Origin of the sequence: Neochlamydia sp. AcF65 (genome assembly GCF_018342435.1) — a bacterium.
Lineage (GTDB): Bacteria > Chlamydiota > Chlamydiia > Chlamydiales > Parachlamydiaceae > Neochlamydia.
Genome location: NZ_JAEMUE010000033.1, coordinates 1 through 57,671 on the forward strand (window position 1 = coordinate 1; position 57,671 = coordinate 57,671).

At 38.2% G+C, this 57,671-nt stretch carries 45 protein-coding genes and 1 tRNA gene (1 of these 46 running past the window's edge); 23 read left to right on the forward strand and 23 right to left on the reverse strand.

The features are described 5' to 3' along the window. The 6 genes from NEOC65_RS09935 to radC form a co-directional block, all read right to left on the reverse strand. Window positions 1-228: F-box protein (locus NEOC65_RS09935; RefSeq protein ID WP_207391745.1), on the reverse strand; the 228-nt coding region annotated here is incomplete at its 3' end. Next, complete coding sequence (locus NEOC65_RS03300; protein ID WP_166154227.1) at window positions 161-535, reverse strand: F-box protein; 375 nt, start codon at window positions 533-535, stop codon at window positions 161-163. The genes NEOC65_RS03300 and NEOC65_RS09935, both read right to left, overlap by 68 nt. Window positions 536-548: 13 nt before the next feature. Beyond that, a complete protein-coding gene (locus NEOC65_RS03305) occupies window positions 549-887 on the reverse strand; it encodes an F-box protein (protein WP_213155710.1) in 339 nt (112 codons plus the stop codon). An 859-nt stretch (window positions 888-1,746) separates the two neighbouring features. Next, window positions 1,747-2,760: a hypothetical protein gene (locus tag NEOC65_RS03310; protein WP_213152583.1), complete on the reverse strand. Its 1,014-nt coding sequence runs from the start codon at window positions 2,758-2,760 to the stop codon at window positions 1,747-1,749. A gap of 4 nt (window positions 2,761-2,764) precedes the next feature. Next, window positions 2,765-4,057, reverse strand: a complete 1,293-nt coding sequence (gene mtaB, locus NEOC65_RS03315; protein ID WP_213155711.1) for a tRNA (N(6)-L-threonylcarbamoyladenosine(37)-C(2))-methylthiotransferase MtaB — start codon at window positions 4,055-4,057, stop codon at window positions 2,765-2,767. 125 nt (window positions 4,058-4,182) lie between these two features. Beyond that, window positions 4,183-4,893: a RadC family protein gene (radC, locus tag NEOC65_RS03320; RefSeq protein ID WP_213152581.1), complete on the reverse strand. Its 711-nt coding sequence runs from the start codon at window positions 4,891-4,893 to the stop codon at window positions 4,183-4,185. A gap of 856 nt (window positions 4,894-5,749) precedes the next feature. Here radC and NEOC65_RS03325 point away from each other — a divergent pair. From NEOC65_RS03325 to NEOC65_RS03345, 5 genes are read left to right on the forward strand one after another with little or no spacing between them, the layout of a single operon-like run. Continuing rightward, on the forward strand, window positions 5,750-5,986 hold the full coding sequence (locus NEOC65_RS03325; protein ID WP_166157128.1) for a hypothetical protein: 237 nt from the start codon (window positions 5,750-5,752) through the stop codon (window positions 5,984-5,986). A gap of 50 nt (window positions 5,987-6,036) precedes the next feature. Continuing rightward, window positions 6,037-6,777 carry a cytidylyltransferase domain-containing protein gene (locus NEOC65_RS03330; RefSeq protein WP_166157131.1) on the forward strand — a complete coding sequence of 247 codons (741 nt, stop codon included), beginning with the start codon at window positions 6,037-6,039 and terminating at the stop codon, window positions 6,775-6,777. A 2-nt stretch (window positions 6,778-6,779) separates the two neighbouring features. Continuing rightward, window positions 6,780-8,345 carry a GNAT family N-acetyltransferase gene (locus tag NEOC65_RS03335; protein WP_213152579.1) on the forward strand — a complete coding sequence of 522 codons (1,566 nt, stop codon included), beginning with the start codon at window positions 6,780-6,782 and terminating at the stop codon, window positions 8,343-8,345. Further along, entirely contained in the window at window positions 8,327-9,016 is a 690-nt protein-coding gene (locus NEOC65_RS03340; RefSeq protein WP_166157137.1) for an HAD family hydrolase, read from the forward strand. Before NEOC65_RS03335 ends, NEOC65_RS03340 begins: the two co-directional genes overlap by 19 nt. Then, on the forward strand, window positions 9,003-9,713 hold the full coding sequence (locus NEOC65_RS03345) for an NUDIX hydrolase (RefSeq protein ID WP_213152577.1): 711 nt from the start codon (window positions 9,003-9,005) through the stop codon (window positions 9,711-9,713). The genes NEOC65_RS03340 and NEOC65_RS03345 overlap by 14 nt, the downstream gene beginning before the upstream one ends. A gap of 383 nt (window positions 9,714-10,096) precedes the next feature. On the opposite strand, the gene queC is transcribed toward NEOC65_RS03345, so the two are convergent. Next, window positions 10,097-10,756, reverse strand: coding sequence for a 7-cyano-7-deazaguanine synthase QueC (queC, locus tag NEOC65_RS03350; RefSeq protein ID WP_166154103.1), 660 nt, complete (start codon window positions 10,754-10,756; stop codon window positions 10,097-10,099). Window positions 10,757-10,758: 2 nt separating this feature from the next. Beyond that, window positions 10,759-11,406: a radical SAM protein gene (locus NEOC65_RS03355; protein WP_213155712.1), complete on the reverse strand. Its 648-nt coding sequence runs from the start codon at window positions 11,404-11,406 to the stop codon at window positions 10,759-10,761. A 311-nt stretch (window positions 11,407-11,717) separates the two neighbouring features. Here NEOC65_RS03355 and NEOC65_RS03360 point away from each other — a divergent pair, with 311 nt between their 5' ends. From NEOC65_RS03360 to NEOC65_RS03370, 3 genes are all read left to right on the forward strand, one after another. Further along, the gene (locus NEOC65_RS03360) at window positions 11,718-13,559 is read left to right on the forward strand and encodes an ankyrin repeat domain-containing protein (protein ID WP_213152576.1); all 1,842 of its coding nucleotides are present in this window, start codon (window positions 11,718-11,720) and stop codon (window positions 13,557-13,559) included. 390 nt (window positions 13,560-13,949) lie between these two features. Further along, the gene (locus NEOC65_RS03365; protein ID WP_213155713.1) at window positions 13,950-14,960 is read left to right on the forward strand and encodes a malate dehydrogenase; all 1,011 of its coding nucleotides are present in this window, start codon (window positions 13,950-13,952) and stop codon (window positions 14,958-14,960) included. A 264-nt stretch (window positions 14,961-15,224) separates the two neighbouring features. After that, window positions 15,225-16,052: a hypothetical protein gene (locus NEOC65_RS03370; protein WP_213152574.1), complete on the forward strand. Its 828-nt coding sequence runs from the start codon at window positions 15,225-15,227 to the stop codon at window positions 16,050-16,052. Between the two features lie 155 nt (window positions 16,053-16,207). On the opposite strand, the gene NEOC65_RS03375 is transcribed toward NEOC65_RS03370, so the two are convergent. Beyond that, window positions 16,208-17,224, reverse strand: coding sequence for an NAD(P)/FAD-dependent oxidoreductase (locus tag NEOC65_RS03375; RefSeq protein WP_213152573.1), 1,017 nt, complete (start codon window positions 17,222-17,224; stop codon window positions 16,208-16,210). Between the two features lie 397 nt (window positions 17,225-17,621). Here NEOC65_RS03375 and NEOC65_RS03380 point away from each other — a divergent pair, with 397 nt between their 5' ends. Both NEOC65_RS03380 and hflX read left to right on the forward strand, forming a co-directional pair. Beyond that, window positions 17,622-18,428, forward strand: coding sequence for an MBL fold metallo-hydrolase (locus NEOC65_RS03380; RefSeq protein WP_213152572.1), 807 nt, complete (start codon window positions 17,622-17,624; stop codon window positions 18,426-18,428). Window positions 18,429-18,439: 11 nt separating this feature from the next. After that, window positions 18,440-19,765: a GTPase HflX gene (gene hflX / locus NEOC65_RS03385; protein ID WP_213152571.1), complete on the forward strand. Its 1,326-nt coding sequence runs from the start codon at window positions 18,440-18,442 to the stop codon at window positions 19,763-19,765. A gap of 287 nt (window positions 19,766-20,052) precedes the next feature. Here the strand turns inward: hflX and NEOC65_RS03390 are convergent, their stop codons facing one another. The 3 genes from NEOC65_RS03390 to NEOC65_RS03400 form a co-directional block, all read right to left on the reverse strand. Next, entirely contained in the window at window positions 20,053-21,531 is a 1,479-nt protein-coding gene (locus tag NEOC65_RS03390) for a leucyl aminopeptidase (RefSeq protein WP_213152570.1), read from the reverse strand. 20 nt (window positions 21,532-21,551) lie between these two features. Further along, window positions 21,552-22,070, reverse strand: coding sequence for a single-stranded DNA-binding protein (ssb, locus tag NEOC65_RS03395; protein WP_213152569.1), 519 nt, complete (start codon window positions 22,068-22,070; stop codon window positions 21,552-21,554). A gap of 426 nt (window positions 22,071-22,496) precedes the next feature. Further along, window positions 22,497-23,018: a CesT family type III secretion system chaperone gene (locus NEOC65_RS03400; protein ID WP_166157513.1), complete on the reverse strand. Its 522-nt coding sequence runs from the start codon at window positions 23,016-23,018 to the stop codon at window positions 22,497-22,499. A 514-nt stretch (window positions 23,019-23,532) separates the two neighbouring features. Here NEOC65_RS03400 and NEOC65_RS03405 point away from each other — a divergent pair. Further along, window positions 23,533-25,575 carry a glycogen debranching protein gene (locus tag NEOC65_RS03405; protein WP_213155714.1) on the forward strand — a complete coding sequence of 681 codons (2,043 nt, stop codon included), beginning with the start codon at window positions 23,533-23,535 and terminating at the stop codon, window positions 25,573-25,575. An 887-nt stretch (window positions 25,576-26,462) separates the two neighbouring features. Then, complete coding sequence (locus tag NEOC65_RS03410) at window positions 26,463-28,742, forward strand: hypothetical protein (protein WP_213152567.1); 2,280 nt, start codon at window positions 26,463-26,465, stop codon at window positions 28,740-28,742. A gap of 348 nt (window positions 28,743-29,090) precedes the next feature. On the opposite strand, the gene recN is transcribed toward NEOC65_RS03410, so the two are convergent. Next, window positions 29,091-30,704 (reverse strand): DNA repair protein RecN, encoded by a 1,614-nt coding sequence (gene recN / locus NEOC65_RS03415; RefSeq protein WP_213152566.1) that lies wholly within the window; start codon window positions 30,702-30,704, stop codon window positions 29,091-29,093. Between the two features lie 449 nt (window positions 30,705-31,153). Further along, window positions 31,154-32,068: a ribonuclease HIII gene (gene rnhC, locus NEOC65_RS03420; RefSeq protein ID WP_213152565.1), complete on the reverse strand. Its 915-nt coding sequence runs from the start codon at window positions 32,066-32,068 to the stop codon at window positions 31,154-31,156. A gap of 101 nt (window positions 32,069-32,169) precedes the next feature. On the opposite strand from rnhC, the gene NEOC65_RS03425 reads away from it, so the two are divergent. Both NEOC65_RS03425 and NEOC65_RS03430 read left to right on the forward strand, forming a co-directional pair. After that, window positions 32,170-32,580 (forward strand): helix-turn-helix domain-containing protein, encoded by a 411-nt coding sequence (locus NEOC65_RS03425; protein ID WP_207391848.1) that lies wholly within the window; start codon window positions 32,170-32,172, stop codon window positions 32,578-32,580. 89 nt (window positions 32,581-32,669) lie between these two features. After that, on the forward strand, window positions 32,670-33,848 hold the full coding sequence (locus tag NEOC65_RS03430) for a DUF368 domain-containing protein (RefSeq protein WP_213155715.1): 1,179 nt from the start codon (window positions 32,670-32,672) through the stop codon (window positions 33,846-33,848). A 315-nt stretch (window positions 33,849-34,163) separates the two neighbouring features. On the opposite strand, the gene truA is transcribed toward NEOC65_RS03430, so the two are convergent. The 8 genes from truA to NEOC65_RS03470 form a co-directional block, all read right to left on the reverse strand. Continuing rightward, on the reverse strand, window positions 34,164-34,919 hold the full coding sequence (truA, locus tag NEOC65_RS03435; RefSeq protein WP_213152563.1) for a tRNA pseudouridine(38-40) synthase TruA: 756 nt from the start codon (window positions 34,917-34,919) through the stop codon (window positions 34,164-34,166). 27 nt (window positions 34,920-34,946) lie between these two features. Further along, complete coding sequence (locus NEOC65_RS03440) at window positions 34,947-35,546, reverse strand: MarC family protein (RefSeq protein WP_166158267.1); 600 nt, start codon at window positions 35,544-35,546, stop codon at window positions 34,947-34,949. 10 nt (window positions 35,547-35,556) lie between these two features. Continuing rightward, entirely contained in the window at window positions 35,557-36,156 is a 600-nt protein-coding gene (locus NEOC65_RS03445; protein WP_166158265.1) for a MarC family protein, read from the reverse strand. 619 nt (window positions 36,157-36,775) lie between these two features. After that, window positions 36,776-38,197 carry a DUF4116 domain-containing protein gene (locus tag NEOC65_RS03450; protein ID WP_213152562.1) on the reverse strand — a complete coding sequence of 474 codons (1,422 nt, stop codon included), beginning with the start codon at window positions 38,195-38,197 and terminating at the stop codon, window positions 36,776-36,778. Window positions 38,198-38,570: 373 nt separating this feature from the next. Continuing rightward, entirely contained in the window at window positions 38,571-39,575 is a 1,005-nt protein-coding gene (locus tag NEOC65_RS03455) for a hypothetical protein (RefSeq protein WP_166158259.1), read from the reverse strand. Between the two features lie 274 nt (window positions 39,576-39,849). Beyond that, window positions 39,850-40,878 carry a hypothetical protein gene (locus tag NEOC65_RS03460; protein WP_213152561.1) on the reverse strand — a complete coding sequence of 343 codons (1,029 nt, stop codon included), beginning with the start codon at window positions 40,876-40,878 and terminating at the stop codon, window positions 39,850-39,852. 26 nt (window positions 40,879-40,904) lie between these two features. Next, window positions 40,905-42,065, reverse strand: coding sequence for a hypothetical protein (locus tag NEOC65_RS03465; RefSeq protein WP_213152560.1), 1,161 nt, complete (start codon window positions 42,063-42,065; stop codon window positions 40,905-40,907). Between the two features lie 14 nt (window positions 42,066-42,079). After that, window positions 42,080-42,631 (reverse strand): hypothetical protein, encoded by a 552-nt coding sequence (locus tag NEOC65_RS03470; protein WP_213152559.1) that lies wholly within the window; start codon window positions 42,629-42,631, stop codon window positions 42,080-42,082. A 483-nt stretch (window positions 42,632-43,114) separates the two neighbouring features. Here NEOC65_RS03470 and NEOC65_RS03475 point away from each other — a divergent pair, with 483 nt between their 5' ends. The 9 genes from NEOC65_RS03475 to NEOC65_RS03515 all read left to right on the forward strand — a co-directional run bounded on the left by NEOC65_RS03475 (window position 43,115) and on the right by NEOC65_RS03515 (window position 56,376). Beyond that, window positions 43,115-44,473 (forward strand): sodium-dependent transporter, encoded by a 1,359-nt coding sequence (locus tag NEOC65_RS03475; RefSeq protein WP_213155716.1) that lies wholly within the window; start codon window positions 43,115-43,117, stop codon window positions 44,471-44,473. Window positions 44,474-44,482: 9 nt separating this feature from the next. Continuing rightward, window positions 44,483-45,484, forward strand: coding sequence for a Holliday junction branch migration DNA helicase RuvB (gene ruvB, locus NEOC65_RS03480; protein WP_166158244.1), 1,002 nt, complete (start codon window positions 44,483-44,485; stop codon window positions 45,482-45,484). A gap of 10 nt (window positions 45,485-45,494) precedes the next feature. After that, complete coding sequence (locus tag NEOC65_RS03485) at window positions 45,495-46,337, forward strand: SpoIID/LytB domain-containing protein (protein WP_166158241.1); 843 nt, start codon at window positions 45,495-45,497, stop codon at window positions 46,335-46,337. 252 nt (window positions 46,338-46,589) lie between these two features. Continuing rightward, complete coding sequence (queA, locus tag NEOC65_RS03490) at window positions 46,590-47,627, forward strand: tRNA preQ1(34) S-adenosylmethionine ribosyltransferase-isomerase QueA (RefSeq protein ID WP_213155717.1); 1,038 nt, start codon at window positions 46,590-46,592, stop codon at window positions 47,625-47,627. A 541-nt stretch (window positions 47,628-48,168) separates the two neighbouring features. Further along, complete coding sequence (locus NEOC65_RS03495) at window positions 48,169-50,235, forward strand: ATP-dependent Clp protease ATP-binding subunit (RefSeq protein ID WP_213155718.1); 2,067 nt, start codon at window positions 48,169-48,171, stop codon at window positions 50,233-50,235. A 449-nt stretch (window positions 50,236-50,684) separates the two neighbouring features. Further along, on the forward strand, window positions 50,685-52,367 hold the full coding sequence (locus NEOC65_RS03500) for a leucine-rich repeat domain-containing protein (protein ID WP_213150974.1): 1,683 nt from the start codon (window positions 50,685-50,687) through the stop codon (window positions 52,365-52,367). A gap of 331 nt (window positions 52,368-52,698) precedes the next feature. Beyond that, window positions 52,699-54,237, forward strand: a complete 1,539-nt coding sequence (locus NEOC65_RS03505; protein WP_213150972.1) for a carboxypeptidase M32 — start codon at window positions 52,699-52,701, stop codon at window positions 54,235-54,237. Window positions 54,238-54,424: 187 nt separating this feature from the next. Beyond that, window positions 54,425-55,891 (forward strand): leucine-rich repeat domain-containing protein, encoded by a 1,467-nt coding sequence (locus NEOC65_RS03510; protein WP_213150970.1) that lies wholly within the window; start codon window positions 54,425-54,427, stop codon window positions 55,889-55,891. Between the two features lie 398 nt (window positions 55,892-56,289). Further along, window positions 56,290-56,376: transfer RNA gene (locus tag NEOC65_RS03515), tRNA-Ser, on the forward strand. Window positions 56,377-56,975: 599 nt separating this feature from the next. On the opposite strand, the gene NEOC65_RS03520 is transcribed toward NEOC65_RS03515, so the two are convergent. After that, on the reverse strand, window positions 56,976-57,671 hold the 3' portion of the coding sequence (locus tag NEOC65_RS03520; RefSeq protein WP_249299021.1) for a Fic family protein. It continues 294 nt past the right edge of the window; the window shows 696 of its 990 coding nt (coding positions 295-990); its start codon lies beyond the right edge, outside the window — the gene reads right to left on this strand; it ends in the stop codon at window positions 56,976-56,978.

Sequence of the window (57,671 nt, forward strand, 5' to 3'; positions counted from 1 at the left end):
TGCCAAATTTTTCCATTGATGGCATGTCAGTTCAACTTCAAGGAGATCGGAAGCTTGCAAAAAAGAAAAAATATGTAATAGCAACTCATCGGGAAGCTGCTCTATAGAGCTAATAGTAAGCTGAGTGAGGGAAGAAAAGGCCACATTTTTATGGTTATCATTATTTACAAGCATATTTACAATCCCATTGCCCGAATTCACATACCTTAAAGCCCTTAAACAATTCATCTATTTTTCTCCAATCATGGTCAGCTTTAGACATACGAAAATAGTCTTCTTTATAAGTTTCAGCCGCAGGCTCAATCATTTTAAAATACTGTTGATAAAGACTTTTCCATAAAATCTCTTCCTCGGCCAAATTTTTCCATTGATGGCATGTCAGTTCAACTTCAAGGAGATCGGAAGCTTGCAAAAAAGAAAAAATATGTAATAGCAACTCATCGGGAAGACGCTCTATAGAGCCAACAGGAGGCTGAGTGAGGGAAGAAGAAACCGCATTTTTATTGTTATCATTATTTGCTAATATATTTACCATCTCATTTCCTTAATTAACAGATTTTAAAGCTCTCAAACAATTCATCTATTTTTCCCCAATGATGGTCAGCTTCAGATAGACTAAAATAGCTTTCTTTGTAAGTGTCACCCACCGGCTCAATAACTTTAAAATACCGTACATAAAGACTTTTCCATAAAGTCTCCTCCTCTGCCAAATTTTTCCATTGATGGCATGTCAGTTCAACTTCAAGGAGATCGGAAGCTTGCAAAAAAGAAAAAATATGTAATAGCAACTCATCGGGAAGCTGCTCTATAGAGCAAACAGCAAGCTGAGGGGGAAAAGAAGAAACCGCATTTTTATTGTTATCATTATTTGCTAATGCATTTACCATCTCATTTCCTTAATTAAACCAATTATTATTTGTGATTTTTATTTTTTAAAGCAAGCTTTTTTTGTTTAATAATCATATAAATACATCAATTTAGTGAGCGGTCACAGATCAAGATATAAATGGCTCTGCCGATAATAAAAGTTATGGGTTACCTAGTATGATACATATAGAGCAACTGTCAAAACCCCTGCAATAGATTTTCCTTGGCCATAAAGAGTTCTAATTCAGCAGTATAACACTTCCCTCTTACATGCCATAACTACGTTTCTTAAACCTTCTGCTGCAATGCGATTGGTCTTAGCAATCACAGGATCCTTTAAGTAAGCGCGAAAATATTTGATCTGCTTTGAAGTAAAGCAACATTCCCTCCACTTTTTACTGCTACCCAGTACTTAAGCTCTTGCAATCTGCAAGATATGCCATTTAAGATGACCCATACTATCGTCAATTAAACTGGAGCTAATTTACCTTTTTTCTTATGGTATGTTTAATCCTTAATAAGCTTTTGTCAATTGTCATACCCAACTTTTTAAGCGTTATAGATTGTCTAAAGATGCATTAGAATGTTCTAATTGCTGCCAATATTACGGCTAGATGAGCTAAACAAAATTAAAGTTCTTCTTTTGTGCTATGCAGAAAGGTTTATTGGCTGGCAAGCTTATTTTTACCCTTTATGCTCTTATGAGCAAATTTTTTAAGGATTTTTCAAAAAGAAAAGAACTTAATTGCAGATGAGAATTTTAACTAGCCAAGGTGAATAGCCTTAGAAATTTCAGGCACGCTAAAGTCAAGTGAGACTTACTTGCATTTCCTTAATTAAAAAGCTAGTTGTACCAAAAGAAAGATAAAAAATAATTTATCAATGCTGAAAACTATCAAAAATATAAACTTTTCCCTTACTTATCTGAATAGGCTTTTCCACTAGCTGGAATTGTCCATTTAGACGGTAACGCTTGACATTTTTAGGAAAATGAAACTGTACCATATCATCACTCTCAGCATGAAAAATCATACGTCGCATAAAGTGCTTGGTCCATTCTAGATCTAGCAGGCCCAAGGAAGTACACTGAATATGAAGGAAACGTCCACAATGAAATTGTGCAGGAAGAGAGGGTAAAACAAAAATTTCATTAAGTTGGGTGCGGATAAACAAGGATCGAATGATGCGTGCCCCCTCGGTCAACAAAATAAGAGGCGATAAAGTGGAGGGAGCAGCCTCCAGAGCAAATCCTTGATGTTGCTCGTCGCTCAAGCGGGGAGAAAGAATACCTTCAAAAGCTACTTTGAATAAATTGATAAAAGCATTATAAACATCTTCTTTAGAAGCTGAAAGGCAATCTTTAAAAAGAGCTGCTGTCCCCCCATAGGCCACCTCTGAAGGTGAAGTTAAAAGCTGCCCTAAACGTAGCCAGATAGGAAAAATTTCTGTTAAATTTTCTCTTAGCGCCACCCTATCCCAATCTTGATTTTTATGGTTACCTAGCGATAAACGCTCAGTCGAAAAATAGGAATTCACCGCACGATTTAAAATCAACTGCTCGGGTTTCCAAGCTGTCAATCCTTTATCAATGTAAAGAGCAAATTGTTTAGGCTGCTGGGTTGTAAGAATACGATAACGAAAATAAGCATGTAGATCAAAGCCCCATACATCAATAGCTCCTTTTTCCAGATCAAGCTGTACAGTGAATTCTTTTACAGGCCCTTTCACAGGCACAGGAATTTCTTGAATTAATTTAGGAACAGCGTAAGAGAGATCATGCACACGTAAAAGGGCTGGAAATATTTGAAAACGCAGCAGTGAGCCTGGCAGCACACAATAGGTTCCGGCTGTATGCGAAAAAGGGCGGAGCCGTTCGGCAATAGTGATATGCATAGGGTTACCTGCAACTGACCTGCCTGCAACTCAAACGTCCGATCAGACCATCAGGAGCATTAGCTATTAATTCTACTTCTAGGATCTCGTTTGGCGCATGGTTTGATCGAGGCACCCAAACCATCAAAAAATTTTCCGTGTGGCCGCAAATCTCTTCAGGACGCGAAGGGTCTATATTTTCAGTCAAAATTTTCATGCGACGGCCGATAAATTGCTCTCGAAGCTCAAAGCTTATTTGCTCAGCAGTCCGCAGGACTTCATGCTTTCTCTTTTTGATAATCTCTTGAGGAATTTTATTGGGCATAAGAGCTGCTCTTGTGCGAGCTCTCTCGCTATAGGGAAACATATGGACTTTAGCAAATTTTACTTGCTTCATGACATCTATAGTCTCAGCAAAATCGCTCTCTGTTTCACCAGGAAAGCCTACAATCACGTCTGTGGTAAAGGTAAAGTCAGCATTTGCATTCTTTAATCTTTCTACCGTATTAAGGAAAATTTGGCGGGTGTATTTGCGATTCATACGTTTTAAAATTACATTCGAGCCAGCTTGAAGAACGATATGCATAGAAGGACAGGTATGCTTCCCATTTAAGATCGCATCAGCAAGATCATCATCGACTTCGTCAGGATCAATCGAAGAGACTCTTAAACGCTCAAGTCCAGCAAGCTGATCCACAGCGCGCACTAAATCAGCTAAGCGATCAGGTTTTTCATCTGCAGGCTTGGCACCATCAAAATCCCCAATATTAATTCCCGTTAAGACAATTTCTTTATATCCATGAGCAATTAATCCTTTCACCTCTTTAACTATCTCCTCTAAAGAGCGAGAACGTGAGCGGCCACGAACATAAGGAATAATGCAATAAGTACAAAAAGAATTGCAGCCGTCTTGTACTTTGACAAAAGCACGGGTATGGGCCTCAAAGCGTTTAATGGAAAATTCAGGTAGCTCTGCAGCAGGGAAGACAGACTCTAAAAGCTTCTCTTTATCTTTATTGGGAACCACATGCGTGACTCCTTGCAGAGATCCTACCAACTCAGGCTGCCTTTCTGCAAAACAGCCGGTGATGATAAGCTTACTGCCAGGGTTATCTCTAGCTAGCTGTCGAATTTCATGCCGGCTACTAGAATCAGCAGACTCAGTGACCGTGCAGGTGTTGATGATGCAGATCTCTGCTTGTTCATGCTTTGCAGCTTCGGAGTATCCCATCGCCTGCAGTTGATCATGATAAGCTTGCGACTCATACTGATTGGTTCTGCACCCTAAGGTGACAATCTTAAATTTTTTTTCTACCATGCAAGATATAATAAACGAAAAATAGATATAAAATAAAGGAGATAGAAGTGAAAAATTAGACCAGATAAAAAAGAAAGAAGAGATGAAAGCATTCTTGAAGGATAGACTTACCTCTTTCTACTCTTTTAACGGATATCCCATAGGTTTTTATGATTCTGCCTCAAAGAAATATAGCGGCCTCGCCCTATGATGAGATGATCGTTGATAGTTATATCGACCAAGCGTGCAGCTTGGATGAGGGATTTAGTTACCTCAAGGTCTTCTGGAGAAGGAGTGGGATCGCCACTAGGATGATTATGCACTAAGATTAAGCTGGCAGCTTGATGACGGATCACTGGATGAAAAATATCTCTAGGATGAATAGGGGCGTGAGAGAGAGTTCCTAAGGCTACAAGATGATGAGAGAGCACATAACCTTTTCTATCCTGCAAAATGACTACAATATGCTCAACTTTGGCATATTCTAATTCATCTTTAATGTAGTTATAAGCGTGCAAGGGTGTAACAATTCTAAAGCTTTGATCAATCGCCTGTCTTGAGGCTCGTAAACCTAAATTTAAGGCGGCTTTTAATTGTATAGCTTTAGCAAGTCCTAAGCCTTTGACTTGCTGGAGTTCTTCAATGGAGGCTTCAGCAAACTTTTGCAAAGTACCAAAACGCATGAGCAGCTCTTGCCCTATGCGCAAAACCGAGCAGCCTTTAGTCCCACTGCCTAAGACAATTGCTATCAATTCTGCCGAAGATATAGCTTCAGGGCCATGCTGCAAAAGCCTCTCTCGAGGCCTTTCTTCTATAGGCATTTGCTGAATGGTATATCCTTCTAGTGGCTTATTCATTGCTTACTAATTTTTTAACTTGATGATGATCATGGTATTATTATCTTCACTTTTACGTTGTATGACTTCTTTAACAAGCTTATTTGCAGGCTTTTCTTCATCTTGAAGTAAACAACTTATCCCTTGCCTCTATACGCTCGACCGTAGCTAAAACTAATACAACAGACTCTTTAAATGCGGATAGACCTATTCTTGAACTTCAGGACGCGAAAAAGATCTTTTTATATCTTGATCAATGCCGCGTAAAGATTGCACGATTCCTGCTAAGCGAAGAATGTTGCGCTTATCTTCATCTATCCTTCTCTTTTAAGTGAATGAATGTTAAAAACTGCTTATCAGCTACATTAAACTCTTCTTTTTCATTTCTATAACGAGCATCGGTAGTAAGCTGCTGGCAATCAAGGCTTATTTCCTAATATAGCCTCTAAATCTCACAGGTTGTCAATCTAAACTTCTTCATTTAGGATATAAGGATTATCAAATATTAAAGCAAAACAAACCATCCTTCCTGAAGTTAGCGCTTTTTTTTCCATAAATGATTAACCTTTACCCAAGCCAATTTCAAGACATTCCATAGAGCTAGTTCCCTTAAAGATTTTTTACTACTTATCTAAACATGCCCAACGCCCGTGATTAAAGTCCCATGAATAAAGCGATAGGAGTAAAAAACGAAAGAAAAGCCCTATTTATATCCTTGCAGATACTTTTAGAATATACATAATTGACTTAAATTAAAGAAATTCAATAATGGCTTTAAGACAAAAATTTAAGAAAAAGTATTAACTATTTCGCCTATTTTCGATTAGCTTGGCATCAAAATTGCATGGTGATCCACTATTAACCCTAGGAGGTTCATATGGCCACTACAAATAATGCCAATAATAAAGCTAACTCTTTCCCCCTCCCTTCACTGCTTAAGATAGAATCCTCATCTCCTCTTGCTCCCGAAGAAAATCGTGTTTCATCTTTATCTGTAACTAAAAATATATCTTCTGCAGGGGAAGCTAAGCAAATGCTGCCCTCTGCCTTAAATCAAAAGATTTTAACAGCAGAAGGATGGAAAAGAATGATGTTACGCAATAAAAAACTTTAAAGAGCAAATAACACTTGATTTAGAATGTTAACGTACTTTAGGTTTAGCTCATGAAAAATCCAAAAATTAACATTATCATTCAGGCCCGCATGGGATCTACCCGCCTGCCCGGCAAGGTCTTGCAACCTATCATGCAGCGCCCTCTCTTGGGCTATCTCATTGAAAGAGTGCGGCGCATCCAAGCCATGCATACTCTCATTATAGCGACAACTACTCATCCTCAAGATGATGTAATTGCCTCGTTTTGTGAAAAAGAAAAAGTTAACATTTATAGAGGTCATGAACATAATGTTCTTGATCGTTACTATAAAACTTGTTGTGAATATCCTGCAGATATTATTGTACGGCTGACAGGCGACTGTCCTTTAATCGATCCAGCGATCGTCGATCAAGCCCTTAATCTCCTTCTTAAAAAAAGCGCTAGCCTTGACTATGTGTCTAACACGCAACTTCGCACTTTTCCTAGAGGTATGGACGTAGAAGCTTTCAATTTCTTTACATTAGAAAATGCTTATCATAAAGCTAGCAGTAAATTCGATCTTGAACATGTCACTCCTTTCATTTATAAGCATCCTGATCTTTTCCATCTAGCCAATTTTGTGCACATGCGCGGGGCTGCCAACTATCGCTTAACTGTTGATACTCCAGAAGATTTTTTGCTAGTCAGCAAAATCTTTGAAACTATATACCCTACTAATAAAAACTTTACTCTAGCGGATATTTTGAACGCCTTCAAAACCCATCCGCAATGGAAAAAGATTAATGCCCATGTAAAACAAAAAAAGGTGTGAAAATGGAAGCTGATAAGATAGGATTCGAAATTGTAAAACCTACTAAAGAAGATGCTTTCCAGATTCTGCAATGGCGTAATGATTCTGAAACATTGCGTATGTCTATCCACTCGCAAGCTAAAAAATGGGATAACTTCTATAAAGAATTTATCAACGAATATTTTTTATCTCCAGCGCTGCCCCCTTTATTTATCCTGCTTGATGGCCAACGCGTTGCTTTCTTTTTATTCAAGCCCATTTCCCACCCTGAGCATGCCCATGAACGCCGTTGCGTAGAAGTCTCTTTAAATGTAGCGCCTGAGCACCGCAATAAAGGGATAGGCACAGCTGCTTTGATCGTTACTAAAAAATGGGTGCAACAGCAAGGGTTTGATGATATTTTTGCAAAGATTAAAATCGAGAATATAGCTTCTCAAAAAGCTTTTATTTCTGCTGGTTATGAAAGTCTTGGGCAGACGGTTTTTCATGCAGAAGATACTCAAGAAAATATACCTATTTGCCGTTATATGGCCCGCATGACTCCCCTCATAAATAATAAGTCTGTTTTCATTATCGCTGAAGCAGGTTCTAACTGGCGCATGGGAACTTTAGATAGAGACTTAAACATGGCTAAAACGCTTATCGATAGCGCAGCCGAAGCAGGGGCTGATGCGGTTAAATTTCAGATTTATCGCCCTGAGACTGTCTACGTCGCTAACGCCGGCATAAGTAATTATTTAGCTGCAACAGGAATCAAGCAAGAAATGCAAGAAATTTTTGCTGACTTGGCGATGCCTTATGAAATGATTCCTCAGCTAGCCGAATATTGCCAAGCAAGTGGCATTGAATTTATGGCCACAGCTTTTTCCATAGAAGATTTTCTTTCCATTGATCCCTATGTTAGAAGACATAAAATTGCTTCTTATGAGATTGGGCATATACGTTTGCTTGAGTCGATCGCCCAAAGTGCTAAGCCGACATTTATTTCAACAGGGGCCGCTACTGAAAATGAAATAGCTTGGGCGGTGGAAGCTTTTTTTGCCTATGGAGGAAAAGAACTAACCTTATTGCAATGCACGGCCAAATACCCGGCTGAAGCAGATAGCATGCACCTACGCTCAATCCTCTGGTTAAAAGAACGTTTTAAATGTTCTGTAGGCCTTTCAGATCATAGCCGTGATGCTAGGGTAGCTCCTATCCAAGCCGTGGCGCTAGGGGCTAAAGCTATAGAAAAACACTTTACCCTGGATCGACGCTTGCCAGGCCCTGACCATGCATTTGCTTTAAACCCTCAGGAATTAAAAGAAATGGTGCGTGCTGTACGGCTGGCCGAGCAAATGCAAGGATCATGGGTTAAAACAATTCATCCTTCCGAACAAGAATTGCGCCGTTTTGCTCGTAGAGGAGTGCAAACTTTATGCCCCATCTCCTTAGGACAAGTGTTACAAGAAGGCGTCAATATAGATATTCTAAGGCCTGGAAAGCAAATCCTCGGTATCCATCCTAAGTATCTTCAGCAAATAGAAGGTAAAAAAGCAGCTCGTTTTATTCCTTTAGGAGACGGTATTCAATGGGGAGATTGGGAATGAACTTATCGGCGAATTTTCGGCACTTGAAAGGAGTATTGATTGATTTTGATGGTACGTTAGTCGACACTATTCCTTTCCTTTTTAAGCACTATCTTTCCTTTTTAAAAATATTTGACCAGGAAGGCTCTCTTGAAGAGTTTAAAACTCTTATGGGCCCCTCTCTTGAAGAGTTTGTACCTATTTTAATGGAACGCTATCGATTGCCGGGAAAAAAACATGCCTTAATTTCTCTTTATCAGCAGGGCCTGGCAGATGCTTATAAACACGAAGGCAAGCTTATTCCAGGAGCAAGAGAATTTTTAGACCTTTGCCAGCATAAAAAGATTAAAATGGGCTTAGTAACATCATCGGCTTATCCATTAATTGCAAGCTGTATAGAAGCACTAGAAATAAAGGACTACTTTGCTTTCATCGTTACCAAAGAGAATGTAAAGAAAACTAAGCCAGATCCAGAAATCTATTTACATGCCTTAAAAACGAGTTCTCTTCTAGCAGACCAAGTGTTAGCTATTGAAGACTCTAGGGCAGGCATTTTAGCCGCTTTAAATGCTCATATTCCCACTATAGCTATACGCAATCCTTATCTTGTTTCCATTCCTTCGGGTGCGATGACTACAGATAGCTGGAAAGACCTTACCCTTTGTTTTAAGGAAGCTTATGCAAGACTTTAATATCTTTCCCCTCTCCCCCTCTTTTAAAGTTCACATTAGCCGTATCCAACCCCCCAGAAAAGTCAATCCCTCTACATTCTTCTCTATTGAAGAAATTTGGGAAAAAGAGCTTCTTCGTACCCAAGGAAAACTTTTTAATGGGAAAATTCTTTGTGCAGATCATTTTGACGGAAAACATCTTTACGGGCGTTTTGTAGAATATAAACTTTATCTTGCTCAAGTACGCGATCCTACTCTAATCCATGAACTTCATCTTAAACCCATTTGTGTGTGTGGTTATACTTTAGCAGGCAATGAAATTCTCATGGGTAAGCGCGCAGAACATGTTACCGATTATCCCAACTATCTTGAGCTAATGCCCGCTGGAGGGATAGACCCCTCCGCCTTAAACGAGGGGCATGTGGATATTATCAAACAACTAAAAATTGAACTTAAGGAAGAAGCAGGAATTGAAGAAGCAATGATTCATCATATTCTTCCCTCTTATTTAATTGTAGATACTCACTCTCATGCTTATGAAATCTGTGCAAAAATCCTTTTAGATCCTGCGGTACCTAAGAAAGAACTTAGCCATGATGATGAACATACAGAAGTTTTATGGATAAAACAGAATCATCTATCCACCTTTGTTCATCAAAATCGTCCTCTCATTAATCCCTTGTCTATGCAGCTGCTGCAGCTTTTTCTACATGAATAGGCTTAAATTTTGGCTATCCATATAAGCCTTTTCCTAGCTTCTTCCTTCTCCTCCTTTCCGTAAGCAATAGAAAAATTCAGCCTTCGCCTTTTATAGCTCTCTTAGAGGGTAAATTAAAATTTCATTGCTACCAAACAACTCCCTTATATAAGAAAATTTTTATCCTTTTGAAACTACATCCGCTCTTTTCTTACGCCCAAATTTTGCTTTGAAAATTAAAATTTAGATCATAGGTAAGGAAGTCAGCAAATTTTTTATAAAATACCTTAAGATGGCAAGCTGTTGGGATTCTTCTGCAATAGATCAGCTCCTTCTCTTTTCTTATGTCAATGATAGATAAAAGCTTTATAAGCTTTTTAATAGCCTGTTATTTAAGAGAAAATTTACCCTTTGGCTGCTGCAAATCCATAGGCCCTTAAGATGCATGCATCGCATTGCCCACAAGGCTTTTGCTGAGGCGTCGGATCGTAGCAGCTAAAAGTCATGTGTATAGGCACGTCTAATGCGAAGCCCTGGCGAATAATTTCAGCTTTATCCCACTGGATTAAAGGTGTTAAAAGCTGAGGCGAGCTTCCTTCAGCAGCTTGCTTAGTGCCCACATTTAAAACCTGCTGAAAAGCTTGAATGTAGCTAGGTGTACAGTCGGGATAGGAGGGAGCATCTAATGCATTAGCTCCTAAATAAATTTCCTGAGCAGCTAGTATTTCAGCTTGCCCCATAGCATAAGCTAGAAAAAGAGTGTTACGTGCTGGCACATAGGTATTGGGGGTTTGCCCTGAGCCTATATCTTCTTTTGATCGATTTTTTGGTACCGCTAGATCGGACACTAAAGAAGAAGATTTAAATACACTTGAGTCAATTTGGACAATACTATGTTTAACTTGATAGTATCTGGCAATCTTACTGGCGTGCGTAAGCTCTATACGATGCCTTTGACCATAGTCAAAACTCAAAGCATAACATTCCCTCCCTTGTGCCAGAGCAAGAGCTAATATAACTGTTGAATCTAATCCCCCGCTCAATAAAACGATAGCTCTTTTCATCTTTAAACGCCTTTAGTATAGGGAGGCCATATAAATTTATGAATTTGCAAATTTAAGCGCACGGCTAGCTGATCTTTTAATATCCAATTGACTAAGGTTTGGGAAGGCAATACCTCAAATACAGGCGAAAACAATATCTCACTGACTTTCTTAAATAATTGATGTTGGTTACAGACCGCCTTAGCATAATCGTAATCTTCCCGATTGCTGATCACAAATTTTATCTGGTCATGAAAGCGCAAATGGGCAAGGTTATCCCAAAGGTTTTTATTGCTCATCTGGCTTCCAGGGCATTTAATGTCTAGAATGATGCGTACATTTGCATTCACCTTTTGGGTAGACAGAGAACCTCCAGTTTCTAGGCTGACGATATATCCTGCCTGGCATAATTGCTCCATTAAAGGGAGGACGTTAGCCTGCAAAAGTGGTTCTCCTCCCGTCACGCAAACATATTGACAGCCAAAAGAAGCTACCTTTGAAAAAATACTTTCTAAGGTATAAGAGACCCCCCGTCCAAATGAATAGGTAGTATCACACCATGAGCAGCGAAGATTACAGGCCGCCAAGCGTATGAAAGTCGTAGGTAGCCCGGCTAAGCTTGTTTCCCCTTGAATGCTACGAAAAATTTCAATAATATTAAGAGAAGTCATTGATTTACAGAAGGTACTTTTTTATCAGAAATAATATGATAAGGGATAGTTTATAAAGATAGAAACAATTTCAGGTTCCCACAAGCATTTAGTGCTTTAAGAAGAAGATGGCTATAGCTAACTACCTAAACTTATATAGACAATAATTTTTTTTGTCTAGATTGAGTGTCTCATAAGATAGGTAAATTTTCCTTGTCTTTTACGATTCAACATGTATTAAAGCTATGATTGCCCTTCTTTTAAAAATTTAATATAAAAAAACAGTAGGATGATATATTATTAGTAGTAAAATTTTACAGGGATTGCTAGCAATGAAAGTATCAAATTTTTTTTCCTTAATTAACCCTTGTTCTTCTCAGCATCATGCTCTTCGAGATTTTAGCATTCTTAATAGTAAATCAAAGCTATGGGTGGGTAGCCTTACCGCCTTAATCACCTTAGTGGCCCTCCCTCTTCTACCCTTAGCTGTGCCCATCGCTGTCTTCTCTTTTCGCACTTTAGTGAAAAAATTTTCTGCTGCTAAAATATCTACAAAACCTAGGCTTCAAGAGCAGGCTAATGCAGTGCAATACGCTGCCCGCCAAATTACTTTTAAGCCGATAAATGTTGAACATGTTAATAGAGCGGCCGCCGAGAATCTGAGCAGCCCTAAGAAAGAGTTGACCTCTACAAGCGAAAATGATATTTCCTCCCGGGTTAGCTCTCTAGGCAAAACAGATAGCATCTTGTTGCCAGAAACGGAGGAAATTAATTTAAATGAAGAGGAACTCCCTCCTTTACACCTGGCCGCAAAAAGAGGAGATCTAGGCAAGGTCGAAAGCCTACTTCTTATTCATCCCGTTAATGAAAAAAGCCCCACCTCTCAGCGCACGGCGTTAAGTGTAGCCGCTGAAGCTGGGAAATTACATATTGTTAAATATTTATTGCAAAAAGGTGCTGATCCGCAACTGAAAGATCAACATTTTCATTGTGCTTTAGAGCTAGCCGCTCAGGCAGGGCATTTAGATATTGTTAAAGCTTTGTGCAATCAAGGCACCAGCCCATTCAGAGAGATTTTGAGCCAAGCCTTGCTTTTATCTGCTAGAACTGGAAAAAAAGAGGTGGTCAGCTATTTACTAGAACAAGGGGCCGATGCAAATAGTACCAATAGAGAGGGCAATCTACCTTTGCACCTTGCTGCCCAAGCTGGACATTTGCAGGTTGTCAAGATCCTAGTAGATCCTACTAAAAATATTGATGCTTTAAATGATGACAAGCGCACCCCTTTAAGTTGTGCTGCAGAAGTAGGAGAAGTAGCAGCAGTAAAATATTTATTAACTCAAGATTCTAACCCTGCTATTAAGGACAAAAATAATGAGCTGCCTATCATTTGGGCAGCTAAGAAAGGACATGTAGCTATCGTTAAAATCCTACTTTCAAAAATTGATAAGGCCTACGAGCGGGAAAAAGTCTTAACTTTAGCATTAAGATTTGCTTGCCGCTACGGAAAGAAAAAAGATATTAAAGCCTTACTCAAATTAGGAGGAGATGTTAACAAAGAAGATGATCATGGGAAGCTACCTTTGCACCATGCTGTTGAGAAAGGCTCTTTATCTACTGTTAAAATTTTACTTCCTCTGACTCATAATTTGAATGCCAAAGAAGGAGATAAGGATCAAACAGCTTTAAGCTTGGCAGCTGAGGGCGGCAAAATTGAGATAGTTAATTACTTGTTAAAACACGGTGCAGATGCTAATGAAGCTGACCAATCTAAAGCTTTACCTCTACATTATGCCGCTATGGGAGGGCATTTGCCAGTTATTAGAGCTTTGATAGAAGCAACCCCTCACATTAATGCGAGAGATGATAGCGAAAGCACCTCCTTAAGTTATGCTGTACAAGGAAATCATCTAGAAATTGCCCAATTTTTATTAGAGCAAGAGGCGGATGCCAACATCTCTGATAGGAACTTAAGGTTACCCCTGCACTATGCGGCAAAGTATGGGAATGTAGAGTTGGTAAAAATTTTGGTAGATAAAACTACAGATATCAATGCCAAAGATTACAGGGGCACTACAGCTTTACGCTGGACAAAAGAGTATTTATCGGAAAAAAATCGGATAAATTACGAGCAGATCATTCAACTTTTAGAAGCTAAAGGCGCCTTAGAATAGCTGCATGGCAAAAATAGATTTATATATAAACACCTAGGCACTCTTTTTTAAAAGAAACCATAAAATCTTCAATGATTGATGGATTGACTGCCGGAGCTTTACAAGTTTTTTCCCCTTATAAAAAATTTCTTCCAAAGAATTGAGCGCATTAGCGAAAATTTTAGAGAAAAAAGCCATTATTGATTGTACTTATGGTGGAGAAATGGCAACTTCGGAACTATCTTTAACCAAAAAAAGTAACAAAGATAGAATTTTTCTTAAATTGCGTAGGTAAATTTCTAGCCCTAAGTTTTTTTAAGTTTCCCTTGGCTCTATAACTTTAGCTTAACCAAAATTGAACTTTACTTTTAGAATTCCCTTATCCTTTAATAGCAAGAAAGAAGAATTTTTATGCCTCAACCTCTGAAACGTATTGCTGTCACAGGCGGAGCAGGGCAAATCGCTTATAGCCTCTTATTCCGTCTAGCCAATGGCGACTTACTAGGCGCTACTCAGCCCATAGGATTGCATCTTTTAGAAATTCCTGAAGCCATGCCCATTCTCCAAAGTGTAGCTATGGAGCTTGAAGATTGTGCTTTTCCCCTTTTAAAAGAAATAATTATTGGAAGCAATCCCGATGAGGTCTTCAAAGAGATAGATTATGCCTTCCTAGTAGGTGCCAAACCACGCGGTCCTGCCATGGAAAGAAAGGATTTGCTCAATGAAAATGGCAAAATTTTTGTTGAGCAAGGTCGAGCATTAAATAAGTCCGCCAATCCGCATGTCATTGTGTTGGTCGTTGGAAATCCCTGTAATACTAATTGTTTAATTGCTCTTAGCCATGCTCCGCGGATTCCCCCGCAAAATTTTCATGCGATGATGCGTTTGGATCAAAATCGTGCCGTAAGCTTATTAGCAAAAAAAGCAAATGTTAATAGCCATGAGGTAACAAGAGTCGTGATATGGGGCAACCATTCTTCTACGCAAGTGCCTGACTTTACTCATGTGCATATAAAAAATAAACCTTTGATAAATTTTCCGATAAGCCAGCATTGGCTGGAAAATGATTTCATGAGCGGAGTACAAGAAAGAGGGTCTAAAATTATTGCAGCCAGAGGAAAATCATCCGCAGCTTCAGCAGCCCATGCAGCTATTGATGCCATGAAAGCTATCATCAACCCTACCCCTCCAGGAGAGTGGTATTCCTCAGGAGTGATTAGCAACCATAACCCTTATGGGATTCAAGAAAACCTAGTTTTTTCCTTTCCTTGTCGTACCAAGGAAGATAAAACATATGAGATCGTAAAAGATCTTCCTTGGCATGAGTGGATAAGAAGTAAGATTATGGCCTCGGAAAGCGAGCTAATTGAAGAGCGCACTTTTGTGAAAGATAAGATAGGTGCCCATTTACACATCAGCTAGGAGCTTAGAAGATGAGTGAATTTTAATTCGAGATAACTTCAGGCCTGTTTAGAGATTAGCTTATATAGCTATCAACATAAAGTAATATAGACCTTCTTGAGTTGATTTCTTATGGAGTACTAGCTCTTTTGATAAGCATGTGAATAAAATTGCATTTGAGCTCTAGTTTTTTATGAATAGGGGGAAGGCCCTAAAAGCAAAGATATTCTTACCGTAAGAACTAAATATTTTTTTTCAAACCTCGAAATGAGATAAAAAACAATTATGACATTCGATGACTTACAATTAATGTTTAATAGAGCGTTAGCCCTCTCTCTTAATAAGAAAAAATTTCTACTAGTCTTTACCATTTTAGCATTATGTGGTGTCTTAGTAGTGTTTTTTCGTGGCCTAGCTTTAGGAGCTAATGAATGGCTGATGATGAGTCTAACTTTTTTACCTATTTTTCTTTGTGCAGGATTTTTACTTTCCACAGGGATTGTTCTTATTCGCATTTATCATGATGAAATAAAAAAAAAGCAGGCCAGTTACACAGAGATATTAGCTAAATCATGGGAGATCATGATTGGAGCTTCTTATTTTTGCATCCCTATTATTTTAAGCTATCTATTGCTGTGGATGCTTTTGGGTTTCTTTTTTTTACTAGAGGAGATTCCTGCAGTAGGCCCCTTCTTCAGCGCTATTTTGGCTTTTGGTCCCTTTTTAATTAATTTAGGTACTCTGCTTCTATGCATATTGAGCCTGGCAATTCTCTTTTTTGTTACCCCCGTGATTGCTTTGAAAGGCTTAAATCGCATACAAGTTGCTGACATATTATCTAAAAGAATGAGAGGTGATCTATTTAGTAATATTATCTTATCCCTAATAGCTACCTTTCCTCTATGGTGCCTTGCGGGTTTGCTAATTTTAGCCGCTTGGATGACAGGATCAGTATGTTTTTCATGCCATCACCCTTTACATGCAATCCTTCAATGGTTTTTTACCATGATACCTTTCACTGCAGTCCTTACGCCTGCTGTAATTTTTTTCTTTAATTTTGCAGCTGAGGCTCATGTTTTAATGATAAGAGGTTCCCAAAAAACTTCTTTATAAGTGCCTAACTTTGTATTAAGCTACCCATGAAAAGTTTTAAAAGATGAATAAAAAAACTGCTAGAAAGCTAGCCGAGCCTGTGAGAGTAGGTTTATAAACCACTTCCAGCCTCTTAGAACAATTTGAGAGAAGCCAGCCATATATAACGTTGATAATTAAAAAGAATAAGATGATTGCCTTTCTTTCATCATATCGACTAGCTTTTCAGCATATAAAGCATGATATAGAAGGCCTTTGGATCCCATGCCGGTAATTACCCAAACATTTGCTCCTACTTTTTGTAGGATAGGCATGTGACCAGGCGTAGAAGCACGCACCCCTGCCCTGCAGTTTAGCACTGGCGCACCTTCTAATGCAGGCAATAAAGCCAGGGCTTTAGGCATAATTTCTGCTGCAGCCATTTTTAAGTTGGCCTGCGCTGATTGAAAGCCACGTTCATAAGTCGCCCCTAATGTGCAGCTATTTTTTTCCTTATTCATAATTAGGTAGGCTTGTGAGCTTAAAGGACAGGGTAAAGGTTCCAAACGCTTAGGCCACACAATATCAATAACCTGGCCTTTAACTTCGGTCACAGGCAGCTTTGTCAAGGTTAGCAACCTATTAACGAAGGCACCCGCAGCTAACACGATATGGTCAAAAGCTTTCAATTCATCGAGTGTTTCTACTTCCTCTCTTTCAAGCAGGGCTCCTTCTTCCTTGCAGGCTTTCCATAGTCCCTCCAAATAAAGAGAGCAATCTACTGCCATGCACCTTTTAATGAAGATTGCTGGATGAAAAGACAGTCCTGAAATTTTTTGCTGAGCTTCCTTTGCTTCTAGCCATAGCAAGTCATCATACTGAAAAGCTGAACGCTGAAAATCCTTTTTCTGTTGAAGGGAAAGAGCTACCCGCAAAAATCCATTATAACTTGCCACTGGCCTGCCCATTTTTTCAGAGGCAACTTTTAGCAGCTTCTCTGTGGCCTCAAAACCTTCTAGTCCATAACGATTAAGCTTAGCGGTAGCACCCACATAAGGGTGCAGCAACCCAGCAGCTACTCCGGAGGCCCCTCCTCCCACTCCTAAAGGATCAAAAAAAGTTATATTAAGTCTTGGCTTGCAGGAAAATTTTTTTAGCAAAAACCACCCTGTGGCTAATCCTGATAGACCGGTTCCTATAATAGCTATACGCATAAGCCCAACAGCTTATTTGATTTATAGTTAAATTACAATAAGCCATCTTGCATTATTCCTCATACACTGTATAATAAGAACTTTTATGTTTAAAGCTGATTAAATTTTAACCATAATTCTTTCGCCCATAAAGCAAATAACAAAATTTTTAAGCAAATCTGAGCAAGATGGCTACAGGCATTTTCGCTTGATTACTATAGATGAATAACCTAACTATGCCAAAGCCTATGCACGCTGTTATTCTTATAAGTTGTAAAATCTTTCCTCAAGCTAACGCAAAATTTTTAGCAAACGATAAAGAGAGTACAGCCTGTATTTATTCAATCATAAGCCCTAACTTTCCCCTAGAGCGTTTTAATAGAGTCAAAACTTATAATTTTTCTATGAGCGTTTTTTCATGAAAATGGCAGGCAAATTTTTATTCTTTGGAACAGGCAGTTCATTGGGAGTACCAGTAATTGGTTGTGAATGTGCAGTTTGCCGTTCAGAATCGCCTTTTAATAAACGCCTACGCTCCTCTGGGTTGATTAAAATCCATGATAAGCAAATTGTCATCGACTGCGGTCCTGATTTTCGCACTCAGATGCTTCACCATCATATTAAACAGATTGATGGCTTAATCTTAACACATGCTCATTATGATCATACAGGAGGATTTGACGAGCTTAGGATCCTTAATGCTCGTTCCAAGCAACCTATCCCCTGCCTACTGGCTGAAGCTACAGCAGAGGAGCTAAAAATGCGTTTTCCCTATGCTTTTGAGCAAACTTCTTCCCCAGAAAAGTTAACGACTCGATCTGTTTTGCATTATCTAAAGTCTGAAAGAGGAAAAGTAAATTTTTTAGGATTACCTATTCATTATGTAACCTACCAGCAAGGTGGCATGTTAGTCAATGGCTTTAAAGTAGGCAATTTTGCCTACATTTCTGACATCCGCCATTATCCTCAAACCATTTTTGAAGACCTGCAAGGCGTGGAAACTTTAGTGGTAAGCTGCCTGCGTCAACAATCCTCTCCTTTACATTTCAATGTTCAAGAAGCTATAGATTTTGCTTACAAAGTGGGTGCTGACCAAGCATGGTTTACTCACATCGCTCATGAGCTGGAGCATGATTTTACTAATTCTAAGCTTCCTCCTAATTATCAATTAGCTTACGATGGCTTAGAGATTGATTTTGAGATCCCCTTAAATTCCTCAATATAAAGAGTAAATGTATGCCCTCTATTAAACCAAAAATCCTACAATCCTCGGAAGACGAATTTCAACAGCCTAAAAAAGCTTTACTTGTTTCTGTTTATAAAGGATCTAACTTTCGTCCAATCTGTGAAGAGCATCTTGATGAGCTAGCTTTACTTGCTGAAACTTATGGCATTCATGTTAATTCTAAGATTCCTTGTATGGTGCGTAAATACGATGCCTCTACTTTTGTCACCGAGGGTAAATTACAAGAGCTTTTGCGGATGGCACAAGAGCAAAAAGTAGATTTAATCATTTTCGATGATGAAATTACACCAGGCCAGCAGCGCAATTTGGAAAATATTTTCAACATGCCTGTGATAGACCGTACGGGAGTTATTTTAGAAGTTTTTGCTCAGCGTGCGCACACTAAAGAAGCGCGTCTACAAATTGAACTAGCTAAAATTAAATACCAAGCGCCGCGTTTAAAACGGTTATGGTCTCATCTATCACGCCAAGCGGGTACGGGAGGTAAAAGTGGAGGGGCCTACCTCAAAGGGGAAGGTGAGAAGCAAATCGAGATTGATAAGCGCATTTTAAAAAAACAGATGGATAGCCTTCAAAATGAAATTCGTGAAGTGCGTGCTAATCGCCTCACCCAACGCACTCTTCGCACCCGATTAGAAATTCCGGTTTTCGCCATTATAGGCTATACAAATGCGGGTAAATCTACGCTTCTTAATGCTTTAACGGATGCTAAAGTCTTTGTAGAAGACAAACTTTTTGCTACTCTTGATACCACTACACGTAAATATTTATTACCTAATAATCAAGAAATTTTATTGATTGACACGGTGGGTTTCATACGCAAGCTGCCTCACTTGCTTGTGGCAGCTTTTAAAAGCACATTAGAAGAAGCTTTGCAAGCAGATATTCTTATCCATTTAGTCGATATTAGCCATCCTATGGCTGAAGAGCAAGCCGCCACCACTTATGAGGTATTAAAAGAACTGAAGGCTGAAAATAAACCCATCATTACCGTACTTAATAAGATAGATAGATGCACCGATCCCCAGAAAATTACCCGCTTACGCATCCTTTATCCCAAATCTGTTAGTATCTCTGCTCTTAATAAAATCGGTTTTGAAGATTTATTAGAACAGATGATTCAAGAGCTCAATCGAAAACGTACTTCAGTCACCTTAAAAATCCCTCAGCTTGAATACCATAAAGTGAGTGAAGTCATGCGCTTAGGCAATATTATCCATCAAGATTATGAAGATAATGATGTTTTAATTAGGGTGGATTTACCATGTGCATTAGCTGGAAAACTGAAAAATTACATTATTGAAGGTTCGGCATAATATCGCCTCATTAAGGCTCCCAGTGATCTATCTATTTAAATCTTTTTGTCGAGTAGGCTTGAAGAGACTTAACGAATATTCGAGAGCTAAAAGTGGATCTACAAAAGAAGAAGAGGGTACAGATAAAGCTAAAAGAACTTAAGAAAAGATGTACGAGATAAAAAAGGCTGGAAAAAAATTACCTAGAAAAATTGAAGCTAACCCTTCAAAAAAGAAAGCGAAGAAAAATTTTTATAAAAAATCTAACAATCAGCTTGAGAAGCTATTCACTTCAGTATTTTTTTAGCTCAATTTTTTTCAGACAAAAAATCGATCAATAGCCGTACGCCAAACCCTGTAGCATACTTGGGATGGTAGCGTTTTTTCTCACTGAAAAATGCGGTGCTTGCAATATCCAAATGAGCCCAAGGAGTTTCCTCTACAAATTCTTGTAAAAACATAGCTGCTGTAATAGAGCTAGCCGAACGGCCGGCACTATTCTTTATATCAGCAATATCTGATTTTAGATAACTATGGTATTCTTCGTACAAAGGCAAACGCCAGACTCTTTCGAACGTTTTTGATCCTGAGTGTATCAAAGCATTGGCAAGATCATCATTATTAGAAAACAATCCGCAAGCTTCGGAGCCAAGAGCCACATCAATCCCTCCCGTCAAGGTAGCCACATCGATAAGACGAGTGGGTTTTAAATATTTAATAGCATAAGTGATTGCATCCGCAAGGACTAAGCGACCTTCAGCATCAGGGTTATTAACTTCAATTGTTAATCCCTTGCAACTCCTGTAGGCATCGCCTGGTTTAAAGCTAGTAGAGCTAATACTATTTTCTGTGGCCGGCACTACTACTGTTAGATTAACCTTAAGCTCCAAAGAGGCTGCAGCATAGAGAGTACCTAGTACAGCCGCACCTCCTGCCATATCAGCTTTCATCGTTTCCATTGAACCTACAGGTTTTAAGTTAAGCCCCCCGGTATCATAAGTGATCCCTTTACCAATTAATATTGTATGCTCTTTAGAAAGGGGATCGCCTTGATAGGACAAAATGATCATGGCAGGATCACTAGTTGAGCCCCTATTCACAGCTAAAAGCAATCCTAATTTTTCTTTCTCTATCAGCTTTTTATTAAGGATAGTCGCTTTCACATGAGGAAGCTTGCTTTCAAAAGCTTTTGCAAAGCTAGATAAGTATTGAGGGGTAACTTCATCAGCATTTCTATTTACTAAGTCGCGTGCCATGTAAACACCCTCAGCAATTTTACCACAGCGCTGTGCAATCGCCAGCTCTTGCTTAGATAAATTCATAAAGGTCACTTGCTGCAATAACAGAGAAGGATCAGCTTTGGTGGCTTGCTTAAGTTCTTCGAAATTATAATTAGAAAGCAAAATTCCTTCCGATATACCAATAAGGAGGGCATCTTTGGCTAAAGTATCTAACTGAGGGCAAAAGAGACAAATATTTTTGATATTTTTCTGATGACAGAGGCGGGTTAACTTAGCATATATACGACGTAACTTTTCTGTATCAATTTTTTCTTTAGCTCCTAGCCCTATCAAAGCAAGCCTTTTACCCTCCTTGGTGCTGGTATCATAGACAACCAGAATTTCACCTTCTTTTGCCAAAAAATCTTGCCTAATAAGGGGAGCAAAATGAGAAGCATATCTATCGATTTGCGCCGCCTTTTCTGCTTGCTTTTTCCCTTGCCAAAAAGGTAAAACAATCAGCTCAAATTTTTTGCTATCTTCATTAGAGGAGGAAAAAAAGCGCATTTAAACCATCCTTAGTTGGATCAAAAGGGAATATTATCATCATCGGGTACATTAGGAGCTGGCTTATAACTTGATTGATTGCCAGGATAAGATGGATACCCTGTATTCCCTGTCGATTGAGAAGTATAAGAAGGTTCAGAATAAGCACTCGGGCTAGTGTAGGAAGAAGGAGTAGAAGCTTGGCCATAAGGGGCCTGACCAGAAGGCTCTTGACCGGCACGGTCTGCTTTACCAAAGGGGCTAAAGCGAATCATTTCTGCTGTCAAATCAAGAGAGACTTGAGGGCGTCCTTCTTTATCTGTATAGATCTCAGGCTTGCCCATTTCGCCAATCACAATAAGTGCACTACCCTTTTTTATATAAGGCATCATCTTATCAAAACGCTCTCCCCAAATGGTCACACGCCACCAAACTGTTTCATCTTTCCCACTTTTACGCGTATTCGCTGCCAAGCGTAACACAGTAACTTTTTGACCACCTGGTGTAAAGCGAACTTCGGGATCTGTCCCTAAATGGCCTGCGATTTCAATGATAATCATTTTATTAAACCTCGCTAATTTTGTTCATATTGTACCCTTTCAAAGGTACTTTTATTTTAACCAATACAATAGAGCATCAATAGAGCAAAAATCAAGGCAAAAATCAAGGACTACAACAAAGATTTACAATATAAAGCAAAGCATTTTAATGCTCTGAGCTGTTGTAAATCCAAACAGCTTTGCAACTAAATGCCCTCTTAAATATTTTTTTTGAAAATCAACAAGAGGCACCTTCTTTTAAGCTGAAAAGAAAATATATTTCTAGTAATTCTAACGAGAAAAATTGCTAATTAAGAAAATAAAGTCAAGAAAGATTTAATACTAAAAGGAATGTTTTTAGATAATAGAGAAAATTAACCCAGTTTTATAAAGCACATAAAAACAGGTATACGCAAGACATCTACATGCCTTGCGGTATATCTAGGATCAGATTTTGATAAATCCTGGGGTTTTCCCGCCGGGTCCCATGGAAGGTCCATCAGATAGATCGCCTAACAAAGAAGGGGAATCAGACTGAGGTGCTTCATCGCGTCCGTCGCATACTTCTTGGCATGTCTTACGCCATTTTTCAACTGTTTCGACATATAAAGGGGCAAAAGCGCGCAATCTATTGCCTTCAGCATGCTCCATTTCGATGGTGCAGTGAATCAAAATGAGTTCTTCTTTAACAGCTACTCCAACCCCGCCTCCAGCCATTTGGCCACCAAGCATCGAGCCCTCAAGCAAACGCTCATAAAGACGTAGCTTGGTTTTATTATCTTTTGGAAGGCCATCAAGTAGAGGTGAGTACAAATATAGCCTTTTTGAATTGGGCTCATAGGTAAGATGCAATGAAAATTCGTCATCTATCCCTAATATACACGTATTGTTTTCATCGAATTCAAGCCCTTCAAGGCCTAATTCTTTACCAAATTCTTTGAGATTTTCCTTCGCATTTTCAAAAGACATGTTAAAACCTCCTCAGGACATTTCTGCGAATTTTTTATTTATCCTATCATTAAACCAAGGTGGCATCACTTATTAAGCAAAGACCTTTTGAGAAATTACTACTCTCCTGATCTAATTTTAAGCTTCATTAACTCAATTATATTCTTGTTTAGCAATAAGAATCAATTAATTTTAACAAGCAGAAAAAACCCTTAAAGTTATAGAACATCTAAGGAGCATAAAGAATTGTTTAAGATTCTTAAAATCAATAAGTTGATAAGAAAATTGGTTATCTGCACCCCTCTATATCCCTAAGGCAGTTTACCATTTACCATTCCCCTTATTATTTTTATAAAGTCAACCCATAAAGCCTAGAAAAAATTTTAAGTTTCTACCTTTTTAAGCTCCAGCTCCCTATCCTCTCTATAAAACTTTGTTCCCTTTGAACCTGCAGGCCAGGTTTCCTTTACTCTTAAACGTCTGGATTTAAAAAAATGATTTTATAAAATTATCCTTACGTTTATAAAATGCAGGAATGAATACTTTCAATTATAAAGTTAGAGCTGGGAGCCCTTTTCCCTTGGGAGTGACTTGGCAACAAGATGGGATTAACTTTTCTTTAGTTTCCTCCCAAGCTTCATCGGTCATTTTAGCTTTATTCGATTCCCCCACTCACCAGCCCTTTGTAGAAATCCCTTTGGATCCTCATCTAAATAAAACGGGCGATATTTGGCACCTTTTTCTGGCGACTACTCTTAGCAAGCCGATAGGTTATGCTTATAAGCTAGGAGGTCCCAGTAAGTATTTTGATGCCTTCAGCTATCTATTAGATCCCTATGCTAAAGCTGTTATTTCTCCTAAGATTTGGGGAGCCAGGCGCCTGGCGCCTAGTAAAGATCATCCTCTTTTTCTAGGGCTGCTTTATCCTGAGGAAAAATTTGACTGGGAAGATGATAAAAAACCCCAAATTTCGCACAAAAGCTTGATTATTTATGAAATGCATGTGAGAGGATTTACTCAACACCCCTCCAGCCAAGTAAAGGCACCCGGAACATATTTAGGAATGATAGAAAAAATTCCTTATTTACAACAGCTAGGCATTAATGCTGTTGAATTACTTCCCATCCAAGAATTCAATGAATGTGAATACCCCTTTCCTCATCTTTCTCTTCAAAAAAATTTATTTCAATATTGGGGCTACTCCTCTATCAATTTTTTTGCTCCTATGAATCGTTATGCATTCAGTCCTGCTCCAGGAGCAGCTGTACAGGAGTTTAAAAAAATGGTAAAAGCTTTTCACCAAGCAGGTATAGCAGTGATCCTTGATATTGTTCTTAATCACACGAATGAAGGTAGTGAAGATGGCCCCCTTACCTCTTTTAAAGGTATTGATTGTAATACCTATTATTTAAAAGATAAAGAAGACCGATTCATGAATTTTACAGGGTGCGGGAATACTTTCAACACTAATCATCCTATTCTTCAGCATTTTATTCTGGATGTTTTACGGTACTGGGTCGTAGAAATGCGGGTAGATGGCTTTCGTTTTGATCTGGCTTCCATATTTAACCGTAATATGCACGGGGAAGTTCTTGAAGCAGCGCCTATTGTCGAAGCAATTTCCTATGATCCTGTCCTTTCGCAAACAATTTTAATTGCCGAGCCTTGGGATGCTGCTGGCCTCTATCAAGTAGGGAAATTTTCTCCTAAAAAAAATCGATGGAGTGAGTGGAATGCTCTTTATCGAGATACTGTCCGCCGCTTTATCAAAGGAACGCCTTACACAAAAGATCTGTTCGCCTCTCGCCTAGCAGGCTCTCAAGATATTTATGGCTTTCATTCACCTTTAAGCAGCATTAATTTTATAACAGCTCATGATGGATTTACTCTCTATGATTTAATCGCCTACAATCATAAGCATAACCTAGAAAATGGAGAGAACAACCAGGATGGCACCAACCAGAATGAAAGCTGGAACTGTGGTTTAGAAGGGCCCACGGATGATTTGCATATTAACGATCTAAGGGAGCGGCAGTTGCGTAATTTTCATTTAGCCTTAATGATGTCGCAAGGAATTCCCATGTTACAAATGGGAGATGAATATGCTCATACAAAAAGGGGTAACAATAATACATGGTGTCAAGATAATGAACTTAATTGGTTTTTGTGGGATAAACTCCAAGAAAATTCAGCCTTTTATCGTTTTTATCGCTTAATGATTAAATTCAGAAAGCAAACCCCAGCTCTACAGCAAGGAAGATTTTTAAACGAACAGGATATTTTCTGGAGAGGAACTAACGGAGAAAAAATAAACTGGGATAAAGAAACCCAATTTTTAGCTTTTACTTTACTTGCGAGAGAAGAAAACGCCATTCTTTATTGTGCTTTTAATGCACAAAATATTCCTCAAACAATTGTCATTCCTAGGCTTGAAAAGGATCAATGCTGGCAATTAATCATCAACACGGCTAATCCCTCTCCCTATGATTTTTATGAGGAGGGGCAAGAGCCGTGGATTGAACAGCCGTTATTACAGATGCCAGCTTTTTCAGCTCTTCTACTCAAAAAAAAAGCTTAATTAACTCATTAAAAGCTAAAAATTTGCTTTTTCTTCAAAAACCTTTATGGGGGCCAATTTTCTATCTTTATTATCCTAGTAAAATTTTTTTCTTGTGTAGTAACAATTTTCTCTAGCTGCATTTTGTTGGTCTTTTACTCTCCAGCTTTTCTAAAGCACAAGCATACTTTTACCCGCCTTACTTTTCCTAGAAGGAAGGTCATACCTTTTAAAGAAACTATGTCTATGTAAAAAAAATAAACTTTTCTCCAAGCCAACTCTTCTTGTAAAGCAAACTTTTTATTAAATATAGGATGACATAAAGAGCCGTTCGAAAACCGCCTCACTCTTTAACTTTTAAAAGTTAAAGGGGAAGGAAATCTTGGTCTAAAAAGCTATATTTTTTCATTAATAAACTTATCCCACCAAATTAAAAATCCTTTTGGCAAGGTTTAATTTATACGCTGGGGAGTCAATCCTTATACAATTATACACTTAGCAAACTTATAATCTTAAGTAGAAAAGCAAGTTATAAAAGTTATATGCCCATCATTCTTGGCTTAAAGCAATCAAATGATCATCTCATGGCAACTAGCTAGCTTTTTAGCTAGTGCTCTCCTTGCGGGAAGAATTGATCTTCTTTATTTTTTAATATCCTAAAGCTTTTAAAGTTCCTGATATTTTATCTCCCCAATAATGAGAAAAACCAACCTGCAAACCTTACATTTATAGTTATTTTATCTCTTAAGTTCACTTAATTATGCTCTTTTAGCTTGTAAAGCACATAAGGCTGTATGCTTTAGGTAGCTAAATAAATTTATTCCATTAAAGGGTTTTTTATGTATATTTAATTTACTTTTTAAAAATCGCCTGCTATACTAATTGTAACCCTAGCAGTGGTATGCCTTATGACGAACAAAGATTTTTTTTCCCTTCCTCCGGTGGCTCCGCCTCTTCTTGTAAACCCTATTTCTAACGCAGAAGAGAGGAAGGTGCCGAATCAACGAGCTCAGAGAGTAGATCAAATTGCTTTAAAAAAAATAAAGGAAACTACTCTATGGGACAAGCTTTGCCACAAACTAAATGCAATAGTTACCTGGCTGAAATCTATACCCAGCAAAATTTTTAATCTTTTTAGGTGCTGCCTTAAAGATACTCATGAAGATTTTGATGAATTCGTGGAAGATGATGAGGAAGAGTATATTGGAAGACGCGTAAGCCAAGAAATGCAAATCTTTCCTCATCCTACAAATTCTACCTCAATAGATAAGAAAGCCCCACCTATAATAGAAAATCCTCTTATCCAAAAAGCTTTTCTAGATGAGCTTGAGGCAAATGTTTTACAACTGAAGTTAAAGGTCGAGCTGCTAGAGATTGAACCTGAGGTAAATAATGAAGCTTTAAAAAAAGCAAAATCTAAGATTAATAACTTCTTAGACAAGATCTCTAATCTACCTCCTTCCTTAAAAAAAGGCGAAACTAGCAAAAAAATAAATGCCTGGAAAGAAACTTTAAAAACTACGCAGGCAAAGTTAGAACTTTTAAGCTCTGCTCAGCAGAGGGGCTCCCCATTAAAAATAGAAAGCGGATTTGCTGACCTCCTACAAAGGGTAAAAAACAGCTTAGAAGTAGCTAAGGGTCATGAAGTTAAAAAACTGTTGAGCATACCTCCAGCTTTTAAAAATAAAAAAAACAATTGCTGGTTTCACGCTTCTATCCAATTGTTATGGGCGATGGGCGATTCATTTCATCAATTGGTAGCAGAAAAATACCAAGAACGTTCTATATTAGCTGACACTTACCATAAGGAAATGGATGAATATAAAGAAAGCTTGTTAAGTTACCAGACTAAATGTGAGCAGCACAAACAATCGCTGCTTGACCAACTTAAAGCTTTAAAAAATTTTAGAAAAGAGCTTAAAGCCTATTCATTAGCTCAAAAAAAAGCTGAGGTTGAATATCAAAAAGCTTTTCAACGCTATGAAGTAGAAAAACAAGCGTGGGATGTTTATTTAGAAGAAAAAATGAGATGGAAGGCTTCAGACCATGCCACTACGCCCCCTGCCACACCTCAAGAAAACGAGCCTGTGCTACCTGTTATGGAAAACTTTGTTTTTCCTACCGCTCCCCACGTTGAAATAGGCGCGATCACTCAAAAGCCTACTCTACCCTCAGAGCCTATCGATCCAACGTTTTTACTTGATTCCATTCATTTGCTAAGTGAAGCATTGCAATTGGGCAATCAAGACGCCATTACTTTAGCAGCTGAATGCCTAGAAACAGCTACTCCTCTAATGAATGCTGAATTCGCAGAAGGAGGCCTACAACAAGATGCCGATGCTTTTATGACAGCACTCTTTTCTTATCTTTCCCCTCCTTTTTTTAAAGTTGAAAAAGAAATCAAAGGTTTACCCGGAACCATTTTTAAGGATGTTCATCATTTCCGTGAAGATAGTGCATCGACTTTAAGGCTCCCCCTTCTTTCAGACCAAACGAATTTCCAAGAAATTTTAAATAGAGCCTATAGTCTACAAGAATCTGATGATGAGCCTGGATGCTTTTTTGATCGAGAAGAAAACGGAAAGGTAACAAGAGTAACCCAATATAGTGAACAAGAGAGATTAGTAGAAATCAAAGAATGTGGATTTATTCTTGTGAACGTAAAACGTTATAAATATTCTCTGTTTACCCAGAGAGAAGATAAATATGAGCGGCTTATTGCCAGTAGGGCCAAACAATTAATTAAAAATGATCGCGTAAGTTCTACCAGCGAAGAAGAGGCAAAGAAAACAGCGCTGGAAATGCTTAAAGAGGAAAAACGCATCCCTCATTCCTATCCCGCAACGCGGTACGAATCTAAGAAAATTTCGACCCCTCTAAGTTTCCCCGATAATCAGCGTATCAACTTCTCCCAAGCTTTTAAAGATCAAATGGATAAAGATTACGAGTATGAATTAGTAGGAGCTGTCTTACAAGAAGGAACTTTATATGGTGGTCATTACAAGGCCAATGTTATAGGTGTCAATCCACATAATGGGCAATCTCAATGGTATCATGCCGATGATTTAAAAGACCGTATAACTACCCTTAGCTTGGCTGAAGCGCGGACATCGAATGCGAATGGCTACATCTACTTGTTTAAGAAAGTAGCTAAGGTGGCGGACCCTTCCCCACAAGCACCGGGATAAAAAACTTATCTTCCGATAAAGAACCTGTTTTTAAAGAAAAAGTCAGTTTTCAAAAGATAATGCTTCTTTAACCACAAACATAATTTTTTTAAACGCTAGAGTAGTAGAAACAGGTTGATAGTTTGATGCTTGTGCTGCCAATAAGAGTTTTTCAGCGATAGGTTGTAGCACCGTTTCTTAAGATAGGCGAGCCTTGGATAAGCAGATGCCTAGCTTCTTGCAGAGTATATTCAAGGAGATTAAATTCCTTCTTTTTAGAAACTTATCTTAACGAAGCTTAAAAAAACTTTATTCGGCAGGGCTTGCAGCTCGCTGGCATTAACTTTAGAGTCTAATTCCTTGATAGCTTTAGCTGGTTTTACCTGTCATTCGTGCAAGCTCTTGTTTGCGGGTGGAAGCATTTAATAGATTAATGAAGGTTACTGTCCGATCTCCTACCACCTTTTTAGAAATTTGTAGATGATAATCAGCATGTTGAGCGACCTGTGGAAAATGAGTAATACACAATACCTGTAGATCTTTGCCAATAGCTTTAAGCTTTTCTCCCACGATTGCTGCTGTCTCGCCTCCAATGTTTGAGTCCACTTCATCAAATATCAGCGTAGGTATACGTTGTTTATCACTTAGAACAGTTTGTAAAGAAAGCATGACCCGCGATAACTCTCCGCCGCTTGCACAATCTTTGATAGGAATACGACGTTCTCCAACATTCGGTAGCAGGAAAAATTCTACTTTATCATCTCCATAACGATTCCTCTTAGCAGGATGAATATCTATTTGAAAATCTACTTTAGGCATGTTCAAAGAACATAACTCCTTTTTCAAAGCAGTCGCCAACCTTAATGCAGCTTTTCGACGGCTATCCGACAATTGTGAAGCTCTCTGATTATTTTTCATTTTAACACGTTCAAGATTATCTTTTAGCTCTTCAATTCTATTATCGGCATTTTCTAGAACTTGCAATTTTTTCTTACTTTCCTCCGCAAAGCTTTGCATGTCTTCTATTGTAGGCCCATATTTCTTCTTTAAACGAGTAATCAATTTTAAGCGTTCATTTATCTCGGAGGTACGCACAGGATTATATTCTAAGCGCGATTGGTAAAAAGTTAATGCGCTTGCTACTTCTTGCAGCTCTAAAACGGCATTACGGAAAGCTTCCGAAAGTTCTTTTAGAGCAGGATCAAGACTTGCTAAATAGCCTAGAACATGATGTTGGCGATTCAAATGAGGTAATAAAGCAACTTCCTCACCATCCAACATTTGGCAAACATCCTGCACTTTTGTACCCAATTCTTCTGTATGCGTTAAAAGGGTATATTCGTTAAAAAGTTCCTCCTCTTCTCCTACTTTCAAATGAGCTTCTTCTAATTCTTCAAGTACCCGGTGGCAAACTTCCATTTCGCGCAATCTTTGAGCTTCGTTATTTATTAATTGCTCCAATTCATTTTGCAAGGCATTTTCTTCTTCCCAGCTAGTTGAAAAGGCTGCCACTTCCTCTTTAATATTGCCGAAAAGGTCGAGTAATTCCCGATGACGATCTAAAGAAAGTAAATCTTGATTAGCATGTTGCCCAACTAGATGAATCAAATGGGCAGATAGAGCACGTAGCAAGCTTAACTGCGCTAGCTGGTGGTTAATGAAAGCACGACTTTTACCGGTAGCAAAAATCTCGCGACGCACATACAGCTCGGTACCCTCTTCTCTATCAATCCCGCTTAATTCTAGTAAGCTCTCTACTTCCACCAAGCCTTTTATATCAAAAACAGCCTCCACAATGCCCTTTTCAGCGCCTTTACGAATTATCCCTGTTTCTGCTCGCTCTCCCGCAGTTAAGCGAATAGCGTTCATGATCGCAGACTTTCCTGACCCCGTTTCACCCGATAAAACATTAAAACCTTCTGCAAAATCTATTTCTGCAGATTCAATAAGTATGATATTTTTAATACGCAATTGCTTTAGCATAGGTGATATCCTGCGGATAAAAAAGTAAATCTACATACGTCTAAACTGCACATCATTTCTTTTTTAAACGCTCCCCAATTTTTTAATTTTCATTAGATTTAATTAAAATTAGCTCTCAACATCGCCCTTTTTATGCGAGCTTATTTTTTTCATCTCGAAAAAAGCTTACTTTCCTCATTTAGAGGAAGAGATACTCATAATAAAAAAAGCAAGGCTTATTCTCTTTATCTAGAGCCGTTTTCTATAAAGAATTGTCTAATCTTTAGATTCAAAACCTTTTATATATTCTTTAAAGCTTAGAAGCTGTCCCTTTTTGCCCTTTAATTTTTTGAGCAAAAAAATTTGCAAATAAAAGTTAGAAGATTAATAAATATATTTATTCTTGTGGTAAAGAAAGCTACAGCTCCTCTTTCCTAACTTTTATTTTTTTTAGCCTCTCTATGGCTTACTTAATTTTTCATAATAGCATCTAGCGTTTTAAAATGTAATTTAGCCACATGCTCTAACACTTCGCTACCGTAAGTTTGTACAAGCTTTTTTCCTATCTCAATTGTTTTCATAGAAGCTCCCTTAGGAAATTCTATCTTATATTTTTCGGATAATTGATCAAGAGCTTCCACAAATGTTTGGCGGGCAAGTATGGAAGCAGCAGCCACGACTAAATCTTCTTCTCCTCGGTACCTTTGGGTGAGGTTAATCTCCATTTTTTTTCGCTGGAGGGCTCTAATTACCACTCGTTCATCTGCAAACTGATCGATAATTACATTTTGACAACCCGTTCTATTTGCAAGCTGCTCAATAGAGGTAGCGTGCCCCCAAGCTAAGAGATGATTGAGATTTTTAAACTGGATCATTAGTTCATTATATTTAGCCGGGTTTATCTTCACTATGTGGTGCGCATATTCGGTGCGAATCTTATTGCCAATTTTTATAATGGACTGATCGCTTAAAGACTTAGAATCTTTAACCCCTAATGTTTTTAAATGATGGATAGCCTGGCCTTCCGCTTGTACTCCAGCAATACATAAAGGCCCAAAAAAATCTCCCTTACCTGATTCATCAATTCCTATGCGAGCCGTTATATCGATCTCTAGATGCGCATAACTAAACTTAAAATTTCCTAGAATATGGGGTTCTAAATAAAATTCCATAAAGGAAGCCATTTCTTTCCCTTGAACCATCAATTTGCCTGATTGGTAAAGGGTGCAGCTGATCCCTTTCTTTTTGGCAGAAAATAGAGTATAAAGAGGTTTCGTTATCTCGAACCCTTGATTGATGAGATCTTGCATTAGCTTATCAGCTATCTTTATGTCTAGGGTGGTGACAAAGTTAGTGGGTTTACCAGCGGGAGATGAATCGATCATGCATTAACTTGAGTTATTATTAATTTTATAGTATAAGAGGTAGTTTTGATAACTGTCAACACAAGGAGAAGGTTGATCTTGTAGAGATCGTTACCTAACTTATGAAAATCCGAGAAGAATCTATCCAAATGGGAGAAATTTTTAAGCAGCGCCGCAAGGAGCTTAACCTATCTCTCAAAGAAATTGAGAATGCGACCTCTATTCGCATCTCCCATCTTCAAGCTATTGAAGAGGGAGAAATTGATAAACTTAACTCTCCTGTTTATGCTCAAGGATTCATTCGTCAGTATGCAACTTTTCTAGGCATCGATGGGGAAAAAATTGTTCGAGAGAATCCAGCCATCTTTTCACGTCCAGAAGCACAAGAATTTGCTTATGGAATAGGAACGCTTGAAGTCCGTGGCAATCCTGGAGCGGGAGTCAAATGGTTTCCTAATGCCATCTGGATAAGTGCTTTTATTTTGCTCATCATTACGGCTTGGTTTACGGCACGGTACTTCGGAGTCATCTAATCATGTCCTTATTGCTGCCTAAGCCTTCTCATAAGCTGCCTTTAGCAGCAACAAGAGGTTGGCTATGTTTAATTTGCTTAGGCCTATGCATGGGAACAGCAGACATTATTCCTGGCATTTCAGGAGGTACCATAGCTTTCATCATGGGTTTCTACGAAGATTTCCTTTCTAGTTTAAAAACTCTTAATCGCTTAGCATTTAAAACTTTACTAAAAGGTCATTTTCGAGAATTTTTTAAACTTATTGCTTGGAAATTTTTATCAGGGCTGTTGATAGGCATTATCGTAGCTATGCTTTGCTTAGCCCACCTAGTCTCCTACCTTTTAAATCATGAAACCTATCGTTCCTTACTCTATGCCACTTTTTTTGGATTAATTATCGCTGCCACCCTACTATGTATGAGTCAAATCAAGCGTTGGACCCTGTTATCAATCTTCTTATTTACAAGCGCTGCTAGCTTAGCCTTTTGTTTAACTCAATCATCTTCCATGGCATCCTCACCCACTGCTGATAATCTTTATGATATCAAGATTGATAATGTCGTTTCTGATAAACCTTTACGCAATTATGATTTTTCTACCCACACATTAAAAGCAGTTCCTGCCTCAATGCTCTCCGCTATGCTAGCTAAAGGGGCGATTCCACCTACAACGCTTGCCTACAATTATAAGCTTGCCACTTGGGGCCCCTTAGAAGCTTTTCTCTTCAACAGTAAGAGTAAAAGCCTAGACCCCTGGATTATCTTCTGCGGGGCCCTTGCTGTGTGTGCGATGCTTCTCCCAGGAATATCAGGAAGCTATCTTTTATCTATTCTAGGCATGTATACCCGCGCGGTAGGAGCTTTAGCAGATTTTTCTAGTAGCTTAAAAAATGGGCATTTTGATTATCCCTCCTTTCTTATTTTAGCCAATTTATTATTAGGTATTTTTTTAGGCGCTCTTTTTTTCTCACGCTTTATTAGCTGGATTTTAGATAAGCACCATGATTTAGCTATCGCTTCCTTAACAGGCTCTATGATTGGCGCCATAAAAGCAGTCTGGCCTTTTTGGAGCTATCGCTATGCTCTTTTACCTCTCCATCTTGAAAAAGGTGCTCAATTAGAGACCCTTGAGCCAATCCTACCTTCATGGATTGCTTATGAAACGTGGCTCGCCGTAGGGCTTGCTGCCTGTGGAGCCCTCTTAGTTTTTAGCCTGCATATTGCAGCCAAACGTCTGCAAAAAAAAGCCTGCTTAGGTAAGCTGAGCTATAAAGCTTGCACAGAGTAGAATAGATAATTTTAAATAGATAAGCAGTTCTAAGTAGATAAATAGCCTTCCCCTTTTTTATTCAGCACTTATGCAAGTATAAGACTGTACTCCAAAAGGAGATTATCTCTTCAGCAACTTAGCCCTCTCTAAAGACTCATTTTTTTAAATATAATAACACGCTTTGAAAAAACTAGGTCTGCATACCTAACCTTTTAAAAATTGCCTCTCTATTGAATGAGAGCAATTTTACAAAGTATAGGGCCACATAAGAAGTAGTTTGAAAGCGTATAACATGAGACACGGCTTGAAAAAAATAGGATTATCTTTTTGTATCTATGCAGGCAAATATTTAAGTTGGTAGAGGCAAAGACCATGAGCTGGGGCAGTAATACCAGCTAGCCTTCGATCATGATTTGCTAATATAGCAGGTATCTGTGATCCTAGCATTTTGCCCATGCCTATATAGGCAAGGGTGCCTACTATGTTGCGGACCATCTTATACAAGAAGCTTTGGCCTACTACCTTAAATAGCAGTCGATCTGGAAATACTTCCTGGATCTCTATCCCATCCACTTGGCGCACAAAGCTAGCATAATGCACATGCTTTTTAAAGTTACAAAACGCGGAAAAATCTTTTTTTCCTACCAATAATTTTGCAGCTGCTTTCATTTCAGCAAGCTTAGACAAACGAGGGCAGTGCCAGGAGTAAAGCCTATTATGAGGCATTTGCACTGCCCCCTTGCAGATGAAATAATGGTATTCTTTCTGAATACAATCTAAAGTAGGATGAAAATTTTGAGACGCTTCTTGGGCCTCTAGGACCGCAATCGAGGGGGGTAAGAGCTGGTTTAAGCTAATCTTAAAGCTTTCGTAATTTAAAAGCTCTCGGGTGGTAAAAAAATTGATGACTTGCCCATGAGCATGGACGCCTGCATCCGTACGGCTAGCAGCTTGTAAAGTGACTGGGTGCTGAAGAATTCTTTCTAGTACTTTTTCTAAAGAAGCTTCAATAGTGGGACCTAAAGAGGTCTTTTGCCATCCTAAATAGCTTGTGCCATCATAAGCAATTTGTAGCTTAATATTTTTCATTAAACCTCTCGGCTTATCGCGGTGCTTCTAAGAAAAAAGAGCTATAAATTCTTGGATTCCTTCTAAGCATCTTTGTACTGCTAGCATAACGAGCAGCATTCCAGTCAACCTTTCTGCTGCCATTAATCCATTATATCCTAAAGCGCGCTGCAATTGACGAGCGAATAGCAGAACAAACGTGGAAATTATCCAAGCTATTAATATTGCAATTAGCATCTTGAGCTGACTAGACTCTAGATGAGCTAGCATAAGGATTGTAGCTAGCAATGAAGGTCCAGCAATTAGAGGAACAGCTAATGGTATGACAAAGGGTTCACCTCTGGGCCAATTTGCCCGCAAACTATTGGAAGCGGGAAATAAAATTTTAATCGCTGTTAAAAATAAAATAATGGATGAGGCCATTTGAACAGTGGGATTATCCAACTGTAGAATGTGAAGTATAAATTCTCCTAAAAAATTAAACACGAGCATAAATGCGAGAGCAATCAGCATTTCTCTAGCCACTAGCCATCTTACTCTTTTAGATGGCAGCTCATCTACCATCTGTAAAAATGTGGAAATATTGCCGATAGGATCCATGATCAAAAAAAGAATCATTGTCATAGTGAACAAAGGAATTTCTATCATCTTTCACTTCTTATGAATGTTTATAGTGTTCTATAAATAATTTAAGTCCCGTAAGTACCATACCTGCCGACATCATAGCTAAGAGCATACCCATTAGCTGCTCTAAAGCCACCAATCCTCTTTTACCTAAAAGCTTGTGTAAATAAGGAGCTACTGCAATAATAAGGATTACAAAGATCCAAGCTAAAAGAAGCGCTAGGGTAATCTTTATATTATTCCCTTCTTGCCGGGAAAATAGCATGATGATCGCCATCAATCCAGGTCCCGACAATATAGGGGTAGCGATAGGCACAATAAAAGGCTCTTGCTTTTGTTGATTTGCAGATTGAGTGGAAGGCGCTGGGGAAAAGATCATCCGTAATGCAACCAAAAATAGCAAAATGCCTCCTGTTATGCTAACTGCAAAATCATGTACAAAAAGGACACCTAAAAAAATTTCACCCAAATACTGAAAGAATAGAGCAATAAAAAAAGCTATGAGGCCTTCACGCATTAATATTTTTTTTTGATGCTCGAATTCAAAATCCTTAACTAGCGCTAGAATAGTTGGCGAATTTCCAATAGGATTAGTAACTAAAAAAAAAGTTAAAGCTATTTGAAATAAAGACACAGAATGAACCTATCATTTAACAGACGTACTATCATAGTGTTTTAGGAAATTAAATACAACTTGCTCATTTTCGTTCAGCTTTTTAGTTCTTATCTAAGTGAGTTTAAATAATTAGATCCAGAGAGGCCTACGTGCAAGTTAATTACTTTCTTTTTAAACTAAATTTCAATGTTATGTTAGGTTAATCTTTAAATTTCCTTTCTTCAGCTCTACTTTACCCAGAAATTTATAGCCTATTGTTTCCCCGCTTTATAATCTGCTGAAAGACTGCAAGTAAAGCAAAAAACCTTCTTATCTCTCCATATTTTTTTAATAAGGCTTAAATCTCCAATACCTGCCTCTCTACTCAAGCGAGATAGTCTTGCTATGCTTACCAATAAAGAATAAATAACGACTAGGAAAAAAAGGTATAAAAATTGAAAATGTTCATAGAGGCTTGCTTTAAAAGGACACTTTATAGTCTATCGGCTCTATTAGCTCAAGGTCTGCTCCATAACAGCTTCAAAACAAGCAACATTAGTCGACAAAATGAAAGCTCCTCTTATCCTAGGCTTGACTAGGCTCATCATTTATTAATAGAGAAAAGTTAAATTTTTTAAATTTAATTGCTCATGATCATTTAGCTTCTAGACAATTCGATAAGTTCCATATCCTTTTGAAGCCTATGGCTAGCATACTTAATAGATAGGCTAGAATGCTTAACGGCAGCAAGGGCAACTTCCTTATCATTCTTAAGAGTTGAGCTAGCATATTGAAGAGCCCAGCCAAATTTTTGAACGATGGCAAGTACTAATTCTTTATTATTTTGAAGATCTGGACTAGCATACTTAAGTGCTAATCCATTTTGCATGGCGGCAGCCAAGATAATGTCTCTATTGCTTTTCAGCTCTTCGCTGGCAAACTCAAGTGCTAATCCATTTTTTTGTACAACAGCATGGATTAGCTCTTTATCGTGTTGGAGTTCTTGGCTTGCATACTTAAGCGCCATACCATTCTGCAAAGCAGCTGCCAATACTAGGCACTTATCATTCTGAAAATCTTCAGTGAGATACTCTAGCATCAAGCCATTTTGTTGAAGAGTAGCAAGAAGAAAATCTTTATCTTTTTGTAGCCTTTGGCTAGCAAATTTTAGCGCTATGCCCTTATTCTTCGCAGCCACAAATACCACTTCTTTATCGTTTTTAAGCTTTTGACTAGCATACTCAAGAGCCAAGCCATTTTGCTCAACAGCAAGAAGAACTATTTCTTTATCGTTCTTAAGCTCATGGCTAGCATGCTCAAGCGCCCAGCCATCTTGCAAAACTGCCGCCTTTACCACTGCCTTGTCGTTTTGGAGTTTTCTGCTTGCAAACTTTAGCACCCAGCCATTTTTCCGAACAAATGCCTGTATGAGGCTCTTATTACTTTTAAGCTCTTTGCTAGCATATTTAAGCGCCCAGCCATTTTGCTCTACAGCAGCTACCATAATTTCATGATCTTTCTTTAGTTCTTTGCTAGCGCTTGCGAATGCTAAACCATCTTTCTTAACAGCAGCAAGAACGATTTCCTGATCATTTTTTAGCTGCTGGCTAGCATACTTAAGAGCCAGGCCATTGCGTTGGACAGCAGCAAGGACGATTTCCCTATTGTTTCTAAGCTCTTGAGAGGCATATTTAAGGGCTAAGCCATCCTGCCTAACAGCTTCAAAGACCACCTCTTTATCATTTTTAAGCTCTTCGCTAGCAAAATAAAGTTTACGGCCTTTTTTGCGCACCGAGGCAAGGATAAACTTTTTATCATGGAAAGGTCGAGGCGTAAGGTCTTCCATTCCAATGAAAATATTTCCTAAAATAGGGATCAATAAAATAAGGCAACGTCTAAAGCTTTTCTTGTTAAGATGGGCATAATAGCGACTTTTTGATATGTTTTCCTTGTTTTTAAAAGGTAAACAGACACACTTCTGAAAAATATCCCATAAATTAGTTAAAGTACTCATTAAAGGTATATAGTCTGCTGCCTTATCTATGAAAACACCTGTGTTTGGCCATGTAGCTATTTTCATAGTAACCTTAGAGTTTAATCTATCTTAAGACGATAGAATAAATGCATTTTTTAATCTTTAAAAAAAGCTAATTGAGCAAAAAGCATTCTGCTCAATAGAAGGTACAATTGCATGAAAAGTTTTTTCCTCCTGTATGAGAGAAAGAAAAAGCAAGTTCAAAATCACTCTTTCCTTAAATGAGTTTCACTAAACAAGATTTTTTTTCTAGCTCTAGCTAAAAATTTAATAAATTAAGTGAGGAAGATTGATGAATCAGGCCTAGCAAGCATTCGTAAGCCAAAGCAAGGTTGTTCATTACAGACAAAAAAGTCCTTTATCATGCCATGTAAGCATGATAAAGGACTTGGAAAAAACTTAAAGGCATTAAAGCCAGCTATTTTCTTACTTTGACATATTTTTTGAAAACTTTTGACATTTCTTTACCAAGGGCTTTGACGGTAGATTTTTTCAATTTCTCTTGAAGAGGATTTTGTAAGCAGAGTTGAGTAATCGATTTCTTTTTTAATTTTCCCTTTTTGATATAACCTGAGTGAATGATTTTACTTGCATATTGTGCAATATCTCGACGATTTAAGGAGACTAAGACGCAATTATTTTTACATTTTGCAGCTATCTCTGATTGGCGTCTATTTAACTTAGGAAAATCAGGCTGCCCCGCATTAAAGTAAATATGAAAGGCTAGCATATGGTCAGGAATATCTGTATTTAACTGATCTGGAGTAATTTTATGGATCATTACCCGGCCTAATTGCTTTTTCATCTCCTTTTCAATTTTTCTTACCCTTTCGTGAAGAGCTTTTTCACGAATAATAACGATCGTATACTCTACGCTATTTTTTTCTTCTATTTTAGCCTCTTTAGATGGCTCTGCAGATTCAATAGAGGAGGTTTGGGACTCGGCAGATGAGGAGCCATTGTTAAGATCAATCTTTTTCTTTTTTTTCGCTTGTTTAGTGCTTACAAGCTCTTTTTGTTCAAGAGCAAGCAAATCGCCATTCTCTGAGCCAGAGATTTTAAGACCTAAGTTATTTATAACTAGCTGCTTCTTTTTATTTTTGCGTGGTTTACCCCTAGCTGCAAAAATTGCTGCTTCTACAAAACCTACAGCACTACCTAAGGCTGGCACAAACTGGGCGGCTGCCATTAAATTATGAAACCGAATAGCAGATTTCATTTTTTTCTTTTCGGTTAACTCATTTTTATCTAAGCGTTTAATCTTACTAAGAAGCTGCCTAGATTTAAGGTAATGCAACACTCCCCCCACTAGAGGAATAACCCTTATAAATTCACTACCGACAGCACCGCAAATGCGAGGAATATATATTCTTTCGTAATCTATCCGTTTTTCTAAACATGTAATATTGTTACCTACTGACATAGCTACTCCTTAAAAGTTGGTATAAATAATTTTCTTTACGAAAAAACTCGATTTATATCAAACATTTTTTAAGTAGTAGCTAAATAAAACTATAAAAGAAAATTGACGAGCTGGAAAAAGTTTTATTTTCTTAGATTAAGTTTTATCTTGAATAGGGAAAAGTTTTTTTATGAGTTTCCTTAATTTAACCTGTGCAAGCATCATGTAAATAAAAGATAAACGAATAAAAAAGAAATTAGCAAGAAACGGTGCCTTTCCAGCACCGTTAGCAAGATTAAACAGCTGCAGCTCTCTTAACTGATTCAGTATGAGTGCGCGCTAGCTCATTCATAATCGCAAATAATTGCTGACTAGATTGATGGATTTTTTCTATGCTTCGATCACGGTCATGGCGAGTTTGTTTTAACTTCTCCCCTTCATGATCATGCTCGGTACGAGCAGCCATTTTTTTCTCCGATTCAATGTCCCCAATTTTGCTAATAGCATGTCCAAATCCACTTATTCCGTGCGAAGTTTGGCCTAAATTTGTTAAAGTTTTGCCGAGCATGGAAGTGTCACCTAGCATCTGGCCACCTAAAGGAGCAAAGGAAAGAGCTGCTCCTGTTCCTTGTAGAAAGACTGAAACATAGGTCCAAGCACGCCCGCCTTCAAATGTTTTCACTCTTTTTTTAACATTTACTTCTAGATGCTTAAATAAATCATCGATCTCTTTCTTGTTATAACGATGACCAAGCGATCCTAACAAAATGGAAATTTTGCACATCATTTCCATCATGGCTTTCATATTGCCGCCATTAGCATTTTGTAGCTCTAGTTCATAAGCGACAAGCATATCCTCAATTTCTTTAATACGTTGAGCTTCGATATCCTCTTTCTTGTTAATTTTAACTGGGGCTAGCTCACTAGTCGGCTCGATTGCCAAGGGGGCAGTTATCGACACGTTTTTAATGCTAGCTAGTTTATTTTTTCCAAAAAGGTTAAAGGCCTTGTCTTTCCAGCTAACTAAGGTTTCTTTATTAAAAAGTTGCCAAAAACTTTTTTTATTTCTTTTTAAAATTGCTTCCTTTTGCTTGGCTTTTTGCATTTCAGCTATTTTTAGATTAGCTTCTTGTTCCGATTCAATAAAAAGATCTTTAGCAGCGTAAATAGGAAGGGGGAAATCTTTACAAGATGCGACTGAGCTAGAATAACGCTCGGTAGTCTGAATGGCATCGCTAGCTTTAAAATCTAGCGGATACTCTCCACCTAATGGGCCACGGGGCGCACAAGAGGAATAGCTTTCTTTTATTGCATCTTCACGCATAATCAATTCTCCTCAAAAATTATTATTTATTTACCATACTGGGCAGAAAGAAGTCCACTTCCCATTTCCGCATGGCTTATCAAAGAAACTAGCGCTTTTTTAATCTCTTGAACATCCACTTTAAGTTGAAATTGGTATTCATCGCGTTGGGATGTCCTTGCTAACAACTCACCTTGCAGTTTATTTAGTTTATCTTTAGTGTCACCTTTTAACCAAGTATTAAATGCTTGGCCTGCTCCTGCCATGCCATTGAAAACTCCCGTTACAAACATAAGGGGCGCGGCAGCACCACCTGTAGCTATTGTAGCTGCAGTTGCCACTACCATAGCAGCAGAGGCTATTCCCCCTAGGGCTTGCGTGACCGTTAATCCTACGCTGACTTTTTCTAAAACACCAGAGCGTTTACCTATCAGAGCAAGTTCAGCTTGAATTTGCATACGCTCGGCGTGCAGCGCTTTTAAGTCTTGCTGCCTGTGAAGAATTTGCTGATTGATTAGCGTAGCCTGCTCTTGGCGTAACTCCCCTTGCTTAACTAATATGGCTAGCATAGCTTTTAAAGGATCCATAACGGTGATATCTACATATTTAAAATCTTCATCGATCTCTTTAAAAGAAGGACGTGCCAGCGGCTTAGCTGGTGAAGAATACTCTCGCTCCATTATTTTTTCAGCAGGCTTACTGCCTTTTGAGCTTCCGCTAAAAAAGCTCCATTTTTCTTTAATCCAATCACCTAGCTGGTATAAAAAGCCTTTCTTTTGTTTTCCTAAAGCTTCTATTTTAATCGTTTCAGGTTGCTTATGAATAGCAGATGATCTATTTTTAAATTCCTCAAGTGCACAAGCTTGGGTAGTCGACTCAAGTGAAATCTTCATTTTTTGTTGGGCTTCTAAGGCAGGCACAAAAGCCTTTTTTTGCGGAGCTCCTAGATAACCCATTAAAGTATTTCGCAAATTCTCCATCCAGGAGAGGGCTTTTTTATTTTTTTCCCCGTGAAGTTGCTCGTTTTGCACAGCTTGATTAGTAGCTTCAATAGGTTTTAAAGAAGTAATCGAACTTGCATACAGAGAAGGCTGGACATCAGCAGGTGCAGAACCTTGCTTTTTCCAATAGCTGTTGCCATGCGTTTCGGCATTTGTATTTAATTCCCAACTCCTTTCTGAACTTGAGTTAAGTTTATCTAACAGCATATGATCCTCCTCAATTAACGGCCTACGATAGCACGAGCTTTGCTCATTTTATCATCATGGATAGGTTTTAAAATAGCGCGAGCCATTTGATAAGACTCATAACGCTCATTAATTAGTCGATTGACAGTCTGCATTTGCATATCATTTTTAGTATTATAATCGTCAATGGTCATACGAATATTATCAATTAACCTATCGCGTTGATCTTTCGTATAGATCATTTTACCGTTTTTAATAGAGCCTTCCTGAATATCAATCCCTAATTTTTCTTTAGCGTCTTTCAAATGCTGAGTTAAATCATGCGAGGTATCAAAAGATAATTCACTGCGATCAGTGGTATGGCTGTTAATCAGCTTTAACACCTTATGCATCTGCACTACTTCTTCCTGACGTTTTTTCAATTCTTGAAATTCATCATTGCTTTTTTGCTGGAGTTGATTAAGCCGCTCGGTGAGTAGAAGAAACACGAGCTGTTCTAGTTCCATTTCTGTCGTCTCTTTGGAATCTTCGCTTTTAACTGCATTTAAAGCCTTCGTCCTCGATACTTCACTATTAAAACTTGTCATCAGTTTTCTCCTTGAAAAATATGCCAAAACAAAAACCTGCCCTAAATTAACCGGTTTGATGTTTGGTATTACATTTTAATTAAAAACAAAAACGTCATAAATTCCGATTGTATCATCCAACGTCCAATTAAAGCAATTTTTTTTAACTTATTCAGTGATTCTTTTTACTGCAGCTTTTAGAACTACCCCTTCTATCATTAGAAAATGGCAAACAAAACAATAAAAAGCTTAAAGTGTCTATAAAGGAAAAAAATTTTTAATATCTAAAGTTAACCTTAGCTTGCCAATCTCTTAGAATAGTTTATTATATCCCCTCCATTTTGAGCTTATCAGCTAGCGAATAGATTTTATAATGCAAATATTTAAAGACTTCGCTACACTTTTGGCAACCCTAAAAAAATATACCGCGCCTTTTAGATTATAAGCGGCCAAATTGCCAGGCTGAATAGATGATCAATGCCGGTTAACAAACAGGAATACTGAATGACAAGACCTTTATGGGGTTCGCGCCTAGGCTTTATCTTTGCCGTGGCAGGATCAGCGGTTGGACTCGCTAACATTTGGCGCTTTCCTTACATTGTAGGCCAATATGGAGGCTCTGCTTTTATTATCGTTTACTTATTGTGCTTATTTCTGATTGGATTTCCCGTCTTTATGGCAGAGATGTTAATCGGTCGAACAGCGCAAACAAGTCCTAGCGGAGCTTTCCGCCTTTTAGGAGGCAAATTAGCATGGTCTTGGGCAGGAAAGCTAACCATTCTTACAGGATTTATTGTTAGTTCTTTTTATAGTGCAGTCGCTGGATGGGTGCTGGGATACCTAGTTGAGGCAGTCCAAGGAAATCTTTCGAATTTTACCTCGGCTACTCAAGTGGCTGATCATCATCGTAGCCTTATGAATAACCCACTATGGGGGCTAAGCTTTCATTTTTGTTTTCTTCTTATCTGTATTGGAATTTTATATCTTGGAGTGCGTAACGGCATTGAACGAGGCAACAAGATTATGATGCCTTTACTATTTTTAGTTCTACTCTATTTAGTAGGCACAGGTTTAAAGATGCCAAATGCTCAGCTAGGGCTAGAATTTTTACTTAAACCCAATTGGAGTCTTCTCACTCCCACTGCAATCTTAGCCGCGCTAGGTCAGTCATTTTTTACCCTTAGCATAGGGCAAGGCACTATAGTAACCTATGGTAGTTATTTAAAGCCTGATGAAAATTTAGTAAAAAGCAGCTATCCTGTAGTGATTATGGATACACTCGTCTCTTTGCTTTCTGCAGTAGCTGTCTTCACGATTGTTTTTTCCGTAGATTTAAAGCCTGATCAAGGCTCGGGGCTTATTTTCCATACCCTCCCGTGGGTATTCAGCCACCTTCCTGGTGGGCATTTCCTAGCAAGCATGTTCTTTTTACTCGTAGTTTTAGCAGCAACGACTTCAGAAATATCTGCAATGGAGCCTACAATCGCATATTTAATGGACGAATGGGGGTGGAAACGTCGTCAAGCCGTATTAATTTGTGGCTTGGGTGCTTTCCTTGTAGGTATTCCGAGTGCTCTTTCAAGCAGCATCCTGGCTGATGTACGCTGGCAGGGAATGACTTTTCTTGCTCTTACTGATTTTGTTGCTAACGCTATCCTTATTCCGGTAGGAGGCTTTTTAGCCATCATCCTCGTAGGATGGGTATGGGGCACTACTCATAGCTTAAATAGTTTAAAACTAGGCTCTTCTCATTTTTTTGACAATCATCCTTGGCTATTGCATTATTTTAGGTTTTGCTTTAAAATAATGTCTCCTATCTTAATAATATTTGTTTTCCTAAACGCCTTAGGGTTCTTTTCCTAAAGATTAATTATGGAATCAAAAAATTACATTGAATCTACTCTAGGTCAAGAAGATGTTACTTTTGAAGTCCCCTTACGCCCTCAATCCTTGGCTGATTTTATCGGCCAAGATCAGTTACGTGAACGACTAACAGTTCTTATAGAAGCTGCCAAGCAACGTAAAGAAGCATTAGGGCATTGCCTCTTTTCTGGCCCCCCAGGTTTAGGAAAAACAACACTTGCTAATATTCTTGCTAAGGTCATGGGCACTAATATAGTGATAACCTCAGGCCCAGTCATTGAGAAGCCTGGCGATCTTGCTGGCTTGCTCACTAACCTCAAAGATGGCGACATTCTCTTTATCGATGAAATTCATCGCCTCAACCGTACCATCGAAGAATATCTTTATCCTGCTATGGAGGATTTTGTGCTCGATCTTATGATCGACAGTGGCCCCAATGCGCGTAGCGTTCAAGTTAAATTAAGCAAATTCACCTTAGCAGGTGCAACGACCCGTTCAGGACTGCTTTCTAGCCCTTTAAGATCTCGTTTTGCGCTTAATTGTCGCTTGGAACTTTATCCTCCCGAGATTCTGGTGCAAATCATCATGCGTACAGGGCGCATTTTAAATTTAAATATCGCCCCTGAAGCGGCTTTAGAAATTGCCCGCCGTGCACGCGGGACTCCACGAATTGCCAATAATCTTTTGCGCTGGGTGCGTGATTATGCCCAGATCCGTGCAGGTAATAAAATTAACCCAGAAGTTGTTTCAAAAGCTTTAGAAATGCTTTCCATCGATCATAAAGGTTTAGATGAAATGGATATTAAGATTTTAGAAACGATGATTCACCATTATAAGGGTGGCCCGGTGGGACTCAATACTATTGCTGTTGCTATTGGAGAAGAAGCCCATACGATTGAAGAAGTGTACGAGCCCTACCTTATCATGCAAGGTTTTATTAAAAGAACTCCGCGCGGTCGTGAAGTCACACCTCTTGCCTATCAGCATTTAAAATTAACGATCAATAATTAGGAGAACGACTATGATCAAAAAAATGTTCATCGCTTTCTTGAGTCTCATTCTACTGTCCAATGCAGCGTATGCAGGCATAGCAGATTCTTTATCTACCTTTTTTAACAAACCCTTGCCGGCAGCCAATGATACTTTAAAAATTTTAATTATGCATAATAAACCAGGGGCTATGTTGGAGGTCAAAGGTAAATACAAAATTTACGATCCTCATGCCAATAAGCATATAAGCACACGCTTTATCGGTAAAAAAAAATATATTCAACCTTTAAGCGAAGGCTTAAAATGGCAGGAAGAGTTTCCAGGCCTTTACCAGCTCATGATTCTGCCTGATGACAAAGCTACTACTATAATAGTCGACGGCATTGAATATAAAGGACGTATTTACATCTATGACATCGGAGGTACAATTAGTATTGTTAATGAAATTCCTTTTGATGAATATGTCAAAACAGTCCTAGCAGCAAGGCTGCAAGCACCGCTGCCAGGAGAAGCTTTAGCTGCAGTGGCCATTGCGGCACGCACAAATGCCTATTATCTAAAGCAAAAAGCTCCTAGTCATTACTGGGACGTTGAAGCCAGACAAATAGGCTATCAGGGATATGCCCTTTCTCCCCCTTCTAAGCTTATCGAGCAAGCGGTTAAAGCCACTCACCATATGGTGATGACTTTTTCTTCAAATCCGTTGATGGCTAAGTGGGATAGTATAGAAGCAATAGATGGAGCAGATGCACAAGTTATCCATTCTAAAATTTCTTTAGATCAAGCTGCCATGCTTGCCCATCAAGGTGAACATGCCGCTCAAATTCTTAGGAAAGCTTTCCCTGGTGCACAAGTAGATTTAATCGCGAATTAATTAACATAGTAAAGCTAATTCAATAACCTTGCCTATAGAAGCTAGACAGAGATAGAGATAGAAAGCCAAACTAAAAAAAGTAAAGATAAAGAAAGCCTGCGCTTAAGAGGCACTTTAAGGCTGAGTTAAATGAGATGGATCTTTCTCAACAGATTTTCATTCCTAACACCACCTTTAAATTTTCTGGCCCCCTATAATGGTTTCTTGCTCGATTCCCTGTCACCTTTAAGGACTTTATATCTCTAACCTTTTATGAAAGATTGGCATTCACTAAATAATTATCTATATGATTTACCTGAAGAGTTGATCGCTCAATACCCGTGCGAGCCTCGTGATACTACACGCCTACTTGTAGTCGACCGCTCTTCAGGAAATATGTATGAAATGGTTTTTCATGAATTGGCTGACTTTTTAGGCAAAGGAGATAGCCTAGTATTCAATAATACCAAAGTTCTTCCCTCTCGCCTTATCGGTTCACGTTCTACGGGAGGTAAAGCAGAGATATTTTTGATCAAAAGGCTTCCAACAGGCGATTGGGAAGCTTTAGTAAAACCGGGTAAAAAACTAGGCAAGGGAAGCTATGTGACCTTTAAAGAAGGTTTTTCCTGCAAAATTATAGACGTTTTAGCCGATGGCAAGCGTGTGGTCAATTTCGATTATGAAGGAGATATTACACAAGCTTTAGAAAAATTTGGTCATATCCCTCTCCCTCCTTATATGCGTCGCGCAGCTATTCCTGAACTAGATAAGGAGCGCTATCAAACTGTCTATGCGCAACATCCTGGCTCTGTAGCTGCACCTACCGCAGGCTTGCACTTTACGGATAAGTTGCTACAAAAACTCGAAAAAAAAAGCGTTCAGGTAGATAAGCTTACATTGCATATTGGTTTAGGGACTTTTCTGCCCGTTAAGGTAGAGGATATACGTGAACATCAAATGCATGATGAATCCTTTGAAATTAGTCAAGAGACAGCCGAGCGCCTTAATAAAAGACCTATCAACAAGCGACAACTCTGCGTAGGTACCACTTCTTGCCGTGCTCTAGAGGCAGCATCCTCCCCTTCTGGCATGATAAGGGGAGGGAAATATAACACCAACATCTTTATTCATCCGGGCTATCAATTTAAATATGTACAACATCTCTTAACCAACTTTCATCAGCCAGGTTCAAGTCTACTTATGCTAGTCAGTGCTTTTGCTTCACCGGAGTTAATCAAAGAAGCTTATAATAAGGCTATTAAAGAGCGTTACCGTTTTCTTTCGTATGGCGATGCCATGTTAATTTTATAATAATTCTGCTTCAACGCCCATCTTTTTAATTCCTAATGATAGATGTCGGCAATTAAGTTAAAGCATGGCGCCAAGCTTGTACCTCTATTTTTATAACAATTTTAGATGAGAATTTTTTAGTTATAAATGTTGGGCAGTAGCTTTTTTAACGCGTGCCAGGATAGCCTTGGATTTGTAAACACTCGCGTGGGTCGAGCGATTTTAATGCGGAAGGGGTTGTATAGCCTAGAATCATAATTTTTACCATTACAGTAGGAGATAGCAATCACTCTTTTGCTCTTTTTAGGCTACGCTTTGGCTAGCAGCAGGCTAGCAAAATAATATTTTATACATCCATTTATAGCACTTATCTATTCAGCAAAGTAAGCTTGGCTATGATCTTACCTCTACAAATATTAAGCTTTTTCGCGTAAAATAGCAAACTCACTAGAAAGCTAACCTGATAGAAATAAGAAACTTATCTCTCTTAGCTTAACTATTTGTAATTCGAGAGAAGTTATGCTAAACTAACTCCCTAATTTTCAAAACCAAGGACCTTATTATGAAGGTAGCCATCAGCTCTTTCACCGCTGCCCCTTCTACTCCCTTTTCTTCTTTAGGTTCGAATCCTCCCGCTATTGAAAAACGCTTTCCCACTCCTCAAGCCCAGCAACCTTTTTGGTGTTCCCTAGGCAAAAAGCTATTGAAGAGGGTAAGTAGAGAAGAAACTCCTTTGATAAAAGCCATCAACGCTCTTGCAAAACGAACAGATATAATAAAAGAGAGCAGCCAAAAGGTTTCTCTTTTTTTAGAAGCCGTGGATTCTAAGCATTTATTTAGGCTAGAAAAAAAGCTAAGAATCATTATAAAAAACATGTCTGATCTAGAAAGAAAATTGCTTTTAGAAAAAGCATTGAAAACAGATTTTGAGAAAGGTCAACGTTTTCGAGGGAATCAATGCATTCAATGGATGTCTCTTAAGCACTTGCGCTCTTTAATCTCGTTAACATCATGTGAAGGAGAAGAGATTCCTCTAATAGATCAAAATGCCTTGGATACTCATCTAATAGCTAAACGTGTGGATACGGTTAGGCAAATTATCAAAAAATATGAGGGGGAGGAAGCACGTATGAAACTCCTGCATACCTCTAAACAATTTTTTCTTTTTAGAATCTTTAATAATCTTGTTCGTACACTCATTGTCGCTTTTAATTTATTAGAATTAGGCAAAGAACCCAACACCTATTTTGAAACCAAATATATGTTGGATATTTACTGGAGGCTTCTTGAAATTCCTCTTCATATTATCAAATTTGTTCTTCATCTAATCGTTAATCCCTTTATCTCTGTAGCAGTTATTGCCGGGGGCACGGTAGCAAGTGGAATTGCCAGTCTCTTTTTTAAACGATGGCTAAATAGATGTCCCAATCAGCTTCCCTATTGCATAAATTTAACTCAACAAATTAAAAATGGCTTTATCAAACCTATCTATGGCAGAGAGCAAGAACTGGATGAAATCATTCAAGCTTTAGCCTGCAACAATGAAACAGGCCGTAAACATCCATTGCTTATTGGTAAATCAGGGATTGGAAAAACCGAGCTTATGAAAGGCTTAGGCTGGCGGTTAGCTACTGGAGAAGTTCCTCCCGTTCTTAAAAATAAAAAACTTTTTTACGTAAATAGTGGTGAATTAGCTCGCAATGGAAATCTATTCGATTTTAAATCTCCGCTGAAGCAGCTTATAGACAAGATTGGAGAACATAGAAAAGATATCATTCTTGTGTTTGAAGAAGCTCATAACTTAAGTGATATTTCAGGCCAGCGCTTTAATAGCGTGATAGACACTTCCCCCGACAGTTTATTTTATGTAGTTGGAATTACTACCCCTGAAGAATATGAAGCAAAAATTGAAACGACAACTTTAGACAGACGTTTTAAGAAAATACCTATTCAGGAAGCTTCATTAGAGCAGACCCGCACTATTCTAAGACATATGAACCGCCAAGAGGCTAAAGATATCAGAATTTCTAAAAAGGTTTTAAATCATATCTATGAACAAACGAGCTCTAAGATTGTTAAACGCCATCAACCTGACAAATCGATTTTCGTGCTATCCGAAGGCATAAAAACTGTGCGCTCTTTACAAGAAGGGGGTAGCTTTAAAGATAAATTAAACCAGCTAATGGCTAAAAAAGAAGATTTAGCTTCTAAACTTTCTCAAAAAAAATTGCATGGACTTTCTTTACAATCTCCTCATCTTCGTAAAATCTCTCTTGATTTGCAAACAATTGAAAGAAAAATTGAAACATGCCTTAAAAAGATAGAGTTAAAACAGAAAGCTTTTCAGACTTTTTTAGATCTAAAAAAACAACAAGAGTGGCATGAAAAATGGTTTTATAATACGAGCGAAGTCCTAGTAGATCAAGCCACCAAAGGAGAAAAAACTCCTAAAATTTTAGAAAAATTATACCTTTTTAATGCCTATTTTTTACTTCCGCAACTTGATCGGCATCTTTCTAATTTTGTCGCTAAGCATCAAATTGAAGGGGAAGTAACTAAAGAAATAATTACTACAATTGTCGATCGTCTAGCTAAACAAGAAAAGATTGAGCCTGCAAAGGTTTCTTAAAAGATCGAAAGCATGTGCATTAATAAAAAGACTTTAAAAGCTAATTACTTAAAGATAAAAAAGATTTTTATAAAAGAGCTTGTCTTGATTATTAATAATATGCTTTTAAAAAACTTAGCCTGCATACCCAACCCTCTAAAAGATGTCTCTCTGCTTAATGAAAGGGATTTTATGAAGTATAGGAGTACATGAGGAGTAGCTCAAAAGCGTATAAACCAAAGGTTGGATATTTAATGAAAGAAAAATGTATGAAGAGAACTTATCCTTATCTTTCGAGCTCTTCTTCTTGAAAATATTTTAAACTTGGCCGGGCCCCTCTTTAAAAACCCAGAGAAATTTAAGAAAAAATTTCCTCTTTTAAAATAAATATCTTCAGAACCACTTAAGACTTTATTCTTTCCTATAAAATGCCACCACTAAAATTGCCTACAATTTAAAGAAGTAATAAAATGAGCCCTAGCTCCACTGCTCTTGAACACCTGCCTAATGAAATACTCACCCTTATTTTAAGGGGTTGCGCTAGCCCTTCTTTAGCTAGCGTTTGCATAAAATGGCATCATCTACTAGCTACCGAGGTAATGCCCTCTCTTTATAAGCAAATAGGTAAAATTCATTTTCCTGAAGGGAATGCTATTGAACAAGCTCGTATTTTAGATAAACTTTATAAACTAGAAACTAAGCTCTCTAAGCTAGAAAAGATAAATAAAATCTTTAAAAAGCTCTTTACTCAGGTTAGCACTCTTTCTCCTTTAGATTTCAAAGGAATAACAGAGAAAAAGCAACATTTTACTTTGGCTAATTACTTCTCTTATCTCATAAATGTTAATCGCCTCTTAATATGGAAAAGACTTGAAGGAGGAATGGAATACTTAAACCAAGAGAAAATTAAACATTTGCCTTTAGCAAAAAAAGGAGAGCTTTTTAGAGAATGGATTGAAAGGTATAGCAAAAATATTACTCTATTAAATCTAGAAAGAAGTGGCTTAACTTTCTTACCTTTAGAAATAGGACAGCTATCCAAGCTGCAGTATCTTTTCCTACAGAATAACCAGCTTACCTTTCTTCCTGCTGAGATAGGACTGTTGCCTCAGCTACAGGAGCTCGACTTAAGCAACAACCAGCTTACCATAATCCCTGCAAAGATAGGTCAGCTAACACAACTGCAACTCCTTGGCTTAAGCAACAACCAGCTCACCACTCTTCCTGCCGAAATAGGACAACTTTCTCAGCTATGGAGCCTTGACTTAACCAACAATCAGATCCTCACTTTTCCCAGCGCAATAGGAAGATTAAGTCAGTTACAAAAGCTTTACTTAAATAACAACCAACTTACCTCCCTTCCTAAAGAAATAGGGCATCTGATTCAGCTAAGAAGCCTTTACTTAAATAGTAACCAGCTTACTACTCTACCTGCTGAGATAGGAGAATTTGTCGAACTTGAAGAGCTTTACTTAAATGACAACCACCTTACCTCCCTACCAGCAGAGATAAGGCAGTTATCACACCTGCAAACGCTATGCTTAGACAGAAATCAGCTAACTTTCCTTCCTGCAAAGATAGAGCAACTTTCTCAGCTGCAAACGCTTTCCGTGAATAATAACCAACTGACCACTCTTCCTACAGAAATAGGAGACCTGCATCAGTTAAAAAGCATTTATTTAAACAGAAACCAGCTAACTTCTCTTCCTTTAGAAATTAGCCACTCTTCTCAGCTGCGAACGCTTTCTTTAAATAACAACCAGCTTACCACCCTTCCCGTAGAGATAGGGCAACTTTCTCACCTGCAAATACTCTACTTAAACAATAACCAACTTACCTCCCTTTCCCCCACCCTAGGAGAGTTATTTTCATTGGAATACCTAGAGCTAAATTATAACCAGCTCACTGCCCTTCCTATAGAAATAGGGCAGCTTTCTCAGCTGCGAACGCTTTCCTTAAATAACAACCAGCTTACTACTCTTCCTGCAGAAATAGGGCAAATATTCCAGCTAGAAGACCTTAACTTAGAACACAATCAGCTAACCTCCCTTCCTATAGAGATCACGCGGTTATCTAAATGGTTAGCTCTTAATTTGGATGAAAATCTACTTCAGGATATTTCGGAGGAAATAAAACAGCATTTTAATTTGTAGCTGCCAGGGCTTGTTTCTTTATTACTTAATATGTTAAAGACATGCATAGCTGTTTAGAAAAACATAAAAGAGAGATAGCCTTTAGCTTACTATAAAGCCATTGAGCCCGTATAGGAGATAAGTTAACTTTAGATCCAAGTTACTCAGTACTTTACTAAAACCAACTCTACTTTTTAAGCAGGTAAGGTTTTACTGAAGGTACTCTTCAACAAGCAAAAAAAATTTTTATTATTAGAGCTCGCTTTTTCCGCTATGGATTTTCCAATGTCGTTAGCAAAAAAAGCCTCTTGCATGCTAAAGTCAAACCTTTAAAGAATTCAAAGTAGGAACTATGACATCTGCTCAAGCACAAAAAGATTATGAAGCCTTGCATGAAAAATCCCATTATAGTCGAATTTTAAGTGGAATAACGTCTATATTAGACTGGGATCAAGAGACTTATATGCCTCACGCCGCCTCCGCTATTCGCTCTGAGCAGCTAAAAGTGCTGGCAGGAATTATTCACAAGTCCAAGACCTCTCCTGCATTTGCCAAATCTCTTGCAAAGCTTATCGAGCTCAATACAGGTAAAATAATTGCTAAAGGATTAAGTGCTCAGCAAAAAGCTGCTTTGCAAGTTTGGAGAAGAGACTACCAACAAGAAAAATGTCTTAGTGCCAATTTTGTAGAAGAGTTTACTGCTACTACGTCTCAAGCCATCATGGCCTGGCGTACCGCTAAACAGCAAAACAATTTTTCTATTTTAGCCCCCTATTTAGAAAAAATCATTTACATGAATCGCAAAAAAGCAGATTTACTAGGCTATCAAGATCACCCTTATGATGCCTTACTAGACCTTTACGAACCTCACACTTCTACCGCGGAAGTTTCCACTCTCTTTGCAAATTTACAGCCCCCCATCACAAATCTTTTAAAAAAAATCAGCTCTTCTAAAAAGATAGACAATAGTTTTCTATTTGGAAACTTTGATCCCAAAAAACAGCTAGAATTTGGACAGCAGTTGATGAACGCTATAGGCTATGATCAGACTAGAGGGCGGCTTGATATATCCTCTCATCCCTTCTCTTCTGCCAGCCATCCTACTGATAGTCGGATCACCACTCGCCTTCACCCTCATTCATTAATGAGCAGCATTTCGGCTATTATGCACGAAGCGGGTCATGGATTATATGAAATGGGATTGCTTCCAGAACATTATGGAAGCCCGTTAGGAGAAGCTGTTTCTTTAGGGTTACATGAAAGCCAATCGAGATGGTGGGAAACTCGCATTGGACAAAGCAAAGCTTTTTGGAAGCATTTCTTTCCTTTATTACAAAAAAATTTTCCTCACCAATTAGAAAAAATTCCAATAGCTTCATTTTATAAAGCAATTAATAAGGTGGAACCCTCATTGATTCGTGTGGAAGCTGATGAAGTTACCTATAGCTTACATATCATTTTGCGCTTTGAGCTAGAAAAAGCACTCATTGAAGGCTCTTTATCAGTCGATGAAATACCTGAGGCATGGAATGCTAAGATGCAAGAGCTCTTGAATTTAACGCCCTCCAATCCTGCCGAAGGATGCCTTCAAGATATTCATTGGTCAACAGGTTCTTTCGGCTATTTCCCTACCTATACCTTAGGTAATCTATTTGCCTCTCATCTTTTTTCCGCTTTTGAAAAACAACATCCTGATTGGCAAGAACAGGTGTCTAAAGGAGACTTACTATTTATAAAAGAATGGCTTAATTTGCATGTTCATCGTTATGGCAGGCAATATGATAGCAAGAAGTTGCTAAAGCTTGTAACAAAAAAAGAGTTTAACGAGAAGGCTTATATTGAGTATTTGTACGATAAATATAAAAGCATTTATAATTTCACAGATCTATAAAGTCGATTTTAGCAAATCTTCACAAGCGATTTTACTAAAACTTATGCTTCTCATAGGCTCACTTGGAAGCTATTTTATGATTCACTTTTTAGTGTCTAAAAGAGAAGATGAGAAGGAACATCAAATAGCCTAGGAGACCACTATAAAAAAGTTAAAGATCTACAGATAACCTTAAAGACAGGATGCCATGAATCCAATCTTTTCTAGCCCGATTGAAAGGCTTCCTAATGAAGTACTAATTCCTATTTTAGGGCATTGTGCTACACCCTCTTTGTTTAGTGTTTGTAGACGCTGGCAACATCTTTTAACGACTGAAGTCATGCCTTCTTTATACCAAGGAATAATTAAGCTTCATTTTCCTTCAAGTTCAAGATATGATAGCATCCCCACTTGTATTCTCAATAAGCTTTACCAAATAGAAGAAAATCTTCCTGTAGTAAAAAAGGTAAGCACAATTTTTCATCAAGTTTTTATCTTAGCTGCCTCTCTCTCCCCTTTCGAGTTTAAAGAGAAAACTGAAGAAAAAAAAGCTTTCACTTTAAGTAATTATTTTTCTTATCTCTTAAATATTAATCGTCTTTTAATTTGGAAAGAAATCCCTGGTGGAGAGGAATTCTTAAACCAAGAAAAAGTCAAGCAGTTACCTCTAGAAGAAAAAGCAGAGCTTTTTAGAAGATGGATTAAAAATCATAAAAAAAATATTAAGCATTTAGATTTAAATCTCAGTGGATTGACCTATTTACCTCCCGACATAGGACAGCTGTCTCAGCTTCATATCCTTTACTTAAGCGAAAACCAACTGACCACTCTCCCGGCCGAGATCAGCAAGCTATTTGAACTCCAAAATCTTAACTTAAGCAGCAATCGTCTCAACACCCTTCCTGCTGGTTTAGGACAGTTATCTCACCTGAAATGGCTTAACTTAAATGATAACAAGCTTACCTCTCTTCCACCGGAGATAACACAGCTCTCTTGCCTACAGTGGCTTTGCCTAAACAGCAATCAATTAACTTCTCTTTCAATTAAGCTAGAACAGCTGCCCCAGCTGCACACTCTTTATTTAATGGACAACCAGCTAAACACACTTCCTCAATCAATAGGTCAGCTCTCTCAGCTGCAATGGCTTGATTTGGAGAGAAATGATTTCGCCTTTCTTCCGCCTGAGATAGAGCAACTCTCAAATCTACAGGATTTAAATATAAGCAATAACAAACTTACTTTCCTTTCTTCCAAAATCGGTCAGCTTGCTCAACTACGCTGGCTTCGCTTAAACAATAACCAACTCACACTCCTTCCTTCAGAAATAGGTCGTCTCTCTCAGCTATACACCCTTTATTTAAGCCACAATCAGCTCACTTCTCTGCCGGAAGAAATAGGTCAACTTTCTAAGTTAGAAGAGCTCTACTTAGACAATAATCAACTTACCTGCCTTCCTATTTCCCTAGGTAAACTAACTCAGCTACAGATCCTCTATTTAAATGACAACCACCTGGAGGGCCTTCCGGAAGAGATAGGTCAGCTCCCTCAGCTACAAGAGCTTTACTTAGACAATAACCCCCTTACCCTTCTTCCGTCCTCAATAAGTAGCCTACTACCTCAGCTGCGAAACTTTAAGATAAGCGAAAACTTATTAAAATGTGTTCCAAAGGAATAAAACAGCATTTTCAACTTTAAAGAGATAAAAACGGTCTCCATTTAACTAAAATCTCTTCCCCTTAAAGTAAAGAGGATTTAAGCCAGCCCTATCTTGGTTATTACCTCTAATAGATGAGGAGGAAAGTTTTTTTAAACCCATGCTTTAAGCGATTAATTGTAGTTTAAGAAAATCAAAGTTAAAAATAAGAGCGAGAGAAAATTTTAAAATCAAAAGGTAAAGCTTGCTAGCAGGTATCGATGGCTCCCCTCTTTAGCAAAGCAGCTTTTTTTTGAATCTAATAAAATCCCTCTCCATAAAAAGGTGTCTCCCCACTTAAATTTAGAATCGCTGATTTTCAAATATTTAACTTGCACAAATAACTTTCTATCAGCTATAAGATACCCTTCAGATTTTAAGGAAGAGTGGCAGAGTGGCCGATTGCGTCTGTCTTGAAAACAGAAGGCCCTTCACGGGGTCCGTGGGTTCGAATCCTACCTCTTCCGACCTTGAAATGATCAAGCAAGTATTATAAAGCTTATCAAAGAGCTCACACAGTGCTATGATCGCCTTTTTATCTTTCAATTCCAAGTTCGAAAATAATACCTTTTAAAGAAATTGCATCTGCATAACCAAAAAAGAAATTAGCCTTTTCCCAGGCTGCTTCTATCCGTAAAAACAAGCTTTTTATTAAGCATATGATTACATAAAGAGTGGCTCAAAAGCGTATAAGGATAGCTTAAAACCTCTCTTTTGCCTTATTAATCCAGCATAACATCCGTTTAATCCTTGATAAATAGATCCAACAATTCTCTCTATGGGGATTTAAGCTACGGACTTTAGAATTTCTTTAATAATGTGTAAAAGGATAAGGGTAAAGCATCCTCTTATGCAATCTTAGGAGTACAACTAAACGCTTCAGAAAAGAGATAAAAAACGCACATAAAAGAATTTATTTACATCATCATCCAGATAAGGATCCAAAAAGATCCGATAAAAGTGAGTCGGATTACACAATTAGAAAAAAAAGTGAGAGGAAAAATTTAAAGAAGTTTCGCGGACATTTGCAACTTTAACAAGAGTTGGACTTAGCTTACCTAAGAGGTCATTGAAAATCCGCATTAATTTTTGTAGCTTCTTCAAGAATTGCCAATATTTCTGTAGCACAATAAATTTTATCGCGTCTAGTACTGTTGATCTGTTTGATAATTTTCGCTTCCTCAAGCTTTTGTATACCCCTTTGGGCTGTACTATAAGCGATTTTAAGTTCTTCTGCTATTCTGCTCGTGATAAGATAGGGGTTTACTGCAAGGTGTTCTACAATCAGTACAGGAACATTAGCTGTGCTTCTTGCCACCTGCATTTTCCATTTATTCAACAAGTCATTGATTCTCTCTACCCGCAACAACACATCTTCAGTTTGTACCGCGATGCCATTCAAAAAATAAATCAACCATTCATGCCATGTACCTTTAGCACTCACGTTATAAAGCTGCTTGTAGTACTCATCACGTGTAGCTTCAAAAAAGGCACTTAAGTACAAGATCGGTGTTGGCAACATTTTTTGCTCAATCAACAATAATATAATTAGCAGCCGGCCCATGCGTCCATTTCCATCCAAAAATGGATGAATGGCTTCAAATTGATAATGGCCTAGGGCAGTATGAATTAAAGGTGGAAGCTGCCTTTCATGTAGAAATTTTTCAAATTCACCTAAGCAATCCATCAAGTGATCTGGTGGAGGAGGAATGGATTTGGCCGTATTGAGCGTACAACCTGGTGTTCCTATCCAGTTTTGGCT

What these genes read in the sequence shown, in the direction of transcription:
- NEOC65_RS03300 (WP_166154227.1), bottom strand. Translation starts at nt 535, where the DNA reads ATGGTAAATATATTAGCAAATAATGATAACAATAAAAATGCGGTTTCT.
- NEOC65_RS03305 (WP_213155710.1), bottom strand. Translation starts at nt 887, where the DNA reads ATGGTAAATGCATTAGCAAATAATGATAACAATAAAAATGCGGTTTCT.
- NEOC65_RS03310 (WP_213152583.1), bottom strand. Translation starts at nt 2,760, where the DNA reads ATGCATATCACTATTGCCGAACGGCTCCGCCCTTTTTCGCATACAGCC.
- mtaB (WP_213155711.1), bottom strand. Translation starts at nt 4,057, where the DNA reads ATGGTAGAAAAAAAATTTAAGATTGTCACCTTAGGGTGCAGAACCAAT.
- radC (WP_213152581.1), bottom strand. Translation starts at nt 4,893, where the DNA reads ATGAATAAGCCACTAGAAGGATATACCATTCAGCAAATGCCTATAGAA.
- NEOC65_RS03325 (WP_166157128.1), top strand. Translation starts at nt 5,750, where the DNA reads ATGGCCACTACAAATAATGCCAATAATAAAGCTAACTCTTTCCCCCTC.
- NEOC65_RS03330 (WP_166157131.1), top strand. Translation starts at nt 6,037, where the DNA reads ATGAAAAATCCAAAAATTAACATTATCATTCAGGCCCGCATGGGATCT.
- NEOC65_RS03335 (WP_213152579.1), top strand. Translation starts at nt 6,780, where the DNA reads ATGGAAGCTGATAAGATAGGATTCGAAATTGTAAAACCTACTAAAGAA.
- NEOC65_RS03340 (WP_166157137.1), top strand. Translation starts at nt 8,327, where the DNA reads ATGGGGAGATTGGGAATGAACTTATCGGCGAATTTTCGGCACTTGAAA.
- NEOC65_RS03345 (WP_213152577.1), top strand. Translation starts at nt 9,003, where the DNA reads ATGCAAGACTTTAATATCTTTCCCCTCTCCCCCTCTTTTAAAGTTCAC.
- queC (WP_166154103.1), bottom strand. Translation starts at nt 10,756, where the DNA reads ATGAAAAGAGCTATCGTTTTATTGAGCGGGGGATTAGATTCAACAGTT.
- NEOC65_RS03355 (WP_213155712.1), bottom strand. Translation starts at nt 11,406, where the DNA reads ATGACTTCTCTTAATATTATTGAAATTTTTCGTAGCATTCAAGGGGAA.
- NEOC65_RS03360 (WP_213152576.1), top strand. Translation starts at nt 11,718, where the DNA reads ATGAAAGTATCAAATTTTTTTTCCTTAATTAACCCTTGTTCTTCTCAG.
- NEOC65_RS03365 (WP_213155713.1), top strand. Translation starts at nt 13,950, where the DNA reads ATGCCTCAACCTCTGAAACGTATTGCTGTCACAGGCGGAGCAGGGCAA.
- NEOC65_RS03370 (WP_213152574.1), top strand. Translation starts at nt 15,225, where the DNA reads ATGACATTCGATGACTTACAATTAATGTTTAATAGAGCGTTAGCCCTC.
- NEOC65_RS03375 (WP_213152573.1), bottom strand. Translation starts at nt 17,224, where the DNA reads ATGCGTATAGCTATTATAGGAACCGGTCTATCAGGATTAGCCACAGGG.
- NEOC65_RS03380 (WP_213152572.1), top strand. Translation starts at nt 17,622, where the DNA reads ATGAAAATGGCAGGCAAATTTTTATTCTTTGGAACAGGCAGTTCATTG.
- hflX (WP_213152571.1), top strand. Translation starts at nt 18,440, where the DNA reads ATGCCCTCTATTAAACCAAAAATCCTACAATCCTCGGAAGACGAATTT.
- NEOC65_RS03390 (WP_213152570.1), bottom strand. Translation starts at nt 21,531, where the DNA reads ATGCGCTTTTTTTCCTCCTCTAATGAAGATAGCAAAAAATTTGAGCTG.
- ssb (WP_213152569.1), bottom strand. Translation starts at nt 22,070, where the DNA reads ATGATTATCATTGAAATCGCAGGCCATTTAGGGACAGATCCCGAAGTT.
- NEOC65_RS03400 (WP_166157513.1), bottom strand. Translation starts at nt 23,018, where the DNA reads ATGTCTTTTGAAAATGCGAAGGAAAATCTCAAAGAATTTGGTAAAGAA.
- NEOC65_RS03405 (WP_213155714.1), top strand. Translation starts at nt 23,533, where the DNA reads ATGAATACTTTCAATTATAAAGTTAGAGCTGGGAGCCCTTTTCCCTTG.
- NEOC65_RS03410 (WP_213152567.1), top strand. Translation starts at nt 26,463, where the DNA reads ATGACGAACAAAGATTTTTTTTCCCTTCCTCCGGTGGCTCCGCCTCTT.
- recN (WP_213152566.1), bottom strand. Translation starts at nt 30,704, where the DNA reads ATGCTAAAGCAATTGCGTATTAAAAATATCATACTTATTGAATCTGCA.
- rnhC (WP_213152565.1), bottom strand. Translation starts at nt 32,068, where the DNA reads ATGATCGATTCATCTCCCGCTGGTAAACCCACTAACTTTGTCACCACC.
- NEOC65_RS03425 (WP_207391848.1), top strand. Translation starts at nt 32,170, where the DNA reads ATGAAAATCCGAGAAGAATCTATCCAAATGGGAGAAATTTTTAAGCAG.
- NEOC65_RS03430 (WP_213155715.1), top strand. Translation starts at nt 32,670, where the DNA reads ATGGGAACAGCAGACATTATTCCTGGCATTTCAGGAGGTACCATAGCT.
- truA (WP_213152563.1), bottom strand. Translation starts at nt 34,919, where the DNA reads ATGAAAAATATTAAGCTACAAATTGCTTATGATGGCACAAGCTATTTA.
- NEOC65_RS03440 (WP_166158267.1), bottom strand. Translation starts at nt 35,546, where the DNA reads ATGATAGAAATTCCTTTGTTCACTATGACAATGATTCTTTTTTTGATC.
- NEOC65_RS03450 (WP_213152562.1), bottom strand. Translation starts at nt 38,197, where the DNA reads ATGAAAATAGCTACATGGCCAAACACAGGTGTTTTCATAGATAAGGCA.
- NEOC65_RS03455 (WP_166158259.1), bottom strand. Translation starts at nt 39,575, where the DNA reads ATGTCAGTAGGTAACAATATTACATGTTTAGAAAAACGGATAGATTAC.
- NEOC65_RS03460 (WP_213152561.1), bottom strand. Translation starts at nt 40,878, where the DNA reads ATGCGTGAAGATGCAATAAAAGAAAGCTATTCCTCTTGTGCGCCCCGT.
- NEOC65_RS03465 (WP_213152560.1), bottom strand. Translation starts at nt 42,065, where the DNA reads ATGCTGTTAGATAAACTTAACTCAAGTTCAGAAAGGAGTTGGGAATTA.
- NEOC65_RS03470 (WP_213152559.1), bottom strand. Translation starts at nt 42,631, where the DNA reads ATGACAAGTTTTAATAGTGAAGTATCGAGGACGAAGGCTTTAAATGCA.
- NEOC65_RS03475 (WP_213155716.1), top strand. Translation starts at nt 43,115, where the DNA reads ATGACAAGACCTTTATGGGGTTCGCGCCTAGGCTTTATCTTTGCCGTG.
- ruvB (WP_166158244.1), top strand. Translation starts at nt 44,483, where the DNA reads ATGGAATCAAAAAATTACATTGAATCTACTCTAGGTCAAGAAGATGTT.
- NEOC65_RS03485 (WP_166158241.1), top strand. Translation starts at nt 45,495, where the DNA reads ATGATCAAAAAAATGTTCATCGCTTTCTTGAGTCTCATTCTACTGTCC.
- queA (WP_213155717.1), top strand. Translation starts at nt 46,590, where the DNA reads ATGAAAGATTGGCATTCACTAAATAATTATCTATATGATTTACCTGAA.
- NEOC65_RS03495 (WP_213155718.1), top strand. Translation starts at nt 48,169, where the DNA reads ATGAAGGTAGCCATCAGCTCTTTCACCGCTGCCCCTTCTACTCCCTTT.
- NEOC65_RS03500 (WP_213150974.1), top strand. Translation starts at nt 50,685, where the DNA reads ATGAGCCCTAGCTCCACTGCTCTTGAACACCTGCCTAATGAAATACTC.
- NEOC65_RS03505 (WP_213150972.1), top strand. Translation starts at nt 52,699, where the DNA reads ATGACATCTGCTCAAGCACAAAAAGATTATGAAGCCTTGCATGAAAAA.
- NEOC65_RS03510 (WP_213150970.1), top strand. Translation starts at nt 54,425, where the DNA reads ATGAATCCAATCTTTTCTAGCCCGATTGAAAGGCTTCCTAATGAAGTA.